This window comes from Pseudomonas sp. RA_35y_Pfl2_P32, from assembly GCF_963970735.1.
Lineage (GTDB): Bacteria > Pseudomonadota > Gammaproteobacteria > Pseudomonadales > Pseudomonadaceae > Aquipseudomonas.
In genome coordinates this window covers 228922-272203 of the sequence record NZ_CAXAQF010000004.1, presented here as the reverse complement: position 1 = coordinate 272203, position 43282 = coordinate 228922, and the positions used below count along the sequence as shown (strand labels likewise).

The following is a 43282-nucleotide window of genomic DNA, read 5'->3' as shown; positions in this document are numbered from 1 at the left end:
AAGAGAACAAGCCACGCTCGCTGTTCTATTATCAGCGTGCGGCATCGTTAGGTAGTTTTACGGGGTTAAGCAATTTAAAAGGAGCATTCGAAGCTATACCTCGACCAATACACAACTTTGGATATAAACCAGACCAAGCGCTTCATGCGTTTTATTCCGATCTATGGAAACAGCTTCGAGCCAACAGAAGTCTACGCTTCCCCAATCTCATGAAAGACCACCCGTTACCCGCTCACCCTATACAAGGTTTTGACGCCGAGCATCCGGATCGCAGGCCGGAGATATGAGCGATCTCACCAAACTGGAAAGTCGTAGGTACCTGCCTGGACAATTCATTAAGGCAACGTTTTTATGTGCCGTCGGCCTGCTGGGAATACTCAATGGCACTCCGGCCCTGGCCGATCCCACCACCTTTACCTGTACCTACGAACAAGACGACAACCCAGCGCGGGATGCGGAGGGTGAACCCTGCCTCCAGCAGACGCGGGCTTTGGAGGCGCAGCGCTCAGTTGATGATCGTGAGATTCCTCTCAAGGCTGGCCAGCAGGCCATCATCGAGGCCGGCGCAGAGCACAGGGTGAACCTGAGTGCGGTGCTCAGCCCGTTACCGGGGCTGCCGGGGTACACCGATGAGCCGTACACCCTGTTTGCCGATGGCGTGGAGATCCAGGAGGATCTGGCTGACGCCGATGGCGTGATTCGGTTCGAACACGTTCCAGGCACTCAGGCCTATACGGTAGAACTGGTGAACGGTCATAGCTTCGAGATCATGGTCGAGGTCGAACCCAAAGCAGACAACTGATGCCAAGGCTCGACCCACACGCCAATGACCGCATGGGCTAAACGGCGCGTCATGCGGGTGTAGCGATCCGGCCAACCGGCGGCTTTCATGGGGGGGGGGCAGTCGCGGCAGTCAGCCCGCCTGAGCAAACGCAGCCAGCCATTGGCTGTGCTATTGCGTGCTCAGTGCATTGGCCAGTCGCAGCATGGCGACTTCGATTTCATGGGCGGTCAAGGACGAATACCCCAGTAGCCAACCTTGTTTCTTTTCCTCGCCGGCGTACAGCCGACTGAGGCCAGGCAGTTGCACGCCCACGCTGGCGGCTTGGCGGATGGTTTTTTCCTCCGACCAGCCATCGGCCAGCAGGCAGGGAATCTGCAGCCCACCTGGGGGGCATATAGCCGTGGCAATACCGCCCAGGTGCTTGCCGATGGCATTGAGCAGGATTGCACGGCGTCCGGCGTAGAGTTTGCGCATGGCCCGGACATGGGCGTTGTAATGGCCGTCTTCCATGAAGCGCGCCAGGGTCAACTGCAGGATTTGTGGCGTGTGGCCGTCCATGATGCTGCGTGCGTAAGTGAAGGCTTTGACCAGCTCGAACGGCAGCACCATGTAGCCCATGCGCAACCCCGGATAGAGCGTTTTGCTGAAGGTGCCGAGGTAGATCGTGCGCTGGTAGGGGTCCAGGCCCTGTACACACGCGGTCGGCAGCCCTTCGTAGTGGAACTCGCTGTCGTAGTCGTCCTCGATGATCCACTTACCACGCTCGGCCGCCCAATTGATCAGCTCGAGTCGGCGTTCCAGCGGCAACGTCGCGCCGGTGGGGTATTGATGCGAAGGCGTGACATAGACGCAATTGGCGCCGCTGTGGTCTGCCTGCAGCAGGTCTGTGCGTATGCCCAGGGCATCGACGTCAATGGGCACGACCTTGGTCTCGGCCGTTTCAAAGGCCTTCCTGGCGCCGTAGTAGCCCGGGTTTTCCAGCAGGATCGGTTTGCCGGCGTCCACGAGCAACTGGGCACACAGAAACAGGGCCTGGCGAGTACTGCTCAACACCAGGATCTGGTCCGGGGAGCATTTGGCCCCGCGCTCAAGGTTCAGGTAGGTGGCGATGGCCTTGCGCAGAGGCTCGACGCCTTGCGGGTCGCCGTGCAACAGGACATGGCCCCGGTAGTCCTTCATGACCTTGCGTTGCAGGCGTTCCCAGACATCGGTGGGGAAGGTGCGGGTTTCCGGCAGGCCTGTGGCAAAGGCCTTGATTACCTGTTGATCAGACACGCCGCCACTGTCGAAAATCATCCGGCCGCGCCGGCTCAAGCCCGGTCCTGGCGCCGCCTCGCTGCGTTGGGTGTCTTGCAGTTTCCTGCGCCGGCGCGCAACCCCGCGCAATTCGGTGCCAACCGTCTCGGATACATAGCTGCCGGAGCCCTCGCGGCGGACGATGAAGCCATCACGGTGCAATTGCACGTAGGCGTTTTCGACCGTGTCGCGGGCAACGCCGAGCGTCTTGGCCAGGACCCGGGTGGCCGGTAGCTTCAAGCCAGCGTCAAGGGCGCCGTCGAGGATCAGTGCGCGCAGGGCACGCTGAATCCGCTGGTGCAGATCCAACTGCTGAAACTCGGCGTCGTTGAGTCGCATCTTCAGCGTTTCAAGTTCGAAGGTTTTCGCCATGCGGTCTGCCCTGATTGAATAAATTGGCCTGCAAAGGCAGGCCATTCTATCCGTAGACTCTGTCCATCGCCATGGCTTGTGTGCCTGGCGACCTCTCGTTTGGTGGGCAACTTTGAGCAGGGCTGGATCAAGTATGACAAGGTCACACAACTTCAGCGCAGGGCCGACCGCGCTGCCACTTGAAGTGCTTCAGCAAGCGCACGAAGAGTTTTTCGACTTCGCGGGTACTGGCATGTCGGTGATGGAGATCAGCCATCGCTCAGAGGTGTTCATGGAACTTGCCCATCAGGCCGAACAAGACCTGCGGGCGATTCTGCAGGTGCCCAACCAGTACGCAGTGCTGTTCGTACAGGGCGGGGCCTCGCTGCAGTTCGCCCAGGTGCCGATGAACCTGTTGGGTGACAACGGGACTGCGGACTATCTGCACACCGGGCTCTGGTCGGGCAAGGCCATCCTGGCTGCCCAGCGCTACTGCGACGTTCGTATCGCTGCCAGCAGCAAGGCTTCTGGCTTTGATCGCATCCCCGGCGTGACGGACTGGAACCTCAACCCGAACGCCGCCTACGTGCACTACACAGAGAACGAAACGGTACACGGCGTGCAATTTACCGGCGCGCCAGGCGTGTCGGTTCCGCTGGTCTGCGACGCCTGCTCAAGCCTGCTCTCCAAGCCCATAGATGTAGCCAAGCACGGCCTCATCTATGCCGCCGCGCAAAAGAACATGGGGGCGGCGGGTCTGACCATCGTGATCATTGACGCTGCGCTACTCGATGCCGCGCTGGAAGTCACCCCCGACATTCTCAATTACGCGCACATTGCCAACGCGGGGTCGATGCTCAATACGCCGGCAACGTTCCCCTGGTACCTCACCGGTTTGACCCTCAAGTGGATTCAACGCTGCGGTGGTGTCGAAAAGATCCACCAGGCCAACCAGGCCAAGGCCAAGTTGCTGTATCGCACCATAGACGACAGCGGCGGGTTCTATCGCAACCGTGTGCAAGCGCCGTATCGCTCGATCAACAACGTGCCGTTCGTGCTCGCCGATACTGCGGTTGAAAAAGAGTTTTTGCGCCTGGCCGATCAGTCCGGCTTCAAAGGCCTCGGGGGCCATGCCTCGGTGGGGGGCGTCAGGGCCAGCCTCTACAACGCGGTCACGCTGCTGGCGGTCGAGGCATTGACCGATTTCATGAAGGACTTCGCCCGCGTGCATGGCTAGGCAAGCACCGTCGCAGGCCTGGGAAATGGTCTGGTTTCATGCGCAAAAGTGCAGGGTCAAAACGGGCCATTTCAGCGCCATGAATCACCTTCCAGTCGAGGCCAGGCACCTCGCGAATTGCTGCCAAGCCTGTTACCTGTCAAGGAGCTGCCAACTGATGCAAACCCGTATTGAAGAGGTCGCCGCAGTCGAAACCCTGCACGCGTGCCACGGCCGCTACCCGCAGGCCAATAGTGTTGAGGACTTTCGGCGCAATCTGGCGGCAGTGCAGCGGCGCATCACCAGCACGTGCCAGCGTGCCGGTCGTGATCCGGCGAGTGTACGCCTGCTGCCGGTGAGCAAAACCTTTGACGAAGCACACCTGCGCTTGGCCTACGCCGCAGGGTGCCGGCTGCTGGGCGAAAACAAGGTGCAGGAAGCACAGCGTAAATGGGCAGCCATGGCTGATCTGAGCGACCTGCAATGGTCGGTCATCGGCCATCTGCAAACCAATAAGGTCAAACAGGTGGCGCGTTTTGCTTGCGAGTTCCAGGCGCTGGACAGCCTGCGCGTGGCCGAGGCACTGGACCGTCGCCTGCAAATCGAAGGTCGGCAGTTGGATGTGTTCGTCCAGGTCAATACCTCCGGTGAAGTCAGTAAGTACGGCCTGATGCCCGAAGAGGTGGCCGCCTTTTTACGTGCGCTGCCTGCGTTCTCTGCGCTACGGGTGCGAGGTCTGATGACGCTGGCGCTGTTCTCTGCCGATGTCGCCCGTGTCCGTCCGTGTTTCGTGCTGCTGCGCGAACTGCGCGAGCGCCTGCGCCAGGACGCACCGGTCGGTGTGGGGCTGGAGGAGCTGTCCATGGGCATGTCCGGTGATTTCGACATCGCTATCGAAGAGGGGGCGACTGTGGTGCGGGTCGGTCAGGCCATCTTCGGTGCGCGTGCCATGCCGGACGCCTATTACTGGCCTACGGCGGATACCGACCCCGCTATTGCCGCTGTGATCGCCGAGCCGGCGGGCTGACAGCTCATTTTCTCAATCCACTGGAGCCTATCAATATGTACGACTCATCCCTGAGCCTCGCAGCGTTCGACGCCGAGCTATGTGAGGCGATTCAGAACGAAGAACACCGCCAGGAAGACCACGTCGAGCTGATCGCTTCCGAAAACTACGCCAGCCCATTGGTCATGTCGATTCAGAACTCGGTGTTCACCAACAAGTACGCCGAAGGTTACCCGGGCAAGCGCTACTACAGCGGCTGCGAGTATGTCGATGTGGCTGAGCGCCTGGCCATCGAGCGGGTCAAGACGTTGTTCGATTGCGATTACGCCAACGTCCAGCCGCATGCCGGTGCCCAGGCCAACGCTGCCGTGTTCCTGGCACTGGTCAGTCCTGGCGATACCGTGATGGGCATGAACCTGGCCCAGGGGGGACACCTGACCCACGGCAACCCCTCCAATTTTTCCGGTCGCCACTACCGGATCGTTCCCTACGGTCTGGACCCGCAGACGGGGTTGATCAACTACGACGAGATGGAGCGCATCGCCCTGCAAACCCGGCCGAAGATGCTGATCGGTGGTTTTTCCGCCTATTCTCGGTACAAGGACTGGGCGCGTATGCGGGCCATTGCTGACAAGGTCGGGGCGATTTTCTGGGTCGACATGGCCCACGTCGCGGGTCTGGTGGCCGCTGGCGAGTATCCGAACCCGTTGCCGCACGCCCATGTGGTAACCAGTACCACCCACAAGACCCTGCGCGGCCCACGGGGCGGTTTGATTCTGTCCAAGGGGCAGGACGATACGTTTTACAAGAAGCTCGACTCGGCGGTATTCCCGGGTGTTCAGGGCGGTCCGCTGATGCACTTGATCGCAGCCAAGGCGGTTGCCTTCAAGGAAGCGCTGGCGCCCGGGTTCAAAACCTATCAGAAGCAGATCGTGATCAATGCCCGGGCCATGGCTGCGGTGCTGCAGCAACGTGGTTACAAGATCGTCTCCGGGGGGACTGACAACCATATGATGCTGATTGACCTGTCCGACAAGCCTTACACCGGCAAGGACGCCGATGCCGCCCTGAGTAATGCCTACATCACGGCCAACAAAAACTCGGTGCCCAACGATCCGCGTTCGCCGTTCGTGACCTCAGGCCTGCGCATCGGCACTGCGGCCGTGACCACTCGCGGGTTCGCCGTGCCGGAGTGCGAGCAACTGGCAGGCTGGCTGTGTGACGTGCTGGATGCACTGGAGTCGGGCGGCAGCGAGCGGGTTGCCCATCATGTGCGCGAACAGGTGGTGGCGCTGTGCCGTCGTCACCCTGTTTATCGGTGAGCCTCATGTCGAGCGGCGCGTGGTATGTGCAGCAGGAAAGGGCGGTCCGATTCGCCGGCCCCACGTTATCCCGCCACGAGTACTGAGGGTTGGCAAGGATCGGGGCGCCTGCGACCAAGGCGCCCGGAATCCAGCGCAATGCCACAACGAAAAAACCCGCCAGAAGGCGGGTTTTTTCGGTGATTCCAGAGATTGTGTTAACCCTCTCTGGAACCTTGTCTGGCTCCACGACCTGGACTCGAACCAGGGACCCAGTGATTAACAGTCACTTGCTCTACCAACTGAGCTATCGCGGAATGCGCCGTATGTTACTGATTAAAAAGAACAAGTCAACAGAAAGTTGAACGTGCGGCGGTTTTTCCGGTGAGTGGTGTCGATTTGTTGCGGGGCGGGCAGTCGGCGGCCATTGCCGGTTACCAGAAGTGCAGTAGAGGTCTACCATGCGTTCCCGGGCGTGGTTTCACGCGCTGCCGGCCATCAGCCCACAAGGTAGGCGTCATGACTCAACAACCGCTGTTCTCTCAACTCCTGGCGTACGGGGTGCTTGCATGAGTATTGCCCAGATCAGCCTGCCCAAAGGCGTGGGTGCGCCCGCCGAAAAACTGTTCGAGGCGATTACCCAGGCAGGCACCGCTGAGGAGCTCAACCGTGCCGGCGGCAAGGCCGAGGGGTTTGTGCTGGGGCTGGAAAGCGCCAAGGCGATCAAGAGCCAGGTGGCCGAAGCCTTGTATGTGGCCTATGACGATGCCGCCAGCCAGCGTTCGACCCAACTGGCTGGCTGAGCCGTCAGCCGCCGAAGGTGACGGTGCCCAGCATGAACTTGGCATACAGCGACGTGGCGGCCAGTTGCACCAGCCACAGGGCCAGGCCGCCGAGGAACACCCCGCTTGCCACTTGCAGCACCAGGCTGTTGCCGCGCCTGGCGGTGGGGCGAGGGGCGAAGTGATCCAGGTCGTCATCGCGGTCGGCGCGTAAATTGTCGTTTTTCATCTCGGCTCTCAAAGGTGTCGGAGTTTTGCTGTGTCTGTGGCAGAGCGCTTCGCAAGCAGGCGGAGCGCCGCCCGGCTAGCTCTAGAGTGTGGGGCCTTGGCGTTGAGTATTATCCGCTCGGTAACAAAAAGGGGAAGCCAAGCGGCTTCCCCTTTTTTATCCAACGTGGGTTCAGATCACCTGAACGATGGCCTGGGTCACGGCGGCGATGTTGTTCTGGTTCAGCGCGGCCACGCAGATGCGGCCGGTGTCCAGGGCGTAGATGCCAAACTCGTTGCGCAGGCGGGTCACTTGCTCAACCGTCAGGCCGGAGTAGGAGAACATCCCGCACTGGCGGCCGACAAAGCTGAAGTCGTGATCCGGGGCGTGCTGGGCCAGCAGGTCGACCATCTGGGTACGCATGCCACGAATGCGCAGGCGCATTTCGGCCAGTTCCTGCTCCCACTGGGCGCGCAGTTCCGGGCTGTTGAGCACGGCGGCAACCACGGCCGCGCCATGGGTCGGCGGGTTGGAGTAGTTGGTGCGGATCACGCGCTTGACTTGCGACAGCACGCGCGCGCTTTCTTCTTTCGATTCGCTGACGATCGACAGTGCGCCGACGCGCTCGCCGTACAGCGAGAACGATTTGGAGAACGAACTGGACACGAAGAAGTTCAGCCCCGACTCGGCGAACAGGCGCACCGCAGCGGCGTCTTCGTCGATACCGTCGCCAAAGCCCTGGTAGGCCATGTCGAGGAACGGCACGTGGTTTTTCGCCTTGACCACTTCCAGGACGTTTTTCCAGTCCGCCGGGCTCAGGTCGACGCCGGTCGGGTTATGGCAGCAGGCGTGCAGCACCACGATCGAATTGGCAGGCAGGGCGTTGAGGTCTTCCAGCAGGCCGACGCGGTTCACGTCATGGGTGGCGGCGTCGTAGTAGCGGTAGTTCTGCACCGGGAAACCGGCGGTTTCGAACAGCGCGCGGTGGTTTTCCCAGCTCGGGTCGCTGATGGCGACTACGGCGTCCGGCAGCAGTTGCTTGAGGAAGTCGGCACCGATTTTCAGTGCGCCGGTACCGCCCACGGACTGGGTGGTGACCACGCGGCCAGCGGCCAGCAGCGACGAATCAGCGCCAAACAGCAGCTTTTGCACGGCCTGGTCGTAGGCCGCGATGCCGTCGATCGGCAGGTAGCCGCGGGAAGCGTGTTGAGCGGCGCGAGTTGTCTCGGCTTCGACTACGGCGCGCAGGAGTGGAATTCGCCCCTCCTCGTTGCAGTAAACACCGACCCCCAGGTTGACCTTGTTGGTTCGGGTGTCAGCGTTGAATGCTTCGTTGAGGCCCAGGATTGGATCACGTGGTGCCATTTCGACAGCGGAGAACAGGCTCATTATTGCGGCGGCTCTGAATGGAATGTGGAGGGACGTGTGGCGCTCCAGCCGAATGCACTAGAGCGGTGCACAAACGGGGAGCTAGTATAGAGGCCATCACTGGGCAGGGCGACAGGCGTTTGGCCTTTTCCGGCAAGTTTTTCGGTTTATTTACCAACCGTTAGTCTTATTGTCATGACGGTCTATTACGGGGCATGTAGGACGATTACCTTGAAACTGCAGGTATTCGCCACCACATCAACGGTTATCATGATTTTTCCCAGCGACATCCGTCGTCAGTGCTGTTCACTGTGGCTGCCCGGGCCTCCCGCTCAGGCAGGCACTTGCGCCGCGCAAAACCAGAGGTAGGTATGTCCGAATTCCAGCTAGTCACCCGCTTCGAGCCTGCCGGCGATCAGCCGGAAGCCATCCGCCTGATGGTCGAGGGCATCGAGGCCGGGCTCGCGCACCAGACGCTGCTCGGTGTGACAGGCTCCGGCAAGACCTTCAGCATCGCCAACGTGATCACCCAGGTGCAGCGTCCGACCCTGGTGCTGGCGCCGAACAAGACCCTGGCCGCGCAGCTGTATGGCGAATTCAAGGCGTTTTTCCCCAATAACGCCGTCGAGTACTTCGTTTCCTACTACGACTACTACCAGCCGGAAGCCTATGTGCCGTCGTCCGATACCTTCATTGAGAAGGACGCTTCGATCAACGACCACATCGAACAGATGCGCCTCTCGGCGACCAAGGCGTTGCTCGAGCGCAAGGACGCGATCATCGTCACCACGGTGTCGTGCATCTACGGCCTGGGCAGCCCGGAAACCTACCTGAAAATGGTCTTGCATATCGATCGTGGCGATAAGCTCGATCAGCGTGCCCTGGTCCGCCGCCTGGCCGACCTGCAATACACCCGCAACGACATGGACTTCGCCCGTGCCACCTTCCGCGTGCGCGGCGACGTGATCGATGTCTACCCGGCGGAATCGGACCTGGAAGCGATCCGCATCGAGCTGTTCGATGACGAGGTCGAAAGCCTCTCGGCCTTCGATCCGCTGACCGGGGAGGTGATCCGCAAGCTGCCGCGCTTCACCTTCTACCCCAAGAGCCACTACGTGACGCCCCGCGAAACCCTGCTTGGCGCCATCGAGGGGATCAAGGTCGAGTTGCAGGAGCGCCTCGACTACCTGCGTTCCAACAACAAACTGGTGGAAGCCCAGCGCCTGGAGCAGCGCACCCGGTTTGACCTGGAAATGATTCTCGAGCTGGGCTACTGCAACGGCATCGAAAACTACTCGCGCTACCTGTCCGGTCGGGATTCTGGCCAGGCGCCGCCGACCCTGTTCGACTACTTGCCGGCCGATGCCTTGCTGGTGATCGACGAATCCCACGTCAGCGTGCCCCAGGTCGGCGCGATGTATAAGGGCGACCGTTCGCGCAAGGAGACCCTGGTGGAATACGGGTTCCGCCTGCCGTCGGCGCTGGATAACCGGCCGATGCGCTTCGACGAGTTCGAAAGCATCAGCCCGCAGACGATTTTTGTCTCGGCCACCCCGGGCAACTACGAGGCCGAACACGCCGGACGCGTGGTCGAGCAACTGGTGCGTCCAACCGGTCTGGTAGACCCGCAGATCGAAATCCGTCCGGCGCTGACCCAGGTCGACGACTTGCTGTCGGAGATCACCAAGCGGGTGGCGCTGGAGGAGCGGGTGCTGGTCACCACGCTGACCAAGCGCATGTCCGAAGACCTGACCGACTACCTGGCGGACCACGGTGTGCGCGTGCGTTACCTGCACTCGGACATCGACACCGTGGAGCGGGTGGAGATCATCCGTGACTTGCGCCTGGGCACGTTTGACGTGCTGGTGGGGATCAACCTGTTGCGTGAAGGCCTGGACATGCCGGAAGTGTCGCTGGTGGCGATTCTCGACGCCGACAAGGAGGGCTTCCTGCGTTCCGAGCGCTCGCTGATCCAGACCATCGGCCGCGCCGCGCGTAACCTCAATGGCCGGGCGATTCTGTATGCCGACCGCATCACCGGCTCGATGGAGCGGGCGATCGGTGAGACCGAGCGTCGTCGCGACAAGCAGATCGCCTTCAACCTGGCCAACGGCATCACCCCCAAAGGGGTGTTCAAGGACGTCGCCGACATCATGGAAGGCGCTACCGTGCCGGGTTCGCGCAGCAAGAAGCGCAAGGGCATGGCCAAGGCAGCCGAGGAAAGCGCCAAGTACGAAAACGAACTGCGCTCGCCAAGCGAGATCACCAAGCGCATTCGCCAGTTGGAAGAGAAGATGTACCAGCTTGCCCGCGACCTGGAATTCGAGGCCGCGGCCCAGACCCGCGACGAAATCGCCAAGATGCGCGAGCGGTTGTTGGCGGTTTGATCCTGGGTGCCTGGTAGGACCTCATCTGAAGGACCCTGTGGGAGCGGGCTTGCCCGCGATGACGTCCGCCAGTGCGCCACACATGTTGACTAGTGCGCCTCTGCAGCCTTGAGCCCCGCCGTTAGCGCCTTTTGTGGCCTCAATCTTGGCTTATATGCCCTGCTCACTGGAGCCGGGCGGGTGTCGCCTGTTACCATTCGCCCTTTGTTTCAACTCCGCTTTTCATCATCTTTCGAGACATGCCATGACCACCGTCCGCACTCGCATCGCGCCATCGCCTACCGGCGATCCCCATGTCGGCACCGCTTACATCGCTTTGTTCAATTACTGCTTTGCCAAGCAGCATGGCGGTGAGTTCATCCTGCGCATCGAAGACACCGACCAGTTGCGCTCGACCCGCGAGTCCGAACAGCAGATTTTTGATGCCTTGCGCTGGCTGGGCATCGACTGGGCTGAAGGCCCGGATGTCGGCGGTCCGCACGGCCCGTACCGGCAGAGCGAGCGTGGCGAGATCTACCAGAAGTACTGCCAGCAGCTCGTGGAGATGGGGCACGCGTTCCCGTGCTTCTGCACCGCCGAGGAACTGGACCAGATGCGCGCCGAGCAAATGGCCCGCGGCGAGACCCCGCGTTATGACGGTCGTGCCCTGTTGCTGTCCAAGGAAGAAGTGGCCCGCCGCCTGGCCGCTGGCGAACCCCACGTGATCCGCATGAAGGTGCCGACCGAAGGCGTCTGCGTGGTGCCGGACATGCTGCGTGGCGACGTCGAGATCCCGTGGGATCGCATGGACATGCAAGTGCTGATGAAGACCGACGGCTTGCCGACCTACTTCCTGGCCAACGTGGTCGATGACCACCTGATGGGCATCACCCACGTCCTGCGTGGTGAAGAGTGGTTGCCGTCAGCGCCGAAACTGATCCTGCTGTACGAATACTTCGGTTGGGAACAGCCGGAGCTGTGCTACATGCCGCTGTTGCGCAACCCGGACAAGAGCAAGCTGTCCAAGCGCAAGAACCCGACCTCGGTGACCTTCTACGAGCGCATGGGCTTCATGCCGGAAGCCATGCTCAACTACCTGGGGCGCATGGGCTGGTCGATGCCGGACGAGCGTGAGAAGTTCTCCCTGCAGGAGATGGTCGACCACTTCGACCTCAAGCGCGTGTCCCTGGGCGGGCCGATCTTCGACATTGAGAAGCTGTCCTGGCTCAACGGCCAGTGGCTGCGTGACCTGCCGGTGGAAGAATTCGCCAGCCGCCTGCAGACCTGGGCGCTGAACCCTGAGTACATGATGAAGATCGCCCCCCACGTGCAGGGCCGGGTGGAAACCTTCAGCCAGGTGGCACCGCTCGCCGGGTTCTTCTTCGCCGGCGGCGTCAACCCGGATGCCAAGCTGTTCGAATCCAAGAAGCTGTCGGGCGACCAGGTGCGCCAGTTGATGCAGTTGATCCTGTGGAAGCTCGAAAGCCTGCGCCAGTGGGAGAAGGACAACATCACCGCGACGATTCAGGTGGTGGTCGAATCCCTGGAGCTGAAGCTGCGTGATGCCATGCCGTTGATGTTCGCCGCGATTACTGGCCAGGCCAGCTCGGTGTCGGTGCTCGATGCCATGGAAATCCTCGGTCCGGACCTGACCCGTTTCCGCCTGCGCCAGGCCATCGACCTGCTCGGTGGCGTGTCGAAGAAAGAAAACAAGGAGTGGGAAAAGCTGCTGGCCGCGATTGCCTGATTCCCTGCAGCAGCTTCTACCAGGCCTTTGGCCTGTGCCAAACCCCCGGATTTCCGGGGGGAGGGCGGTAAGTGATTGTTATGTCGGCAAAAAATTTTAAATTTTTTGAAAAATAAGTTTGACAGACTTTCGATACGCCCTTAAGATTCGCCCCGTCCTCAGCGATGACATCAACGATGAGGGGCTATAGCTCAGCTGGGAGAGCGCTTGCATGGCATGCAAGAGGTCGACGGTTCGATCCCGTCTAGCTCCACCAATTTACACTTCAAGGTCTGGCCACACCGGCCTTGAAGCGATCAACACTCAGCGTTGATCAGTTGTATAGAAGGTTTGTGTCCCCTTCGTCTAGTGGCCTAGGACACCGCCCTTTCACGGCGGTAACAGGGGTTCGAGTCCCCTAGGGGACGCCAGTTTTACAGAAGTGATGTTGCAAGATGTCACTCCGCCGCGAGGCGAAAAATCTGGGGCTATAGCTCAGCTGGGAGAGCGCTTGCATGGCATGCAAGAGGTCGACGGTTCGATCCCGTCTAGCTCCACCAATTTTACACTTCAAGGTCTGGCCACACCGGCCTTGAAGCGATCAGTACTCAGCGCTGATCAGTGTATAGAAGGGTTTGCGTCCCCTTCGTCTAGTGGCCTAGGACACCGCCCTTTCACGGCGGTAACAGGGGTTCGAGTCCCCTAGGGGACGCCACGATTACCCGCTCTGCGGGATTTTATAAGGGTCATTCAATTATTGAATGGCCCTTTTGTTTGTCTGGCGTTTGGCCAACTCCCCCATGCCCTCTCTGCTCTTCTGACCAACGGTCAAATCCAGCCCTTGCGTAAATTTATTATGAGAATAATATTTTCGTCGTAATATTCGGAGATAACGATGAACGACAAAAAAGCTCAAACCCGTGAACGCATTCTCCAGGCCGCCAGCTCTGCGCTGATTCAACGTGGCCCGGCGGAACCGAGCGTGGGCGAAGTGATGGGTGCGGCCGGCCTGACTGTCGGCGGCTTCTATGCGCACTTCGAAAGCAAGGACGCGATGATGCTGGAAGCCTTCACCCAGTTGCTCGGCCAGCGTCGGGCGTTGATCGCCGACATGGATGCCGAGCTGACCGGGGAAGAGCGCCGGGCGTTGGTCGCGGCGTTCTACCTGTCGCGCAAACACCGCGACTCCACCGAAAACGCCTGCCCGATTCCGGCGTCGGTGGGGGAACTGGGCCGCCTGCCGGACGACTTCCGGCTGGCCTTGAACGAGCACGTCGAGCTGATGGTCGCGCAGTTAGCCAGCAGCCCGGAAGACGCCGATAAGGTCCTGGCAGACCTGGCGCTGATGGTGGGGGGGCTGGCCCTGGCGCGGGCGCTGGGAGGCGGTGAGTTGTCCGATCGATTGCTGCGTGCCGCCAAGTCGGCGGTGCTGTGACCTGAAGCGTTAGCCTTTGGAGATGAGCGATGAGCACCTTGAGTTGGGTTCGCGGCGTTAACGGCACCTTGGGCTGGGTGGCGCCGAAGTTGATTGCAAGCAAAATGCGCCAGGCGTTCATGACGCCGCGTGAACTACCGCCTCGCGACTGGGAGATGCCGCTGCTGGCCAGTGCCGAGCGCATCACCTTGCGCTTCGGGCTCTCGGCCTTGCGCTGGGGGCAGGGGCCGGCGGTATTGCTGATGCACGGTTGGGAAGGGCGGCCGACCCAGTTTGCCAGCCTGATTACCGCCCTGGTGGAGGCCGGTTATACGGTGGTCGCCCTGGACGGTCCTGCCCACGGCCGTTCGCCGGGGCGCGAGGCCAACGTCGTGCTGTTCGCCCGCGCCATGCTCGAAGCGGCAGCCGAGTTGCCGCCCCTGCAAGGGGTCATCGGCCACTCCATGGGCGGCGCCAGTGCGATGCTGGCGGTGCAGTTGGGGTTGCGTACAGAAACCCTGGTGAGTATCGCGGCGCCGGCGCGGATTCTGGGCGTGCTACGCGGTTTTGCCCGCTACGTCGGCATGCCGCCCAAGGCGCGCTCGGCGTTTATCCGACAAGTTGAACAGGATGTGGGGTTCTCGGCTTCCAGGCTCGATGTCGCCCACTATCAATTGGACATGCCCGGGCTGATCGTGCATGCCGAGGACGATATCTTTGTCCCGGTGGGCGAGTCGCAACTGATTCACGAAGCCTGGTTCGACAGTCGCCTGCTGCGCTTGCAGGAGGGTGGTCATCAACGGGTGCTGGCCGACCCGCAAGTGATCGAAGGGGTGCTGGGCCTGCTCGCCGGTCGCAGCCTGCAGGCGCGGCAATCCGCTTGATCATCCGTTACACTGCTCCCGGTCGAATAATCGGACCGGGAGCGAGGCATGGGTTGGGATCGGGCAACACCCTTTGTGATTGACCTGCAGGTGGCCGCAGAGGACATCGACGGGCTGGGACACGCCAATAACGCGGTGTACGTCACCTGGCTCGAGCGCTGCGCCTGGCGCCACTCACAGCGCCTCGGGCTGGACCTGGTGGAGTATCGGCGGCTGAACCGGGCCATGGCCGTGGTGCGCCACGAGATCGATTACCTGGCAGCGGCCTATGAGGGTGACGAGCTGCAATTGGCGACCTGGATTGTCGACTGGGACCAGCGCCTGAAAATGACCCGGCATTTCCAGCTGGTTCGCCCCAGCGACAACGCGACCCTGCTGCGCGCCCAGACCACCTTTGTCTGTATCGAACTGTCCAGCGGCAAGCCCAAGCGCATGCCCGCCGAGTTCATCGAAGGCTACGCCCCGGCGTTGTACGCGCCCGCCTGAACGGATTGATGGAGTAAAAAACGGCACCCTGCGGGGTAATGCCGATCAGTTAAGCGGCTGCGCCCCCTTGTAGGAGCGAGCTTGCTCGCGAAGAACGTCAACGATAACGCGTGTATTCAGGATCAACGCGGTGTCTTGGCGTTTTTCGCGAGCAAGCTCGCTCCTACAGGGGAACAGGGCAATACACAGATTTTACCAGGCACAAAAAAAGCACCCCGTAGGGTGCTTTTTTTTGTTGCTGCGCTTCGCTTGAGCGATCAGCCCGCCAGACCGGCTTGCTGGACCAGGGTCAGCAGCGGTTGCGGGTAGACGCCCAGGAAGAACGCGAGGGCGGCGATGGCCAGCAGCATTACGCCACCTGCCTTTTGCTCCCAGTGCAGCTGTGCGTCGACGCGGCGCAGGTTAGGCTCGATCAGGAACAGGGTAACCATCACGCGCAGGTAGTAGAACACGCCGATGGCGCTACCCAGCACCAGAGAGCCGACCAGCCACCATTGGTGCGCTTCGACACCGGTGGCAATGATGTAGAACTTGCCGATGAAACCAGCGGTCAGCGGGATGCCGGCCAGGGACAGCATCATCACGGTCAGCACGGCGGTCAGGTACGGACGGCGCCAGAACAGGCCGCGGTACTCGTACAGGGCATCGGCGTCACGGCCTTTATACGGCGAGGACATCAGGGTGATCACGCCGAACGCGCCGAGGCTGGTGATCACGTAGGTGACCAGGTACACGCCGATGGCTTCCACGGCCAGGCCCTTGCTCGCCACCAGGGCGATCAGCAGGTAGCCGAAGTGGGCAATGGAGGAGTAACCCAGCAGACGCTTGAGGTTGCTCTGGGTCAGTGCCAACAGGTTACCGAACAGGATCGAGGCAATCGCGATCACGGTCAGCACAGTGCTCAACACACCGCTGCTGGCCACTGGCGACATCTGGAACAGGCGCACCATCACCGCGAACACCGCGACTTTCGACGCGGTTGCCAGGAAGGCTGCGACCGGTGCCGGAGCACCTTCGTAGACGTCCGGGGTCCAGAGGTGGAACGGTACCAGCGACAGTTTGAACGCCAGGCCGATCAACATCATGCCCAGGCCCAGTTGCGCCAGCGGGCTAGGCAGGCCGGTGGCTTCCAGGGCCATGCCGATGCCGCTGAAGCTCAGGGTGCCGGCTTCGGCGTACAGCAGCGCCATGCCGAACAACAGGAACGCGGAACCGGCGGCCGACAGCACCATGTACTTGATGCCGGCTTCCAGCGAGCGCTTGTTGAAGAAGGCGTAGGCCACCAGACCGTAGACCGGTACCGACAGCAGTTCCAGGCCGATGAACAAGCCGGCCAGGTGCTGCGCGCTGACCAGGACCAGGCCGCCGGCGGCGGCCATCAGGATCAGCAGGTACAGTTCTTCACGGTTGCCCGGGTAACCCGTGCCGCCATCGCCCAGGTAGGCGTGGGCAAGGGTGACGCAGGCGAGGGTGGCGACCAGGATCAGCGCCATGTACAGGCAGGCAAAGCTGTCGATCTGCAGCAGGGGAGTCACGGCCAGGGGCGCGACTTTCAGGGCTGGCAGAATCGACAACAAGGCCAGGTTGAGACCCGCCACCGACAGCAGGAAGGTCTGTGAGTGATTGCGGCGCCAGGCGATCGCCAGCATCACCACGATGATCGTGGCGCTGGTGATCAACAGCGGCGCTAGCGCGATAAAGTGTTGAATCTTGAATTCCATAGCGCTCTTACCGGGCCGAAGCGAGTTGAGTGAAGGCGGTACCGAGCCATTGCTGCACACCATGCATCGTCGCAGCAGAGGTATCGAGGAACGGTTGCGGGTAAACGCCGAGGTAGATCAGCAGTACCGCAAGGCCGAGCACCATGATCAGTTCGCGAGCATCCATGCCGTGCAACACCGCGTCCGACTTGGACGGGCCGAAGTAGGCACGGTGGATCATGATCAGCGAGTAGACCGAACCGAACACCAGGCCGGAGGTGGCAATCGCAGTGATCCATGGCGCACTGGCGAAGGTGCCGATCAGGATCAGGAACTCACCGACGAAGTTGCCGGTCCCCGGCAAGCCCAGGGAAGCGGCTGCGAAGAACAGGCTGATGGCCGGCAGGTAGGCGATCTTCGACCACAGGCCACCCATTTCACGCATGTCGCGGGTGTGGGTGCGCTCGTACAACTGGCCGCTGAGGATAAACAGTGCCGCCGCGGACAGGCCGTGGGCGAGCATCTGGATCACCGCGCCCTGCAGGGCCAACTGGCTGCCGGAGTAGATGCCGATCAGCACGAAACCCATGTGCGAGACGCTGGAGAACGCGATCAGGCGCTTGATGTCGGTCTGGGCAAATGCCAGGAACGCACCGTAGAAGATCCCGACCAGGCCCAGGGCCATGGCAAACGGCGCGAACTCGGCCGAGGCGTTCGGGAACAGCGGCAGGGCGAAACGCAGCAGGCCGTAGGCCGCAGTCTTCAGCAAGATACCGGCGAGGTCGACGGAACCTGCGGTCGGCGCCTGGGCGTGAGCGTCAGGCAGCCAGGAGTGGAACGGCACCACGGGCAGCTTGACCGCGAAAGCGATGAAGAAGCCGAGCATCAGGATGTACTCGGTGGTCATCGACATCTTGGTTTTCAACAGGTCAGCGTAGTTGAATGTAATCACGCCCGTGCTGTTGAAGTTGACCAGGACCAGACCGAGGATCGCCACCAGCATGATCAGGCCGGAAGCCTGAGTGAAGATGAAGAACTTGGTCGCCGCGTAGATCCGGGTTTTCTTGCCGTCCGAAGAACTGTGACCCCAGAGCGCGATGAGGAAGTACATCGGCACCAGCATCATTTCCCAGAAGAAGAAGAACATGAACAGGTCGAGGGCGAGGAACACGCCGACAACGCCGCCCAGGATCCACATCAGGTTCAGGTGGAAGAAACCCACGTGACGCTGAATCTCTTTCCACGAGCAGAGTACCGAGAGGATACCCAGCAGACCGGTCAGCAGGATCATCAACAGCGACAGGCCGTCGAGGGCCAGGTGCACATTGATGCCGAAGCGCTCGATCCAGACGTGCTTGAACTCAAGCGCCCAGGTCGGATCGGCACCCGGGGCCGGAGCAAATGAATAGTCACCGTGGGCCCACAGCCAGAGGCCGAGGGCGAGTTCCAGGGTCATGGTCAGCAGCGCAATCCAGCGTGGGAGGGTGGCGCCGAAGCGCTCACCCATCCAGCACAGCAGGCCGCCGATGAAGGGGATCAGGATTAGCCAAGGCAGAATCATGACGGGCTCGTTTCCTTTCGCAAATTCGCAAGGTTCATATCAGACCGCTACCAGCACGATGGCGCCGATTACCAGCACGGCACCAGCAGCCATCGAGGCGGCGTACCAACGCAGTTGACCCGTCTCGGTGCGGCTCAGAGAGTTGTGACCCCCTTTGGCCAGACGCGGGATCAAACCGATGGTTTGGTCGAACGGGTCTTTGCGCAGCAGGTGACTGATCGCCAGGTACGGCTTGACGAACAGCTTGTCGTAGATCCAGTCGAAGCCCCAGGCGGCGAACCACCAGGCCGAGAGCAGACGGCCGATGCCGCTGTTGGCGATGGCCGTGACCAACCGACGCTTGCCCAGGAACAGCAGCGCGGCCAGCAGGATACCGGACAGGGCGATGGCGCCCGAGGCGATTTCCAGGCTGTGCTTGGCTTCGCCACCGGCATGCCCGACGCTTTGCGGCAGGACACCGTGCAGCGGCGGTACGATCATCGCGCCAATGGCGGTCGACAGCACGATCAGCACCGACAGTGGCAGCCAGTGGGCAATGCCGTGGCCGGCGTGGGCTTCAGTCTTCGCTTCACCGTGGAACGCAATGAAGATCAGGCGGAAGGTGTACAGCGAGGTCATGAACGCACCCACCAGACCTGCGTACAGCAGGGCGTGGTTGCCGCTGGCAAAGGCTTCCCAGAGGATTTCGTCTTTCGAGTAGAAACCGGCGGTCACCAGTGGCAGGGCCGCAAGGGCCGCGCCGCCAACGATGAAGCTGGCGTAGGCCAGTGGCAGTTTTTTCCACAGACCGCCCATCTTGAAGATGTTCTGCTCGTGGTGGCAGGCGACGATCACCGCACCGGAAGCAAGGAACAGCAGCGCCTTGAAGAAGGCGTGGGTCATCAGGTGGAAGATCGCGCCGTCCCAGGCACCGACGCCCAGGGCCAGGAACATGTAGCCGATCTGGCTCATGGTCGAGTAGGCAAGGATACGCTTGATGTCGGTCTGGACCAGGGCCGCGAAACCCGCCAGCACCAAGGTCACACCGCCGACGATGCCGACCAGTTGCAGGATGTCCGGCGCCAGGGCAAACAGACCGTGGGTACGGGCAATCAGGTAGACACCGGCGGTCACCATGGTCGCGGCGTGGATCAGTGCCGAAACCGGGGTCGGGCCGGCCATTGCGTCCGCCAGCCAGGTTTGCAGCGGCAGCTGAGCCGATTTACCGACCGCGCCACCCAGCAGCATCAGGGTCGCGAGGACGATCCAGAAGTCGCCGGCCTGGAATTTCTGCGGTGCCAGCACCAGCAGTTCCTGGATGTTCAGCGTGCCCACTTGTTGGAACAGGATGAACAGGCCGATGGCCATGAACACGTCGCCGATACGGGTGACGATGAACGCCTTGAGTGCCGCGTTACCGTTGTTGCGGTTGCTGTAGTAGAAACCGATCAACAGGTAGGAGCACAGGCCCACGCCTTCCCAGCCGAAGTACAGGAACAACAGGTTATCGCCCAGCACCAGGAACAGCATGCTGGCGATAAACAGGTTGGTGTAGGCGAAGAAACGCGAGTAACCGGCTTCACCGCGCATGTACCAGGATGCGAACAGGTGGATCAGGAAGCCCACACCCACGACCACACCGAGCATGGTGACCGACAGGCCATCCAGGTACAGGGCAAAGTTGGGGGTGAAACCTTCCACCGCCATCCACTGCCACAACACCTGGGTGTAGTGGCCGCCTTCAGGCGGTGCGACGTTGAACTGCCAGATCACGTAGGCAGTGACGATCGCCGAGAGGCCGATGGAGCCAACACCGATCAGCGCCGCGAGGTTTTCCGAGAGGCGTCCGCGGGAGAACGACAGCAGCAGGAACCCGATCAGGGGGAATACGAAAGTCAGGAAGAGTAGGTTCATCCGCGCATCTCACTGGCAGCGTCGATATCGAGCGTGTGGAAGCGGCGATACAGTTGCAGCAGGATCGCCAGGCCAATACTGGCCTCGGCGGCTGCCAGGCTGATCACCAGGATGAACATGATCTGTCCATCCGGCTGGCCCCAACGTGCACCGGCAACGATGAACGCCAGGGCAGAGGCGTTCATCATCACTTCCAGGCTCATCAACACGAAAAGAATGTTGCGGCGGACCATCAGGCCGACCAGGCCGAGGCAGAACAGGATGCCGGCGACGGCCAGTCCATGCTCTAAAGGGATAGCAGGCATGAATTACTCCTTCGCCTCGTTGCGGCCCAAATGGAACGCCGTGACGGCTGCAGCGAGCAGCAGCATCGAGGCGAGTTCGACCACCAGCAGGTAAGGACCGAACAGGCTGATGCCCACGGCCTTGGCGTCCACGGTGACAAGACCAATGGCAGCGCCGCTGGAGTGGCCGAACAGTACGTACAGCAGTTCAGCCAGCAGCAGCGCGGCGAGCACGACCGGACCCAGCCAGATACCGGGCTTGAGCCAGACGCGTTCCTGCTGAACCGAGGCCGGACCCAGGTTCAGCATCATCACCACGAACACGAACAGCACCATGATGGCGCCGGCGTAGGCGATCACTTCCAGGACCCCGGCAAATGGCGCACCGAGGCTGAAGAAGGTCATCGCCACGGCGATCAGCGAAATAATCAGGTAGAGCAGGGCGTGCACAGGGTTGGTGTTGGTGATCACACGAAGCGTAGACACCACCGCAATACCCGATGCGAAATAGAAAGCGAATTCCATCTTTCTTCCTTAAGGCAGCAAGCTCTTCACGTTGATCGGCTCGGCTTCATTTTGCGCGGAGCCTTTTGGCTTACCGGCAATGGCCATACCTGCAACACGATAGAAGTTGTAGTCAGGGTTTTTACCGGGACCGGAGATCAGCAGATCTTCTTTCTCGTAAACCAGGTCCTGACGCTTGAACTCGGCCATTTCGAAATCCGGCGTGAGCTGGATCGCGGTGGTCGGGCAGGCTTCTTCGCACAGGCCGCAGAAAATGCAGCGCGAGAAGTTGATACGGAAGAAGTCCGGGTACCAGCGACCGTCTTCGGTTTCAGCTTTCTGCAGCGAGATGCAGCCGACCGGGCAGGCCACGGCGCACAGGTTGCAGGCTACACAACGCTCTTCACCATCGGGGTCACGGGTCAGGACGATACGGCCACGGTAGCGAGGCGGCAGGTACACCGCCTCTTCCGGGTATTGCAGGGTGTCGCGCTTGCGGAAGCCATGGCCGAAAACCATGATCAGGCTGCGCAATTGGGTACCAGTACCCTTAACGATGTCGCCAATATATTTGAACATGGGTCAAATCCTCACTGAACCGCGCCCGCAGGCGTGTTCAACAACACAACCGCAGCGGTCACCAGCAAATTGATCAGGGTCAGCGGCAGGCAGAATTTCCAGCTGAAATCCATCACCTGGTCATAACGCGGGCGCGGAATCGAAGCGCGCAGCAGGATGAACAGCATGATGAAGAACGCGGTCTTCAATGCGAACCAGAAGAACGCCAGTTGCGGCAGGATGCCGAACGGGCCGTGCCAGCCACCGAAGAACAGGGTGACCAACAGCGCGGAGATCAGGATGATGCCGATGTACTCGCCGACGAAGAACATGCCCCATTTCATGCCGGCATATTCGATGTGGTAACCGTCGGCCAGTTCCTGTTCCGCTTCCGGCTGGTCGAACGGGTGACGGTGAGTCACGGCGACGCCAGCAACGAAGAAGGTACAGAAACCGAAGAACTGCGGAATGATGAACCACAGGTTCTGCGCCTGGTACTCGACGATGTCGCGCATGTTGAACGAGCCGACCTGGACCACGATGCCCATGAGCGCCAGGCCCATGAACACTTCGTAGGACACGGTCTGGGCCGAGGCACGCAAGGCACCCAGCAGGGCGAACTTGTTGTTACTCGACCAGCCGGCGAACAGCACCGCGTAGACCGACAGGCCGGCCATGGCGAAGAAGAACAGCAGGCCGATGTTCAGGTCCGCCACACCCCAGGTCGGGGTGATCGGGATGATCGCGAAGGCGATCAGCAAGGCGCTCATGGCCACGACCGGTGCCAGGGTGAAGATCACCTTGTCGGCAAACGGCGGGGTCCAGTCTTCCTTGAAGAACATTTTCAGCATGTCGGCGGCGATCTGGAACATGCCGAACGGGCCAACGCGGTTCGGACCATAACGGTCCTGCCACCAGCCCAGCAGGCGACGTTCGACGAAGCTGAGCAGGGCACCTGCAACCACCACGGCCAGCATCACCACCAGGGCCTTGACGACCGCGATGATGGTGTCGATCACTTCAGGGGTGAACCAGGTCATTGCGCTGCCTCCTGCAGACCGTCAACGGAAAAGCCTGCGATCGCCGGTGGAATGCCCGCCAGGCCAGCAGGCAGGGCCACCAGGCCAGCACCCAGCTGTTCATTGATGCGCAGCGGCAGACGCAGGGTCTGGCCGGCCACGTTCAGGCTCAGCAGGGCGCCCTCGTTGACCCCCAGGCGATCGGCTTCGGACTTGGCCAGCGCCACGTAGGCCGCCGGAATGCGCTCTTGTACCGGGGCGGCTTTGGAAGAGTTCTCTTCGCTGCCGAACAGGTGGAAGAACGGCACGACCTGCCAGGTGCCCTGGGCCGGGTTGAAGGCGCGAGGCACGTTGGCGAACCAGTTCAGCGCATCACCGGTGCTTTCGATCAGGCGGGTGCCCGGGTCGCCAGCGCGGATGTGACCACCGACTTCGTCCTGGAACTTGTTCCAGGCTTGCGGCGAGTTCCAGCCCGGAGACCAGGCGAATGGCACTTGCTGACGCGGCTCGACCGAGCCCGAGTAACCTTCCATGGAGAAGGCGAACGCGGTGTCGTTGTCCTGCGGGGTACGCGGTTCATGCACGCTGATGTCGGCGCGCATGGCGGTCCGGCCGGAGTAGCGCAGCGGCTCGCGGGCCAGCTTCATGCCCTTGATGCGGAACGCGGCGGACGGGGCGGCATCGACAATGCGTGCCAGTTGCGGCGTGCTGGAAGCGACGGCGGCGGTCACGTGGTCGAGCTGGGTCCAGTCGATTGGCTGGTTCAGCAGGGTGGCGCGCAGGGCGTGCAGCCAGCGCCAGCCTTCATGAACCAGGATGCTGGCGTCCATGTACTTCGGATCGAACACCTGGAAGAAGCGCTGGGCGCGACCTTCCTGGCTGACCAGGGTGCCATCGCCTTCGGCGAAGCTGGCAGCTGGCAGGACCAGGTGCGCGCGATCGCTGGTGGCGGTCTTCTGATGGTCAGCCACGATCAGCACTTTCGCGGCGCTCAGGGCTGCATCAACCTTGGCCTTGGCGGTGCGGGTGTACAGGTCGTTTTCCAGTACGACGATGGCGTCGGCCTGACCGTCGATGACCGCTTGCAACGCAGCGTCTACCGACTCACCACCGAGCATGGCCAGGCCGAGGCTGTTGGCCTCTGGCACGATCAGGCTGATGGAGCCGTTCTTCTCGCGCAGCTTCAACGCCTTGGCGATGTTCGCGGCGGCTTCGATCAAGGCTTTGGAGCCCAGGGAAGTACCGGCGATGATCAGTGGGCGCTTGGCTGCCAGCAGGGCGTCGGCGATGCGCTGGGCCAGTGCCAGGGCTTCGCTGTCCAGGCCGGCAACGGCTGGGGCGCTGGCGTCGAGGGCGTGAGCCACGGCGAAACCGATGCGGGCCAGGTCGTCGGGCGCGGCGTGTACGCACTCTTCGGCGATGTCGTCGAGCTTGGTTTCAGCGATGCTGGCGATGAACAGCGGGTTCAGCGCGTGCTGGCCGATGTTCTTCACCGCGGCGTCGAGCCAAGGCTGGACGCGCATGGCGTCGGCCATGTCTTCGGCCTTGCCCTTGACCGACTGGCGCAGGGACAGGGCCATGCGGGCGGCAGTCTGGGTCAGGTCTTCACCGAGGACGAAGATCGCGTCGTGGTCTTCGATGTCGCGCATGTTCGGCACTGGCAGCGGGCTGTCTTTGAGCACCTGCAGGACCAGGCGGATACGCTCCAGTTCAGCGGCTTCGATACCGCTGTAGAAGTGCTCGGCGCCGACCAGTTCGCGCAACGCGTAGTTGCTTTCGAGGCTGGCCCGCGGCGAACCGATACCGACGATGTTGCGACCGCGCAGCAGGTCGGCGGCTTTATCCAGCGCTTCGTCGAGGCTCAGCTTGGCACCATTGGCCAGCAGTGGCTGGCGTGGGCGGTCTTCGCGGTTGACGTAGCCATAGCCGAAACGGCCACGGTCGCACAGGAAGTACTGGTTCACCGAACCGTTGAAACGGTTCTCGATGCGACGCAGTTCGCCGTAGCGCTCACCCGGGGAGATGTTGCAACCGCTGGAGCAGCCATGGCAGATGCTCGGCGAGAATTGCATGTCCCACTTGCGGTTGTAGCGCTCGGAGTGAGTCTTGTCGGTGAACACACCGGTCGGGCAGACCTCGGTGAGGTTGCCGGAGAACTCGCTTTCCAGGGTGCCGTCTTCAACGCGACCGAAGTACACGTTGTCGTGGGCGCCGAACACGCCCAGGTCGGTGCCGCCGGCGTAGTCTTTGTAGAAGCGCACGCAGCGGTAGCAGGCGATGCAGCGGTTCATCTCGTGAGAAATGAACGGGCCCAGTTGCTGGTTCTGGTGGGTACGCTTGGTGAAACGGTAACGGCGCTCGTTGTGGCCGGTCATTACCGTCATGTCTTGCAGGTGGCAGTGACCGCCTTCCTCACAGACTGGGCAGTCGTGAGGGTGGTTGGTCATCAGCCATTCAACAACGCTGGCGCGAAAGGCCTTGGACTCTTCATCGTCGATGGAGATCCAGGTGCCATCGGTGGCAGGGGTCATGCAGGACATGACGATACGACCACGGGTGTCGTTCTCGTCGGTGTACTGCTTGACCGCGCACTGGCGGCAAGCGCCAACGCTGCCAAGGGCGGGGTGCCAGCAGAAGTAAGGAATATCGAGGCCTAGCGACAGACATGCCTGTAACAGGTTGTCTGCCCCGTCGACTTCGAGCGCTTTGCCGTCTACGTGGATAGTGGCCATGGTTCAAAGTTCTTCGTTGGCCCGGTGTCAGCGGGCGTGGCTAATGGAATCTTGTCATTCGCGTGAGTCAAAACAGCCGCGGGCGGCGTCATCACACGAGCAGGCGAAGGGCACGGACCCTTCGCCTGGTTAAGCGTTACGCGCCGACTACGATCGGCCTTGCCAGAGGTGGGACGGCAGCGCTGACAGGCGCGATGCCGGCTTCGAACTCTGGACGGAAGTATTTGATTGCGCTGCCCAATGGCTCCACGGCGCCCGGTGCGTGAGCACAGAAGGTCTTGCCTGGGCCGAGGAAACCGACCAGACCCAGCAGGGTCTCGATGTCACCGGGTTGGCCTTCGCCTTTCTCGATGGCCATCAGCAGCTTGACGCTCCATGGCAAGCCATCGCGGCAAGGGGTGCAGAAACCGCACGACTCACGGGCGAAGAACTGTTCCATGTTGCGCAGCAGGGACACCATGTTGACGCTGTCGTCCACCGCCATGGCCAGGCCGGTCCCCATGCGGGTGCCCACCTTGGCGATGCCGCCGGCGTACATTTGTGCGTCCAGGTGTTCCGGCAACAGGAAGCCGGTACCGGCGCCGCCTGGCTGCCAGGCCTTGAGCTTGAAGCCGTCGCGCATGCCACCGGCGTAGTCTTCGAACAACTCGCGGCCGGTGACGCCGAACGGCAACTCCCACAGGCCCGGGTTCTTGACCTTGCCGGAGAAGCCCATGAGCTTGGTGCCCATGTCTTCGCTGCCTTCACGGGCCAACGACTTGTACCAGTCCACGCCGTCGGCAATGATCGCCGGCACGTTGCACAGGGTTTCGACGTTGTTCACGCACGTTGGCTTGCCCCACACGCCTACAGCGGCAGGAAAGGGCGGCTTGGAGCGCGGATTGGCGCGACGGCCTTCGAGGGAGTTGATCAGTGCGGTTTCTTCACCGCAGATGTAACGCCCGGCGCCGGTGTGCACGAACAGCTCGAAATCAAAGCCCGAGCCGAGGATGTTCTTGCCCAGCAGGCCAGCGGCCTTGGCCTCTTCCACGGCACGGTTGAGGTGCTTGGCGGCGGTGGTGTACTCGCCACGCAGGAAGATGTAGCCACGGTAGGTTTTCAGCGCGCGGGCGCTGATCAGCATGCCTTCGATCAGCAGATGGGGCAGTTGCTCCATCAGCATGCGGTCTTTCCAGGTGTTGGGCTCCATTTCATCCGCGTTGCACAGCAGGTAGCGGATGTTGATGGATTCGTCTTTGGGCATCAGGCCCCACTTCACGCCTGTGGGGAAGCCTGCACCGCCGCGACCCTTGAGGCCGGCATCTTTCACGGTCTGGACGATGTCGTCCTGGGCCATGTCGGCGAAAGCTTTGCGTGCAGCGGCGTAGCCGTTCTTGGCCTGGTACTCGTCGAACCACACAGCTTCGCCGTCGTCACGCAGGCGCCAGGTCAGCGGATGGGTCTCTGCCGAGCGCTTGATGCGGTTGGCCGGGCCGAAGGAAGTCAGGGTCATACGTAGCCCTCCAACAGTTTGGCAACGCCAGCAGGCTGTACGTCACCGAAAGTGTCGTCGTCGATCATCAGCGCCGGTGCCTTGTCGCAGTTGCCGAGGCAGCAGACAGGCAGCAGGGTGAAACGACCGTCGGCAGTGGTCTGGCCCAGGCCGATCCCCAGTTTGCTCTGGATCTCGCTGACTACCGACTCATGGCCGCCGATGTAGCAGACCATGCTGTCGCAGACGCGAATGATGTGACGGCCCACTGGCTGGCGGAAGATCTGGCTGTAGAACGTCGCCACGCCTTCAACGTCGCTGGCCGGGATGCCGAGGATCTCGCCGATGGCGTACAGGGCGCCATCGGGCACCCAGCCACGTTCCTTCTGGACGATCTTCAGGGCTTCGATCGACGCCGCGCGCGGGTCTTCGTAGTGATGCAACTCGTGCTCGATGGCCGAGCGCTCGGTTTCACTCAAGGTGAAACGGTCTGTCTGGATAAGCGTGCTGTTCATGCTTAGCGGTCCACGTCGGCCATAACGAAGTCGATACTACCCAGGTACGCAATCAAGTCCGCGACCATGCTGCCTTTGATCACCGAAGGGATCTGCTGCAGGTGCGGGAAGCTTGGAGTACGGATCCGGGTGCGGTAGCTCATGGTGCCGCCGTCGCTCGTCAGGTAGTAACTGTTGATACCCTTGGTCGCTTCGATCATCTGGAAGGATTCGTTGGCCGGCATGACCGGGCCCCACGAAACTTGCAGGAAGTGCGTGATCAGGGTCTCGATGTGCTGCAGCGTGCGCTCTTTCGGCGGCGGCGTAGTCAGCGGGTGATCTGCCTTGTACGGGCCTTCCGGCATGTTGCGCATGCACTGGTCGATGATTTTGATGCTCTGGCGCATTTCTTCGACGCGCACCATGCAACGGTCGTAGGCATCGCCATTGGCCGCCAGCGGTACTTCGAACTCGAAGTTCTCGTAGCCCGAATACGGACGCGCTTTACGCAGGTCGAAATCGCAACCGGTGGAGCGCAGGCCAGCACCGGTGACGCCCCATTCCAGGGCTTCTTTGGTGTTGTAGGCGGCGACGCCGATGGTCCGGCCCTTGAGGATGCTGTTCTGCAGGGCGGCCTTGGTGTACTCGTCGAGGCGCTTGGGTAGCCATTCAACGAAGTCCTTGACCAGTTTTTCCCAGCCGCGTGGCAGGTCGTGGGCGACACCACCGATGCGGTACCAGGCCGGGTGCAGGCGGAAGCCGGTAATGGCTTCGATCACCGTGTACGCCTTCTGGCGGTCGGTGAAGGTGAAGAACACCGGGGTCATGGCGCCGACGTCCTGGATGTAGGTACCCAGGAACAGCAGGTGGCTGGTGATCCGGAAGAACTCGGCCATCATGATGCGGATGACGTCGACCTTCTCGGGCACCTTGATGCCGGCCAGCTTCTCGACCGAGAGCACGTACGGCAGGTTGTTCATCACGCCGCCGAGGTAATCGATACGGTCGGTGTACGGGATGAAGCTGTGCCAGGACTGGCGCTCGGCCATTTTCTCGGCACCACGGTGGTGGTAGCCGATGTCCGGTACGCAGTCGACGATCTCTTCGCCATCCAGCTGCAGGATGATACGGAACGCGCCGTGAGCCGAAGGGTGGTTCGGCCCCAGGTTGAGGAACATGTAGTCCTCGTTCGCGCCGGAGCGTTTCATGCCCCAGTCTTCAGGCTTGAAGCGCGCGGCTTCTTCCTCGAGCTGTTGCTTGGCCAGGGTCAGGCTGAACGGGTCGAACTCGGTGGCGCGGGCCGGGAAGTCCTTGCGCAGCGGGTGACCTTCCCAGGTCGGCGGCATCATGATGCGCGACAGGTGCGGGTGACCTTTGAAGTCGATGCCGTACATGTCCCAGACTTCACGCTCGTACCAGTTGGCGTTCGGCCAGATGCTGGTGACGGACGGCACGCTGAGGTCGCTCTCGGACAAGGCGACCTTGATCATTACGTCACTATTACGTTCGATCGACATCAGGTGGTAGAACACGGTGAAGTCGACGCCGCCTGGCAGCCCTTGACGCTTGGTGCGCAGACGCTCGTCCACGCCATGCAGGTCATAGAGCATGACGTACGGCTTGGGCAGGTTGCGCAGGAAGGTCAGGACTTCGACGAGTTTGGCGCGGGCAACCCAAAGCACCGGCATGCCGGTGCGGGTAGGCTGGGCAGTGAATGCCTCAGGGCCAAAGCGGTTGTTCAGTTCGACGACCACATCCTGGTCGTCTGCCTTGTAAGGCGGGATGTACAGAGCACTGCCTGTAGTCATGGTTATTTATCGCTTTCGGTCAACGTAAAGAATGAAGCCAGTGTCTCGTTCTATTAAAGAATCAGATCTGGATCAGACTTCGTCGGGGCTGCGCAGGTTGGTGACTGCGATTCGCTGTTCGCGGCGCGCATCCTTTTGCGAAGGCATCTCGGCGCGGTAGACGCCTTGATCGCCGACGACCCAGGAAAGCGGACGACGCTCCTGTCCAATCGACTCTTGCAAGAGCATCAGGCCTTGCAGGAAAGCTTCAGGGCGGGGCGGGCAGCCAGGCACGTAGACGTCCACGGGCAGGAACTTGTCCACTCCCTGGACCACGGAGTAGATGTCGTACATGCCACCGGAGTTGGCGCACGAACCCATGGAGATGACCCACTTCGGCTCGAGCATTTGCTCGTAGAGACGCTGAATGATCGGCGCCATCTTGATGAAGCAGGTACCGGCGATAACCATGAAATCCGCCTGGCGCGGCGATGCCCGGATAACCTCGGCGCCAAAGCGCGCGATGTCGTGGGGCGCCGTGAAGGCGGTGGTCATTTCCACGTAGCAGCACGAAAGGCCGAAGTTGTACGGCCACAGGGAGTTTTTACGCCCCCAGTTGACTGCACCGCTCAGCACGTCTTCGAGCTTGCCCATGAAGATGTTTTTGTGGACTTGATCTTCTAACGGATCGGAAACGGTTTCCCGCTCGCCGATCGGGTACTGCTCGTTAGGAGCATCCGGGTCGATCCTGGTGAGATTGTATTGCATTGCCAAAGCCTCATTGTTTCAGCTTCGCCTGCCGCTTACGACGAGCTTCCGGAGCCCAGTCAAGGGCGCCCACTCGAAATAGGTAGACAAGACCTGCCAACAGAATTGCTATGAAAACGAGAGCTTCGACGAATCCGGTCCAGCCGCTTTCGCGGACGGACACAGACCATGCAAAGAGAAAGAGGGCTTCGATATCGAAGATCACGAACAACATCGCGACCAGATAGAATTTGGCTGAGAGCCGCAAGCGGGCGCCACCTGTAGGTAGCATGCCGGACTCGAACGGTTCGTTTTTGCTGCGGCCCCAGGCTTTTGACCCGAGGAGGCTGGAGACGCCGAGCATGAAGGCACAAAGGCCGCCGACACCCAGAAGGAAAATGGCAAAGCCCCAGTTGTGGGCCATGAGTCCTGTCGCTTCGGGCATGCTGGTAATCCTTAACAGAGAGCAAGGGTCTCTGAGCTTGATAAAGAAATAAAGCAGTGACGATATGTCGCAGCGCAATCGATCGCGGTGATTTTATGGCTAAACACCGTGCAAGTAAAATTCCTATAGCGAAATTATTTATAGGAATAAGGACATAGCGCACCTGCGAGGCCCTGCAGCCCGTGCGGTACGGGCATTAGCCAGGGTTTTGTTAATTATGTTTTGTGGCTGTTGTAATGAATATAGTTTGAGCTAAATGATAATCAATATTATTTAGAGCGTTTTTTAAACTATTCCACGGCCGGGTAACCGCAAAGTTACGGTTACTTGCCTGCTACAGCAAGTTGTCAGGGGGCAGGTTTTAACCGTTTTGACCATTGCTGATACCGCGCTGGGTCAATGTTTTGCTTCGTCGACCTGTAGGAGCAGGCTTGCCCGCGATGGCATCGTCATTATCTGTCCGGGTATCGCGACGCCTGCATCGCGAGCAAGCTTTGCTCCTGCGGGGTGTGTCAGGTGGTGGCGTGGAATCCCACGCAAAAAAACGCCCCGAACCAGTCGGGGCGTCAGATTTTCGGCATTGCAGTTAGCTTTCTACCAAGTCTGCGATGGCCGTGTGCTCAAGGCGAAGTCGATCAGTGGAACTGTTCTTCTTCGGTGGAGCCGGTCAGTGCGGTAACCGAAGACGAGCCACCTTGGATTACGGTGGTCATGTCGTCGAAGTAGCCAGTGCCCACTTCCTGCTGGTGCGCCACGAAGGTGTAGCCTTTGGCAGCGTCAGCGAATTCCTGCTCTTGCAGCTTCACGTAGGCAGTCATGTCGTTGCGGGCGTAGTCGTGCGCCAGGTTGAACATGCTGTGCCACATGTTGTGAATGCCAGCCAGGGTGATGAACTGGTGCTTGTAGCCCATGGCGGACAGTTCGCGCTGGAACTTGGCGATGGTCGCGTCGTCCAGGTTTTTCTTCCAGTTGAAGGAAGGCGAGCAGTTGTACGACAGCAGTTGGTCCGGGTATTCCTTCTTGATCGCTTCAGCGAAGCGACGAGCTTCGTCCAGGTCCGGCTTGGCGGTTTCGCACCAGATCAGGTCGGCGTACGGCGCGTAAGCCAGGCCGCGAGCGATGGCCTGGTCCAGACCGGCGCGCACTTTGTAGAAACCTTCCTGGGTGCGTTCGCCAGTCACGAATGGCTGATCGTACGGGTCGCAGTCGGACGTCAGCAGGTCAGCGGCGTTAGCGTCGGTACGAGCAAGGATGATGGTCGAAATGCCGGCGACGTCAGCTGCCAGACGAGCAGCGGTCAGCTTCTGCACAGCTTCCTGGGTAGGAACCAGTACTTTGCCGCCCATGTGCCCGCATTTTTTCACGGAAGCCAGTTGGTCTTCGAAGTGAACGCCGGCGGCGCCTGCTTCGATCATGCTCTTCATCAGCTCGTAGGCGTTCAGTACGCCGCCGAAACCGGCTTCGGCGTCAGCCACGATCGGTGCGAAGTAGTCGATGTAGCCTTCGTCGCCTGGGCCTTTGCCGGCTTTCCACTGGATCTGGTCAGCACGACGGAAGGAGTTGTTGATGCGCTTGACCACGGTGGGTACCGAGTCAACCGGGTACAGCGACTGGTCCGGGTACATCGATTCGGCGGAGTTGTTGTCCGCAGCCACCTGCCAGCCCGACAGGTAGATCGCCTGGATACCGGCTTTGACTTGTTGCACAGCCTGGCCGCCGGTCAGGGCGCCCATGCAGTTGACGAAATCTTTCTCAGGGCGGAAGGACGGCTTGGCACCCTGGGTCACCAGGTTCCACAGCTTCTCGGCGCCCAGTTTTGCAAAGGTGTGCTCAGGTTGAACCGAGCCACGCAGGCGGACGACGTCAGCAGCGGAGTAAGCGCGTGTCACGCCTTTCCAGCGTGGGTTTTCAGCCCAGTCTTTTTCGAGGGCTGCAATTTGCTGTTCGCGTGTCAGTGCCATGGAGATAAACCTCGTCGCATAGGTCTTGGTGGAAAATTCCGTTTGCCGGGTACGCGTGTCAAAAGGCGTAACAGGCTGCTCGCTGACCAGAAGCTTGGCCGGTCAAGGCGGATTTGGCGGGGTTGGCGACGGGATGAACGATGGGCTCGAGGATGGAGGCTGAGCAGGTAAGGGCGAGCTGTCGGGCGCATTCGGGCGTCGTGGGCCTGGTGCGAACATCAGTGGTGTGCCGGGTTACCTAATTACGCTTCCGTCCCTCGGGACAACTTCGTTCCAGTCGGCAACCTCGTCAAACACGCCTTGTGGGCGGTACAGACACGAAACGGCTCGCAGGGTAGTTGCAAGCAACGCTTCGAAGGCCCTTGCCAGGGCCTCTGATTAGCGGGAGCGAGGCCATCATGCCTTTGCTTTTTTGCCTCGTCAAACGTTTTGTAGTGCTTTTTTTCTAGCACTACATCTTTGGTCTAATACGACTAATCAGTCAGTTTTCGGTGAGTTAGTCCAAGGTATCGACTTTCACCCGCAAGGTCAGGTCATCCCGGCCTTGAGTCCCATAGCTGCGGGTCATGCCCTGTTTGTCGGCCTGGGTCTGGCGATTGATCCCGGCCAGGGTGATCCATTGGCCCAGGCGGCCGCTGACAGTTGTGTCGGTACTTTGCACATTCACTACATCAGGGCGTTCCTGGCTCATGCGGTCACGATTGGTGCTGATAGCCAGGTGCACGGTTTCGCCGGTGACACTGGCCGTCACGTAGAAGCCCTGGGTGACGTTGCGGTAGTCGGTCTGGCTTTGCAGGCGACCGTAGGTGTCGGTCCCAGTGCTGGTGAGCGGGACGCTCTGGCCGGTCTGGATCAGTGCAGGCACGCCTTCGCTGGCCTGGATCTGCTGGATGCTACCTTCGCGACTGGCGGTGCTGTAGCTGATGATCTGCGTCTGCTGGTCGCTTCTGTCCTGCTGGTTGTTCTGGTTGGTGTCGACGGTGATCAGCAGGCGTTTTGGCGCGGTGTCGAGCTGGCCGAGCAGGCGCTTAAGTTCGTCGATCCTGGCGGGATCTGCGTTGACAATCAGCTGATTGCCATAGGCGCTGACGGTGCCGTCCTTGCCGATGAAATTCTGCGCCACGGGTAGCAAGTCGGCGCTGGTGCGGTGGTTGAGCGGCACCACTTCGGTCGCCGCCATGGCCGCAAAGCTGCAGCCGAGCAGCAGGGTGCTGAGCAGGGCGCGTAGGGACATATCCGTTATCTCCGCATTCAAGTGTCTTGATAGTGCCAGTTTGTCGGCCTGCGGTGGAGCAAGTTGAATCGTAGACAGCAAAACGCCCCGGCATCGGTGGATGGCGGGGCGTTTTGGTTGTTCTTGCGGGCCTCATCGCGAGTCGGTTTCAGGCCGAGTCACGCACCATGTCGACATGAGGAATCCCGGCTTCGAGGAACTCTTCACTGACAATCTTGAAGCCCAGGCGCTCATAGAACGCGGTGGCCTGCACCTGGGCGCTGAGCATTTGCTGCTTGAGCCCGCGTTCCTCGGCTTCGCTGATCACTGCTTGCATCAAGGCGTCGCCGACTTTCAGGCCGCGCCAGTCCTTGAGCACCGAGACCCGACCGATATGGCCGTCGGGCAGCAGGCGGGCGGTGCCGATCGGAAAGTCGCCTTCAAGGGCGAGGAAATGCACGGCGCTTGCGTCGTCGGCATCCCATTCCAGCTCGGGTGGAACCGATTGCTCGGCGATGAATACCGCTTCACGAATGCGCCGGATCTCGGCGTTATCCTTTTGCCAGTCTGCGACACGTACGCGAATCTTATTCATCGGCAAACCCCAGGCTCCCTTGCTTGACCAGTTCGCACAGCAGGCCGCGGCCGTCTTCGTCGCTCAGCCAGTGGCCGAGGTTGTCGACGTGCAGTGCGTCGGCGGCGCAAATCATTTTCAGCAGTTCGCGCAGCTTGCCTGGCAGGTAACGGCTCTGGCCGCTGGCGAACAGCAGCAGGTCGTCATCGACTTCGGACCAGGCCAGGCGCGCGCTCGGGTTGCGAATCAGCACGGCGCCTTGCTCCAGGGCGCCAAGGAAGTCGTCCTCGGTCACGTCTTCCGGACCTGCTACCAGCTCAGGGTAGCGCGGCTCGGTCATGAACTGGCCGAACCAGGTCAGCAACAGGCGCTCGTCGCTCATGTGCTCGGCCAGCAGGCCTTTCAAGCGGTCGAGTGCGTCGTGCTGGATCTGGTGCGGATCGGCAGCCGGTTGTGCATCGGCGTCGGTGTAGCGTTCTTCGTCCGGCAGGAACTGGCTGAGGAAGTCGGTGAAGTGGGTCAGCACTTCAGCGGCACTCGGCGCGCGGAAGCCTACCGAATAGGTCAGGCAATCATCCACGGCGACGCCACAATGGGCCAGGCGTGGTGGCAGGTAGAGCATGTCACCTGGCTCCAGGACCCACTCGTCGGTAGCTTCGAAGTCGGCCAGGATGCGCAGGTCGGCGTGTTGCAGCAGCGGGCTCTCGGAGTCGCACATTTGGCCGATTTTCCAGTTGCGTTGGCCATGGCCTTGCAGCAGGAACACATCGTAGTTGTCGAAGTGCGGGCCAACACTGCCGCCGGGAGCGGCGAAGCTGATCATCACATCGTCGATGCGCCAGCTCGGCAGGAAGCGGAAGTTTTCCAGCAGTTCGCTGACTTCTGGCACGAACTGGTCAACAGCCTGCACCAATAGGGTCCAGTCACGCTCCGGCAGCTTGCTGAACTCGTCTTCGGCGAACGGGCCGCGACGCAATTCCCAAGGGCGCTCACCGTGCTCGATGACCAGGCGCGATTCGACTTCTTCTTCCAGCGCCAGGCCGGCCAGTTCATCGGCGTCGATCGGGCTTTCGAAGTCAGGGAATGCCTGGCGGATCAGCAGCGGTTTTTTCTGCCAGTAGTCGCGCAGGAACTCGCGTGCAGTGATGCCGCCCAGAAGTTGCAGAGGAATATCAGGATTCATGTGTAACCTATTGAAAAAAAGCACTTTTCAGACGGGAATAAAAACGCCCGGCGCTGCCGGGCGTCTCAAACGGGTCAAGCGGTCGATCAGATGCGTCGAGCTTGCTCGACTGCGTTGCCGATGTAGTTGGCCGGGGTGAGCAGTTTCAGCTCGGCACGGGCAGAGGCAGGCATGTCCAATGTATCGATGAAAGTCTGCAGCGCTTGCGGGCTGATGCCCTTGCCACGGGTCAATTCTTTAAGCTTTTCGTACGGGTTTTCGATGTTGTAGCGGCGCATCACGGTCTGGATCGGCTCGGCCAGCACTTCCCAGCAGGCGTCCAGGTCAGCGGCGATTTTCTGCGCGTTGAGCTCCAGCTTGCTGATGCCTTTGAGGCTGGCTTCGTACGCGATCACGCTGTGGGCAAAACCCACGCCGAGGTTGCGCAGTACGGTGGAGTCGGTCAGGTCGCGCTGCCAGCGGGAAATCGGCAGTTTGCTTGCCAGGTGCTGGAACAGTGCATTGGCGATACCCAGGTTGCCTTCGGAGTTTTCGAAGTCGATCGGGTTGACCTTGTGCGGCATGGTCGAGGAACCGATTTCACCAGCGATGGTGCGCTGTTTGAAATAACCCAGGGAGATGTAGCCCCAGATGTCACGGTCGAAGTCGATCAGGATGGTGTTGAAACGCGCGATCGCGTCGAACAGCTCGGCGATGTAGTCGTGCGGCTCGATCTGGGTGGTGTACGGGTTGAAACCCAGGCCCAGTTCGTCTTCGATGAAGGCGCGGGCGTTGGCTTCCCAGTCGATCTGCGGGTAGGCCGACAGGTGGGCGTTGTAGTTGCCTACGGCGCCGTTGATCTTGCCCAGCAGTGGCACGGCAGCGACCTGGGCGATCTGGCGCTCCAGGCGGTACACCACGTTCGCCAGCTCTTTGCCCAGGGTGGTAGGCGAAGCCGGTTGCCCGTGGGTGCGCGACAGCATCGGCACGTCGGCGAAGCGGATCGCCAGTTCACGGATGGCTTCGGCGGTCTGACGCATCAGCGGCAGCATTACGTCATCACGGCCTTCGCGCAGCATCAGGGCGTGGGACAGGTTGTTGATGTCCTCGCTGGTGCAGGCAAAGTGGATGAACTCACTGACGTTGGCCAGTTCCGGCAACTTGGCCGCTTGCTCTTTGAGCAAGTATTCGATGGCCTTGACGTCGTGGTTGGTAGTGCGCTCGATCTCTTTGACGCGCTCAGCGTGCTCCAGCGAGAAGTTCTCGGCCAGTTCGTTGAGAACGGCGTTGGCTTGCGCGGAGAAGGCGGGCACTTCAGGGATGGCAGCGTGGGCGGCCAGGCGTTGAAGCCAGCGCACTTCCACCAGGACGCGAGCACGGATCAGGCCGTATTCGCTGAAAATTGGCCGCAGGGCCTGGGTTTTGCCGGCGTAGCGGCCGTCAACAGGGGAAACCGCAGTGAGCGAAGAGAGCTGCATGGGGTGTTCTCGGACAGTCGGGCAACGAAATGGGGCGCATATCATACATGAAAAAATCCGCCGGTCCGTTGCCAACTGACCAGCGTATTACGCCTAACACGGTGTACAGGACCCTTGATGCGACTTATTCGTTGCGCATCAATGGGTAAAGTTCTTTGAGCAATTTGCGACGGCTGATTACTAGCTGCCAGCGGTGCCCACCCAGTTGTCGCCACAGGCGTGCCGAGCGGATGCCGGCCAGCAGCAGGGCGCGGATTTTCGAGGCGTTGCTCGGTTGCTGCAGGTTGCGCATGTCGCCATGCACCTGGATACGCTGGCGCAGAGTGCTCAGGGTGTCCTGGTACAGGGCGCCACAGGCGGCAATCACGTTCTCGTGCGCCGGGCCGAAGTGTTCAACCTGGGACTGGATCTGGGGCAGGCGCTTGCCGATTTCCGCGAGCATGTCCTCGCGCTTGGCCAGTTGCCGCTCAAGGCCGAGCATCGACAGGGCATAGCGCAGTGGCTCGCGTTGCAAGGTACTGGGGTCACGCTCCAGGGCGCCGATCAACGCGCGATAGCCTTCGCGCAGGTTGAGGTCGTCGCCGCCGTAGACTTCCAGGGTGTCCTTGGGGTCGCGGATCAGCAGGCTGCCGAGCATGCAGGTCAAGCCGGCTTCGCTGACCTGGCCGGTCTTGGCGATCTTGTCCACCAGCACAGCGGCCAGGAAGACTCCGCCCAGCGCGGTCAATTGCTCCTGAGTGGGGCTCATGCCTTGCTGCTCCAGGGCTCTGCGACTTCGATGACACCGCCACCGAGGCAGATCTCACCGTCGTAGAACACCACGGACTGGCCGGGCGTGACCGCGCGTTGCGGCTCATCGAAGGTAGCGCGATAGCCGGTCGCCGTTTGTTCCAGGGTGCAGGGCTGGTCGCCCTGGCGATAGCGGACCTTGGCGGTCAGGCGGCGCGGCTGGCTCAGGTCGACCGGGTTGACCCAGTAGATCTCGGAGGCGAGCAGGGCGCCGGAGAACAGCCATGGGTGGTTGTTGCCCTGGCCCACGATCAGCTCGTTGTGCTCGAGGTCCTTGACCAGCACGTACCAGGGTTCGTCGCCGGCGTCTTTGAGGCCGCCGATGCCCAGGCCCTGGCGTTGACCGATGGTGTGGTACATCAGGCCATGGTGGCGGCCGATCACTTCGCCTTCGGTGGTCTTGATTTCGCCTGGCTGGGCCGGCAGGTATTGCTTGAGGAAGTCGCTGAAGCGCCGCTCACCGATAAAGCAGATGCCGGTCGAGTCTTTCTTCTTGGCCGTGGCCAGGTCGTGTTTCTCGGCGATTGCGCGCACTTGCGGCTTTTCCAGTTCGCCGACCGGAAACAGGGTCTTGGCGATCTGTTCACCGCCGACGGCGTGCAGGAAGTAGCTCTGGTCCTTGTTCGGGTCCAGGCCCTTGAGCAGTTCGGTGCGGCCATCAATGTCGCGGCGGCGCACGTAGTGACCGGTGGCGATCAGGTCGGCGCCGAGCACCATGGCGTAGTCGAGGAACGCCTTGAACTTGATTTCACGGTTGCACAGGATGTCCGGGTTTGGCGTACGGCCGGCCTTGTATTCGGCCAGGAAGTGCTCGAACACGTTGTCCCAGTACTCGGCGGCGAAGTTGGCGGTGTGCAGCTTGATGCCGATCTTGTCGCACACGGCCTGGGCGTCGGTCAGGTCATCCATGGCGGTGCAGTAGTCCGTACCGTCGTCCTCTTCCCAGTTCTTCATGAACAGGCCTTCCACCTGGTAACCCTGCTCGATCAGCAGTAGGGCGGAAACGGAAGAGTCCACGCCGCCGGACATGCCGACAATGACGCGCTTCGATGGGGTGTCAGAAGGGGCTGGATCACGCATGGGAATTTAATGAGTGTCTTGAAAAAGGACGCGATTCTAACAGGCTGGCGCCCGCAAGGCTAAAGAGAAGGACGGATCAGTTCGAGACTGAAGCAATTTCCCTGCAGATAATCGTCGATGCAGCGGATGATCAGCTCGCTGCGCCAGTTGTCGCGCTGGGCCAGCAACTCGTCCCGGGTCAGCCACTTGGCGCCGACGATGCCGTCGTCCAGTTGATAATCCGGGTGGTGTTTGATGGCTTTGGCGATAAAACAAACCCGTTGGTAAGTCACGCCGTTGCTGGGAGCGGTGTAGAGATAAATACCTACCACGCCGGTCGGCTCGACGTCCCAACCGGTCTCTTCGAGGGTTTCGCGTACGGCGGCCTCGGTCAGGGTCTCATCCGGATCCAGATGGCCAGCGGGCTGATTAAGTACGTTGCGACCAGCCTTGTGCTCTTCAACCATCAGAAAGCGGCCGTTGTCCTCGACGATGGTGGCGACGGTGATGTGGGGTAGCCAATCCATGCAGTTTCCTCGGTTTCTGGTATTGGAATAAAAAACAGTGTGGGAGCGAGCTTGCTCGCGATTGCGGCGGATCAGTTCACATCAATGCTGAATGATATATCGCTATCGCGAGCAGGCTCGCTCCTACATGGGTTCGGTTTTGGCAAATAGATAGGTGTCATCGCCACAAACAGAAACCCCGGCACTCGGCCGGGGCTTCTTTGCATCCTTACAGCATTACACCAGCGCAGCAATCGCCGCGTTGAAGGTGTTGCTCGGGCGCATGGCCTGGCTGATCAGCTCGGCATTGGCGTGGTAGTAACCGCCGATGTCCACTGGCTTGCCCTGGACGGCGTTGAGCTCGGCAACGATGGTTGCCTCGTTCTCGGTCAGGGTGCTGGCCAGTTGGCTGAACTGCGCTTGCAGGGCTGTGTCTTCGCTCTGGGCGGCCAGGGCTTGTGCCCAGTACAGCGCCAGGTAGAAGTGGCTGCCGCGGTTGTCGATGTTGCCGACTTTGCGCGATGGCGACTTGTTGTTGTCGAGGAACTGGCCGGTAGCCTGGTCCAGGGTCTTGGCCAGCACCAACGCTTTCGGGTTGTTGTAGGTCACGCCCAGGTGTTCCAGGGAGGCGGCCAGGGCCAGGAATTCGCCCAGGGAGTCCCAGCGCAGGAAGTTTTCTTCCAGCAGTTGTTGCACGTGCTTGGGGGCCGAACCGCCAGCGCCGGTTTCGAACAGGCCGCCACCGTTCATCAGTGGCACGATCGACAGCATCTTGGCGCTGGTGCCCAGTTCCATGATCGGGAACAGGTCAGTCAGGTAGTCGCGCAATACGTTGCCGGTCACCGAGATGGTGTCCTTGCCTTCGCGGGTGCGCTGCAGGGTGAACTTCATGGCGTCGACGGGGGCCATGATCTGGATGTCCAGGCCGGCGGTGTCGTGGTCCTTCAGGTAAGCCTGGACCTTCTCGATCACCACGCCATCGTGGGCGCGCATTGGGTCCAGCCAGAAAATCGCTGGGGTGGCGCTGGCGCGAGCACGGTTGACGGCCAGTTTGACCCAGTCCTGGATCGGCGCGTCTTTGGTCTGGCACATGCGGAAGATATCGCCGGCTTCAACCGGTTGCTCCAGCAGGGTGCGGCCAGCGCTGTCGGACACCCGAACCACGCCGTCGGCCTTGATCTGGAAGGTCTTGTCGTGGGAGCCGTACTCTTCGGCTTTTTTCGCCATCAGGCCAACGTTTGGCACGCTGCCCATGGTGGTTGGGTCGAAGGCGCCATTGACTTTGCAGTCTTCGATCACGGCCTGGTAGATGGTGGCGTAGCAGCGATCCGGGATCACAGCCTTGGTGTCGTGCAACTGGCCGTCGGTGCCCCACATTTTGCCGGAGTCACGGATCATGGCCGGCATCGATGCGTCGACGATCACGTCACTTGGCACGTGCAGGTTGGTGATGCCTTTGTCGGAGTTGACCATCGCCAGGGAAGGGCGAGCGGCGTAGACCGCCTGGATGTCAGCTTCGATCTGCGCTTGCTGGTCGGCCGGCAGGGCCTTGATGCGAGCGTACAGGTCGCCGATGCCGTTGTTCAGGTTGAAGCCGATCTGTGCCAACACGTCTGCGTGCTTGGCCAGGGCCTCTTTATAGAACTCGGCCACGATTTGGCCGAACATGATCGGGTCGGAAACCTTCATCATGGTGGCTTTGAGGTGAACCGACAGCAACACGCCCTTGGCCTTGGCGTCTTCGATCTCGGCGGCGATGAAGCTGCGCAGGGCGTTTTTGCTCATGACCGCGCAATCGAGGATCTCACCGGCTTGCACGGTGGTTTTTTCTTTCAGGACGGTGTGGGTGCCGTCTTGAGCGATCAGTTCGATTTTCACGGCGTCAGCGGCGTCGATCAGGGCGGCCTTTTCGCTGCCGTAGAAATCGCCGGTGCTCATGTGCGCAACGTGGGACTTGGAGTCCTTGGCCCAGGCGCCCATCTTGTGCGGGTGCTTGCGAGCGTAGTTCTTGACCGACAGCGGTGCGCGACGGTCGGAGTTGCCTTCACGCAGAACCGGGTTGACCGCGCTGCCCTTGATCTTGTCGTAACGGGCCTTGGCGTCTTTGTCGGCATCGCTGGTCACGGTTTCCGGGTAGTCCGGCAGTGCATAGCCCTGGGCTTGCAGCTCTTTGATCGCGGCCTGCAGTTGCGGTACCGAAGCACTGATGTTCGGCAGCTTGATGATGTTGGCTTCAGGCGTAACGGCCAGGGCGCCCAGTTCGGCGAGGTGGTCGGCTACGGCTTTATCACCCAGTTGCTCGGGGAAGCTGGCCAGGATGCGCCCTGCGAGGGAGATATCGCGGGTTTCCACGGCAATATCGGCGGAAGCGGTAAAGGCTTCTACGATCGGGAGCAGGGAATAGGTGGCGAGGGCGGGAGCTTCGTCGGTGAAGGTGTAGATGATCTTCGAGCGGGTGGGCATATTCGGATTAACTCTCTTCTTTGCTAAAAGCGTGCGCGGAAATTCGAGGGGCGCCGGGTAAGCGCGTTCGTTCAAAGTCATCCATGAGCCGAATGTCGAGATTTCGTCGCGGTGATGTTGGGTGCATCAGTCGAGCGTCAAGCGCTCGGGTTGCGGTAACAACCCGGCTTTTCGGGCCGAAACTCTTGTGGTAGAGGGCTCGGCCGTCGTGACTCTGTGGTCAGCGGCGGCATTATACATAGGTAGCTGGCAAAACGCCGATGGTTCATACACCTGCGGTCTCGTCCATTGGTCTAAAGGTCGCACCCGGTGCCGCGGCGTAGAGTTGCTCCATGTGCTTGAGTTTGGCAGTTTCCCCTTTGCTTTCAGGCTTGTAGGCCGCGAACTGGTTAGCTTGGCGGCAGATGAGTGGAACATGAGGTTCCCGTGCAGATTCAACTGGGGTACGCTCGAACGCAGCCAGATGTTCAATCCACACAACGGAGTTCAGCATGGGATACAAGAAGATTCAGGTTCCAGCAGTCGGCGACAAAATCACCGTCAATGCAGACCATTCTCTCAATGTTCCTAACAACCCGATCATCCCTTTCATTGAAGGTGATGGTATTGGTGTTGATATCAGCCCGGTCATGATCAAGGTTGTCGATGCTGCTGTTAAGAAGGCTTACGGCGGCGAACGCAAGATTTCCTGGATGGAAGTGTATGCCGGGGAAAAAGCGACTCAGGTTTACGATCAGGACACCTGGCTGCCTCAGGAAACCCTGGACGCGGTCAAGGATTACGTGGTTTCCATCAAGGGCCCTCTGACCACGCCGGTCGGTGGCGGTATCCGTTCCCTCAACGTTGCCCTGCGTCAGCAACTGGACCTGTATGTGTGCCTGCGCCCGGTGCGCTGGTTCGAAGGTGTACCAAGCCCGGTGAAGAAGCCAGGCGACGTCGACATGACCATCTTCCGTGAGAACTCGGAAGACATCTATGCCGGTATCGAGTGGAAAGCCGGCTCGCCGGAAGCGACCAAGATCATCAAGTTCCTGAAAGAGGAAATGGGTGTCACCAAGATCCGTTTCGACGAAAACTGTGGCATCGGCGTCAAGCCGGTTTCCCTGGAAGGCACCAAGCGTCTGGCGCGCAAGGCCCTGCAATATGTGGTCGACAATGATCGCGACTCGCTGACCATCGTCCACAAAGGCAACATCATGAAGTTCACCGAAGGTGCCTTCAAGGAATGGGCCTACGAAGTGGCGGCCGAAGAGTTCGGCGCGACCCTGCTCGACGGCGGTCCGTGGATGCAGTTCAAGAATCCGAAAACCGGCAAGAACGTCATCGTCAAGGACGCCATCGCCGATGCCATGCTCCAGCAGATCCTGCTGCGCCCGGCAGAGTACGATGTAATCGCGACCCTGAACCTGAATGGCGACTACCTGTCTGACGCCCTGGCGGCTGAAGTTGGTGGTATCGGTATCGCGCCAGGTGCCAACCTGTCCGACACCGTGGCCATGTTCGAAGCCACCCACGGTACTGCACCCAAGTACGCCGGCAAGGACCAGGTCAACCCGGGTTCGCTGATCCTGTCCGCGGAAATGATGCTGCGCCACATGGGCTGGACCGAAGCGGCCGACCTGATCATCAAGGGCACCAATGGCGCTATCTCGGCCAAGACCGTGACCTATGACTTCGAACGCCTGATGGAAGGC

General features: G+C 60.9%; 36 protein-coding genes, 5 tRNA genes and 1 pseudogene (1 of these 42 cut by a window edge). 16 read left to right on the top strand and 26 right to left on the bottom strand.

The genetic code is table 11. The features are described 5' to 3' along the window. Together AACY45_RS06220 and AACY45_RS06215 are read left to right on the top strand one after the other, a co-directional pair. Window positions 1-287 (top strand): annotated as a pseudogene (locus tag AACY45_RS06220) (tetratricopeptide repeat protein); the annotation flags it as partial. Then, window positions 284-802, top strand: coding sequence for a hypothetical protein (locus tag AACY45_RS06215; protein WP_339544631.1), 519 nt, complete (start codon window positions 284-286; stop codon window positions 800-802). The pseudogene AACY45_RS06220 and the gene AACY45_RS06215, both read left to right, overlap by 4 nt. A gap of 150 nt (window positions 803-952) precedes the next feature. On the opposite strand, the gene pdxR is transcribed toward AACY45_RS06215, so the two are convergent. Further along, window positions 953-2452: a MocR-like pyridoxine biosynthesis transcription factor PdxR gene (pdxR, locus tag AACY45_RS06210; protein WP_339544630.1), complete on the bottom strand. Its 1500-nt coding sequence runs from the start codon at window positions 2450-2452 to the stop codon at window positions 953-955. Window positions 2453-2585: 133 nt separating this feature from the next. Here pdxR and serC point away from each other — a divergent pair, with 133 nt between their 5' ends. The 3 genes from serC to glyA all read left to right on the top strand — a co-directional run bounded on the left by serC (window position 2586) and on the right by glyA (window position 5975). Further along, a complete protein-coding gene (gene serC / locus AACY45_RS06205; RefSeq protein ID WP_339544629.1) occupies window positions 2586-3668 on the top strand; it encodes a 3-phosphoserine/phosphohydroxythreonine transaminase in 1083 nt (360 codons plus the stop codon). Between the two features lie 157 nt (window positions 3669-3825). Further along, on the top strand, window positions 3826-4674 hold the full coding sequence (locus AACY45_RS06200; RefSeq protein ID WP_339544628.1) for a YggS family pyridoxal phosphate-dependent enzyme: 849 nt from the start codon (window positions 3826-3828) through the stop codon (window positions 4672-4674). Between the two features lie 35 nt (window positions 4675-4709). Further along, window positions 4710-5975, top strand: coding sequence for a serine hydroxymethyltransferase (gene glyA, locus AACY45_RS06195; protein WP_339544627.1), 1266 nt, complete (start codon window positions 4710-4712; stop codon window positions 5973-5975). Between the two features lie 220 nt (window positions 5976-6195). Here glyA and AACY45_RS06190 read toward each other — a convergent pair. After that, a tRNA-Asn gene (locus AACY45_RS06190) sits at window positions 6196-6271 on the bottom strand. 252 nt (window positions 6272-6523) lie between these two features. On the opposite strand from AACY45_RS06190, the gene AACY45_RS06185 reads away from it, so the two are divergent. Beyond that, window positions 6524-6757, top strand: a complete 234-nt coding sequence (locus AACY45_RS06185) for a hypothetical protein (RefSeq protein ID WP_339544626.1) — start codon at window positions 6524-6526, stop codon at window positions 6755-6757. A 4-nt stretch (window positions 6758-6761) separates the two neighbouring features. Here the strand turns inward: AACY45_RS06185 and AACY45_RS06180 are convergent, their stop codons facing one another. Beyond that, entirely contained in the window at window positions 6762-6965 is a 204-nt protein-coding gene (locus tag AACY45_RS06180) for a hypothetical protein (RefSeq protein WP_339544625.1), read from the bottom strand. A 171-nt stretch (window positions 6966-7136) separates the two neighbouring features. Next, window positions 7137-8333 carry an amino acid aminotransferase gene (locus tag AACY45_RS06175; RefSeq protein WP_339544624.1) on the bottom strand — a complete coding sequence of 399 codons (1197 nt, stop codon included), beginning with the start codon at window positions 8331-8333 and terminating at the stop codon, window positions 7137-7139. Window positions 8334-8683: 350 nt separating this feature from the next. On the opposite strand from AACY45_RS06175, the gene uvrB reads away from it, so the two are divergent. The 9 genes from uvrB to AACY45_RS06130 all read left to right on the top strand — a co-directional run bounded on the left by uvrB (window position 8684) and on the right by AACY45_RS06130 (window position 15188). Continuing rightward, window positions 8684-10699 (top strand): excinuclease ABC subunit UvrB, encoded by a 2016-nt coding sequence (gene uvrB, locus AACY45_RS06170; protein ID WP_339544623.1) that lies wholly within the window; start codon window positions 8684-8686, stop codon window positions 10697-10699. 244 nt (window positions 10700-10943) lie between these two features. Next, window positions 10944-12425, top strand: a complete 1482-nt coding sequence (gene gltX, locus AACY45_RS06165) for a glutamate--tRNA ligase (RefSeq protein WP_339544622.1) — start codon at window positions 10944-10946, stop codon at window positions 12423-12425. Window positions 12426-12605: 180 nt separating this feature from the next. After that, window positions 12606-12681 (top strand) — tRNA-Ala (locus AACY45_RS06160). A 78-nt stretch (window positions 12682-12759) separates the two neighbouring features. Next, window positions 12760-12835: transfer RNA gene (locus AACY45_RS06155), tRNA-Glu, on the top strand. Between the two features lie 53 nt (window positions 12836-12888). Next, window positions 12889-12964, top strand: a tRNA-Ala gene (locus tag AACY45_RS06150). A gap of 79 nt (window positions 12965-13043) precedes the next feature. Next, window positions 13044-13119: transfer RNA gene (locus AACY45_RS06145), tRNA-Glu, on the top strand. 180 nt (window positions 13120-13299) lie between these two features. Beyond that, window positions 13300-13839 carry a TetR/AcrR family transcriptional regulator gene (locus tag AACY45_RS06140; protein WP_339544621.1) on the top strand — a complete coding sequence of 180 codons (540 nt, stop codon included), beginning with the start codon at window positions 13300-13302 and terminating at the stop codon, window positions 13837-13839. Between the two features lie 29 nt (window positions 13840-13868). Continuing rightward, window positions 13869-14702: an alpha/beta fold hydrolase gene (locus AACY45_RS06135; RefSeq protein ID WP_339544620.1), complete on the top strand. Its 834-nt coding sequence runs from the start codon at window positions 13869-13871 to the stop codon at window positions 14700-14702. A 48-nt stretch (window positions 14703-14750) separates the two neighbouring features. Then, on the top strand, window positions 14751-15188 hold the full coding sequence (locus AACY45_RS06130) for an acyl-CoA thioesterase (RefSeq protein WP_339544619.1): 438 nt from the start codon (window positions 14751-14753) through the stop codon (window positions 15186-15188). Between the two features lie 257 nt (window positions 15189-15445). On the opposite strand, the gene nuoN is transcribed toward AACY45_RS06130, so the two are convergent. From nuoN to AACY45_RS06020, 22 genes are all read right to left on the bottom strand, one after another. Continuing rightward, window positions 15446-16909, bottom strand: coding sequence for an NADH-quinone oxidoreductase subunit NuoN (gene nuoN, locus AACY45_RS06125; protein WP_339544618.1), 1464 nt, complete (start codon window positions 16907-16909; stop codon window positions 15446-15448). A gap of 7 nt (window positions 16910-16916) precedes the next feature. After that, window positions 16917-18449 carry an NADH-quinone oxidoreductase subunit M gene (nuoM, locus tag AACY45_RS06120; RefSeq protein ID WP_095165247.1) on the bottom strand — a complete coding sequence of 511 codons (1533 nt, stop codon included), beginning with the start codon at window positions 18447-18449 and terminating at the stop codon, window positions 16917-16919. A 39-nt stretch (window positions 18450-18488) separates the two neighbouring features. Continuing rightward, on the bottom strand, window positions 18489-20342 hold the full coding sequence (gene nuoL / locus AACY45_RS06115; protein ID WP_339544617.1) for an NADH-quinone oxidoreductase subunit L: 1854 nt from the start codon (window positions 20340-20342) through the stop codon (window positions 18489-18491). Continuing rightward, the gene (gene nuoK, locus AACY45_RS06110) at window positions 20339-20647 is read right to left on the bottom strand and encodes an NADH-quinone oxidoreductase subunit NuoK (protein ID WP_003223790.1); all 309 of its coding nucleotides are present in this window, start codon (window positions 20645-20647) and stop codon (window positions 20339-20341) included. Before nuoK ends, nuoL begins: the two co-directional genes overlap by 4 nt. A 3-nt stretch (window positions 20648-20650) precedes the next feature. Next, complete coding sequence (nuoJ, locus tag AACY45_RS06105; RefSeq protein ID WP_339544616.1) at window positions 20651-21151, bottom strand: NADH-quinone oxidoreductase subunit J; 501 nt, start codon at window positions 21149-21151, stop codon at window positions 20651-20653. 9 nt (window positions 21152-21160) lie between these two features. After that, window positions 21161-21709, bottom strand: a complete 549-nt coding sequence (gene nuoI / locus AACY45_RS06100) for an NADH-quinone oxidoreductase subunit NuoI (protein WP_042559871.1) — start codon at window positions 21707-21709, stop codon at window positions 21161-21163. Window positions 21710-21720: 11 nt separating this feature from the next. Beyond that, window positions 21721-22728: an NADH-quinone oxidoreductase subunit NuoH gene (gene nuoH / locus AACY45_RS06095; RefSeq protein ID WP_095165243.1), complete on the bottom strand. Its 1008-nt coding sequence runs from the start codon at window positions 22726-22728 to the stop codon at window positions 21721-21723. After that, window positions 22725-25439, bottom strand: a complete 2715-nt coding sequence (gene nuoG, locus AACY45_RS06090) for an NADH-quinone oxidoreductase subunit NuoG (protein ID WP_339544615.1) — start codon at window positions 25437-25439, stop codon at window positions 22725-22727. The genes nuoH and nuoG overlap by 4 nt, the downstream gene beginning before the upstream one ends. A 136-nt stretch (window positions 25440-25575) precedes the next feature. Next, window positions 25576-26931, bottom strand: coding sequence for an NADH-quinone oxidoreductase subunit NuoF (gene nuoF, locus AACY45_RS06085; RefSeq protein WP_339544614.1), 1356 nt, complete (start codon window positions 26929-26931; stop codon window positions 25576-25578). Continuing rightward, the gene (gene nuoE / locus AACY45_RS06080; RefSeq protein ID WP_008020715.1) at window positions 26928-27425 is read right to left on the bottom strand and encodes an NADH-quinone oxidoreductase subunit NuoE; all 498 of its coding nucleotides are present in this window, start codon (window positions 27423-27425) and stop codon (window positions 26928-26930) included. Before nuoE ends, nuoF begins: the two co-directional genes overlap by 4 nt. Before the next feature lie 2 nt (window positions 27426-27427). Continuing rightward, entirely contained in the window at window positions 27428-29212 is a 1785-nt protein-coding gene (nuoC, locus tag AACY45_RS06075) for an NADH-quinone oxidoreductase subunit C/D (RefSeq protein WP_095165240.1), read from the bottom strand. A 72-nt stretch (window positions 29213-29284) separates the two neighbouring features. Continuing rightward, window positions 29285-29959: a NuoB/complex I 20 kDa subunit family protein gene (locus tag AACY45_RS06070; RefSeq protein ID WP_339544613.1), complete on the bottom strand. Its 675-nt coding sequence runs from the start codon at window positions 29957-29959 to the stop codon at window positions 29285-29287. A 10-nt stretch (window positions 29960-29969) separates the two neighbouring features. Then, window positions 29970-30383 (bottom strand): NADH-quinone oxidoreductase subunit A, encoded by a 414-nt coding sequence (locus AACY45_RS06065; RefSeq protein ID WP_007905050.1) that lies wholly within the window; start codon window positions 30381-30383, stop codon window positions 29970-29972. Between the two features lie 635 nt (window positions 30384-31018). Continuing rightward, window positions 31019-32344 carry an isocitrate lyase gene (gene aceA / locus AACY45_RS06060; protein ID WP_339544612.1) on the bottom strand — a complete coding sequence of 442 codons (1326 nt, stop codon included), beginning with the start codon at window positions 32342-32344 and terminating at the stop codon, window positions 31019-31021. A gap of 496 nt (window positions 32345-32840) precedes the next feature. Then, entirely contained in the window at window positions 32841-33578 is a 738-nt protein-coding gene (locus AACY45_RS06055; RefSeq protein ID WP_339544611.1) for a secretin N-terminal domain-containing protein, read from the bottom strand. Between the two features lie 148 nt (window positions 33579-33726). Continuing rightward, window positions 33727-34152, bottom strand: coding sequence for a GNAT family N-acetyltransferase (locus tag AACY45_RS06050; RefSeq protein WP_339544610.1), 426 nt, complete (start codon window positions 34150-34152; stop codon window positions 33727-33729). Then, the gene (locus tag AACY45_RS06045) at window positions 34145-35314 is read right to left on the bottom strand and encodes a ribosomal protein uL16 3-hydroxylase (RefSeq protein ID WP_339544609.1); all 1170 of its coding nucleotides are present in this window, start codon (window positions 35312-35314) and stop codon (window positions 34145-34147) included. Before AACY45_RS06045 ends, AACY45_RS06050 begins: the two co-directional genes overlap by 8 nt. Before the next feature lie 86 nt (window positions 35315-35400). After that, on the bottom strand, window positions 35401-36771 hold the full coding sequence (purB, locus tag AACY45_RS06040) for an adenylosuccinate lyase (protein ID WP_339544608.1): 1371 nt from the start codon (window positions 36769-36771) through the stop codon (window positions 35401-35403). A gap of 124 nt (window positions 36772-36895) precedes the next feature. Beyond that, window positions 36896-37519 carry a high frequency lysogenization protein HflD gene (hflD, locus tag AACY45_RS06035; RefSeq protein ID WP_095165225.1) on the bottom strand — a complete coding sequence of 208 codons (624 nt, stop codon included), beginning with the start codon at window positions 37517-37519 and terminating at the stop codon, window positions 36896-36898. Continuing rightward, window positions 37516-38640, bottom strand: coding sequence for a tRNA 2-thiouridine(34) synthase MnmA (gene mnmA / locus AACY45_RS06030; protein WP_339544607.1), 1125 nt, complete (start codon window positions 38638-38640; stop codon window positions 37516-37518). The genes hflD and mnmA overlap by 4 nt, the downstream gene beginning before the upstream one ends. A 59-nt stretch (window positions 38641-38699) precedes the next feature. Continuing rightward, on the bottom strand, window positions 38700-39146 hold the full coding sequence (locus AACY45_RS06025) for an NUDIX hydrolase (protein WP_339544606.1): 447 nt from the start codon (window positions 39144-39146) through the stop codon (window positions 38700-38702). Window positions 39147-39362: 216 nt separating this feature from the next. Continuing rightward, on the bottom strand, window positions 39363-41588 hold the full coding sequence (locus tag AACY45_RS06020; RefSeq protein ID WP_339544605.1) for an NADP-dependent isocitrate dehydrogenase: 2226 nt from the start codon (window positions 41586-41588) through the stop codon (window positions 39363-39365). Window positions 41589-42079: 491 nt separating this feature from the next. Between AACY45_RS06020 and icd the strand changes: the two genes are divergently transcribed. Continuing rightward, window positions 42080-43282, top strand: the 5' portion of a protein-coding gene (gene icd / locus AACY45_RS06015) for an NADP-dependent isocitrate dehydrogenase (protein WP_339544604.1). It continues 54 nt past the right edge of the window; only the first 1203 of its 1257 coding nucleotides appear in the window; it begins with the start codon at window positions 42080-42082; its stop codon lies beyond the right edge, outside the window.

Coding starts and splice junctions, on each gene's coding strand:
- nuoF (WP_339544614.1), bottom strand. CDS start 26,931: ATGACCCTGACTTCCTTCGGCCCGGCCAACCGCATCAAGCGCTCGGCA.
- pdxR (WP_339544630.1), bottom strand. CDS start 2,452: ATGGCGAAAACCTTCGAACTTGAAACGCTGAAGATGCGACTCAACGAC.
- AACY45_RS06050 (WP_339544610.1), bottom strand. CDS start 34,152: ATGAATAAGATTCGCGTACGTGTCGCAGACTGGCAAAAGGATAACGCC.
- serC (WP_339544629.1), top strand. CDS start 2,586: ATGACAAGGTCACACAACTTCAGCGCAGGGCCGACCGCGCTGCCACTT.
- hflD (WP_095165225.1), bottom strand. CDS start 37,519: ATGAGCCCCACTCAGGAGCAATTGACCGCGCTGGGCGGAGTCTTCCTG.
- nuoC (WP_095165240.1), bottom strand. CDS start 29,212: ATGACTACAGGCAGTGCTCTGTACATCCCGCCTTACAAGGCAGACGAC.
- nuoE (WP_008020715.1), bottom strand. CDS start 27,425: ATGAACAGCACGCTTATCCAGACAGACCGTTTCACCTTGAGTGAAACC.
- AACY45_RS06215 (WP_339544631.1), top strand. CDS start 284: ATGAGCGATCTCACCAAACTGGAAAGTCGTAGGTACCTGCCTGGACAA.
- nuoJ (WP_339544616.1), bottom strand. CDS start 21,151: ATGGAATTCGCTTTCTATTTCGCATCGGGTATTGCGGTGGTGTCTACG.
- AACY45_RS06180 (WP_339544625.1), bottom strand. CDS start 6,965: ATGAAAAACGACAATTTACGCGCCGACCGCGATGACGACCTGGATCAC.
- AACY45_RS06135 (WP_339544620.1), top strand. CDS start 13,869: ATGAGCACCTTGAGTTGGGTTCGCGGCGTTAACGGCACCTTGGGCTGG.
- AACY45_RS06070 (WP_339544613.1), bottom strand. CDS start 29,959: ATGCAATACAATCTCACCAGGATCGACCCGGATGCTCCTAACGAGCAG.
- AACY45_RS06140 (WP_339544621.1), top strand. CDS start 13,300: ATGAACGACAAAAAAGCTCAAACCCGTGAACGCATTCTCCAGGCCGCC.
- glyA (WP_339544627.1), top strand. CDS start 4,710: ATGTACGACTCATCCCTGAGCCTCGCAGCGTTCGACGCCGAGCTATGT.
- nuoN (WP_339544618.1), bottom strand. CDS start 16,909: ATGGAATTCAAGATTCAACACTTTATCGCGCTAGCGCCGCTGTTGATC.
- gltX (WP_339544622.1), top strand. CDS start 10,944: ATGACCACCGTCCGCACTCGCATCGCGCCATCGCCTACCGGCGATCCC.
- purB (WP_339544608.1), bottom strand. CDS start 36,771: ATGCAGCTCTCTTCGCTCACTGCGGTTTCCCCTGTTGACGGCCGCTAC.
- AACY45_RS06020 (WP_339544605.1), bottom strand. CDS start 41,588: ATGCCCACCCGCTCGAAGATCATCTACACCTTCACCGACGAAGCTCCC.
- AACY45_RS06025 (WP_339544606.1), bottom strand. CDS start 39,146: ATGGATTGGCTACCCCACATCACCGTCGCCACCATCGTCGAGGACAAC.
- nuoI (WP_042559871.1), bottom strand. CDS start 21,709: ATGTTCAAATATATTGGCGACATCGTTAAGGGTACTGGTACCCAATTG.
- nuoK (WP_003223790.1), bottom strand. CDS start 20,647: ATGCCTGCTATCCCTTTAGAGCATGGACTGGCCGTCGCCGGCATCCTG.
- AACY45_RS06055 (WP_339544611.1), bottom strand. CDS start 33,578: ATGTCCCTACGCGCCCTGCTCAGCACCCTGCTGCTCGGCTGCAGCTTT.
- nuoH (WP_095165243.1), bottom strand. CDS start 22,728: ATGACCTGGTTCACCCCTGAAGTGATCGACACCATCATCGCGGTCGTC.
- AACY45_RS06200 (WP_339544628.1), top strand. CDS start 3,826: ATGCAAACCCGTATTGAAGAGGTCGCCGCAGTCGAAACCCTGCACGCG.
- AACY45_RS06065 (WP_007905050.1), bottom strand. CDS start 30,383: ATGCCCGAAGCGACAGGACTCATGGCCCACAACTGGGGCTTTGCCATT.
- AACY45_RS06185 (WP_339544626.1), top strand. CDS start 6,524: ATGAGTATTGCCCAGATCAGCCTGCCCAAAGGCGTGGGTGCGCCCGCC.
- mnmA (WP_339544607.1), bottom strand. CDS start 38,640: ATGCGTGATCCAGCCCCTTCTGACACCCCATCGAAGCGCGTCATTGTC.
- nuoL (WP_339544617.1), bottom strand. CDS start 20,342: ATGAACCTACTCTTCCTGACTTTCGTATTCCCCCTGATCGGGTTCCTG.
- aceA (WP_339544612.1), bottom strand. CDS start 32,344: ATGGCACTGACACGCGAACAGCAAATTGCAGCCCTCGAAAAAGACTGG.
- uvrB (WP_339544623.1), top strand. CDS start 8,684: ATGTCCGAATTCCAGCTAGTCACCCGCTTCGAGCCTGCCGGCGATCAG.
- nuoM (WP_095165247.1), bottom strand. CDS start 18,449: ATGATTCTGCCTTGGCTAATCCTGATCCCCTTCATCGGCGGCCTGCTG.
- nuoG (WP_339544615.1), bottom strand. CDS start 25,439: ATGGCCACTATCCACGTAGACGGCAAAGCGCTCGAAGTCGACGGGGCA.
- AACY45_RS06175 (WP_339544624.1), bottom strand. CDS start 8,333: ATGAGCCTGTTCTCCGCTGTCGAAATGGCACCACGTGATCCAATCCTG.
- AACY45_RS06130 (WP_339544619.1), top strand. CDS start 14,751: ATGGGTTGGGATCGGGCAACACCCTTTGTGATTGACCTGCAGGTGGCC.
- AACY45_RS06045 (WP_339544609.1), bottom strand. CDS start 35,314: ATGAATCCTGATATTCCTCTGCAACTTCTGGGCGGCATCACTGCACGC.